General features: G+C 56.3%; 50 protein-coding genes, 3 tRNA genes and 2 pseudogenes (1 of these 55 cut by a window edge). 28 read left to right on the top strand and 27 right to left on the bottom strand.

The genetic code is table 11. From position 1 onward, the window contains the following. Positions 1–853, top strand: the 3' end of a protein-coding gene (locus IBT47_RS19700) for a hemagglutinin repeat-containing protein (protein WP_200562349.1). 9,788 nt of this gene lie to the left of the window's left edge; the window shows 853 of its 10,641 coding nt (coding positions 9,789–10,641); the start codon falls outside the window, past its left edge; the stop codon is at positions 851–853. Continuing rightward, on the top strand, positions 850–1,080 hold the full coding sequence (locus tag IBT47_RS19695; protein ID WP_200562347.1) for a hypothetical protein: 231 nt from the start codon (positions 850–852) through the stop codon (positions 1,078–1,080). Before IBT47_RS19700 ends, IBT47_RS19695 begins: the two co-directional genes overlap by 4 nt. Before the next feature lie 86 nt (positions 1,081–1,166). Here IBT47_RS19695 and IBT47_RS19690 read toward each other — a convergent pair whose 3' ends face one another. Continuing rightward, positions 1,167–1,349 (bottom strand): hypothetical protein, encoded by a 183-nt coding sequence (locus IBT47_RS19690; RefSeq protein ID WP_200562345.1) that lies wholly within the window; start codon positions 1,347–1,349, stop codon positions 1,167–1,169. On the opposite strand from IBT47_RS19690, the gene IBT47_RS19685 reads away from it, so the two are divergent. The 3 genes from IBT47_RS19685 (at position 1,341) to IBT47_RS19670 (ending at position 4,685) form a co-directional block, all read left to right on the top strand. Beyond that, entirely contained in the window at positions 1,341–2,495 is a 1,155-nt protein-coding gene (locus tag IBT47_RS19685) for a VENN motif pre-toxin domain-containing protein (RefSeq protein ID WP_200562343.1), read from the top strand. The two genes, IBT47_RS19690 and IBT47_RS19685, sit on opposite strands and share 9 nt — an antisense overlap. 456 nt (positions 2,496–2,951) lie before the next feature. Beyond that, complete coding sequence (locus IBT47_RS27115) at positions 2,952–4,298, top strand: VENN motif pre-toxin domain-containing protein (protein WP_370569923.1); 1,347 nt, start codon at positions 2,952–2,954, stop codon at positions 4,296–4,298. Then, entirely contained in the window at positions 4,299–4,685 is a 387-nt protein-coding gene (locus IBT47_RS19670) for a hypothetical protein (protein WP_200562341.1), read from the top strand. A gap of 42 nt (positions 4,686–4,727) precedes the next feature. Here IBT47_RS19670 and IBT47_RS27110 read toward each other — a convergent pair whose 3' ends face one another. Both IBT47_RS27110 and IBT47_RS27105 read right to left on the bottom strand, forming a co-directional pair. After that, positions 4,728–4,883, bottom strand: a complete 156-nt coding sequence (locus IBT47_RS27110; protein ID WP_370569926.1) for a SymE family type I addiction module toxin — start codon at positions 4,881–4,883, stop codon at positions 4,728–4,730. 89 nt (positions 4,884–4,972) lie between these two features. After that, positions 4,973–5,143: pseudogene (locus tag IBT47_RS27105) on the bottom strand (endoribonuclease SymE); the annotation flags it as partial. Here IBT47_RS27105 and IBT47_RS27375 point away from each other — a divergent pair. Next, the gene (locus tag IBT47_RS27375; RefSeq protein WP_200562339.1) at positions 5,110–5,445 is read left to right on the top strand and encodes a hemagglutinin repeat-containing protein; all 336 of its coding nucleotides are present in this window, start codon (positions 5,110–5,112) and stop codon (positions 5,443–5,445) included. The pseudogene IBT47_RS27105 and the gene IBT47_RS27375 overlap by 34 nt on opposite strands. Here IBT47_RS27375 and IBT47_RS19655 read toward each other — a convergent pair. The 7 genes and pseudogenes from IBT47_RS19655 to IBT47_RS19625 form a co-directional block, all read right to left on the bottom strand. Further along, the gene (locus tag IBT47_RS19655; RefSeq protein ID WP_105593055.1) at positions 5,336–5,926 is read right to left on the bottom strand and encodes a cupin domain-containing protein; all 591 of its coding nucleotides are present in this window, start codon (positions 5,924–5,926) and stop codon (positions 5,336–5,338) included. The genes IBT47_RS27375 and IBT47_RS19655 overlap by 110 nt on opposite strands. A gap of 81 nt (positions 5,927–6,007) precedes the next feature. Then, the gene (locus IBT47_RS19650) at positions 6,008–6,706 is read right to left on the bottom strand and encodes a DUF1989 domain-containing protein (protein WP_172606598.1); all 699 of its coding nucleotides are present in this window, start codon (positions 6,704–6,706) and stop codon (positions 6,008–6,010) included. After that, a pseudogene (locus IBT47_RS19645) lies at positions 6,666–7,905 on the bottom strand (M20 family metallo-hydrolase). The gene IBT47_RS19650 and the pseudogene IBT47_RS19645 overlap by 41 nt, the downstream one beginning before the upstream one ends. A 46-nt stretch (positions 7,906–7,951) precedes the next feature. Beyond that, on the bottom strand, positions 7,952–8,767 hold the full coding sequence (locus IBT47_RS19640; protein WP_200562337.1) for an amino acid ABC transporter ATP-binding protein: 816 nt from the start codon (positions 8,765–8,767) through the stop codon (positions 7,952–7,954). 1 nt (position 8,768) lies between these two features. Continuing rightward, on the bottom strand, positions 8,769–9,407 hold the full coding sequence (locus IBT47_RS19635; RefSeq protein ID WP_105593057.1) for an amino acid ABC transporter permease: 639 nt from the start codon (positions 9,405–9,407) through the stop codon (positions 8,769–8,771). Beyond that, positions 9,404–10,066, bottom strand: coding sequence for an amino acid ABC transporter permease (locus IBT47_RS19630; protein ID WP_200562335.1), 663 nt, complete (start codon positions 10,064–10,066; stop codon positions 9,404–9,406). The genes IBT47_RS19635 and IBT47_RS19630 overlap by 4 nt, the downstream gene beginning before the upstream one ends. An 8-nt stretch (positions 10,067–10,074) precedes the next feature. Further along, positions 10,075–10,890, bottom strand: a complete 816-nt coding sequence (locus IBT47_RS19625) for a transporter substrate-binding domain-containing protein (protein ID WP_200562416.1) — start codon at positions 10,888–10,890, stop codon at positions 10,075–10,077. Between the two features lie 397 nt (positions 10,891–11,287). Between IBT47_RS19625 and IBT47_RS19620 the strand changes: the two genes are divergently transcribed. Together IBT47_RS19620 and IBT47_RS19615 are read left to right on the top strand one after the other, a co-directional pair. Then, on the top strand, positions 11,288–12,418 hold the full coding sequence (locus IBT47_RS19620; RefSeq protein ID WP_200562333.1) for a lipase family protein: 1,131 nt from the start codon (positions 11,288–11,290) through the stop codon (positions 12,416–12,418). A 180-nt stretch (positions 12,419–12,598) separates the two neighbouring features. Then, a complete protein-coding gene (locus IBT47_RS19615) occupies positions 12,599–13,105 on the top strand; it encodes an RNA polymerase sigma factor (RefSeq protein ID WP_105593060.1) in 507 nt (168 codons plus the stop codon). Positions 13,106–13,271: 166 nt separating this feature from the next. Here IBT47_RS19615 and IBT47_RS19610 read toward each other — a convergent pair whose 3' ends face one another. The 3 genes from IBT47_RS19610 to exbB are packed head-to-tail and all read right to left on the bottom strand — an operon-like array spanning position 13,272 to position 15,666. After that, entirely contained in the window at positions 13,272–14,129 is an 858-nt protein-coding gene (locus IBT47_RS19610; RefSeq protein ID WP_200562331.1) for an energy transducer TonB, read from the bottom strand. After that, the gene (exbD, locus tag IBT47_RS19605; RefSeq protein WP_105593062.1) at positions 14,126–14,563 is read right to left on the bottom strand and encodes a TonB system transport protein ExbD; all 438 of its coding nucleotides are present in this window, start codon (positions 14,561–14,563) and stop codon (positions 14,126–14,128) included. The genes IBT47_RS19610 and exbD overlap by 4 nt, the downstream gene beginning before the upstream one ends. 2 nt (positions 14,564–14,565) lie before the next feature. After that, entirely contained in the window at positions 14,566–15,666 is a 1,101-nt protein-coding gene (gene exbB / locus IBT47_RS27370) for a tonB-system energizer ExbB (protein WP_370569922.1), read from the bottom strand. A 391-nt stretch (positions 15,667–16,057) separates the two neighbouring features. Here exbB and IBT47_RS19595 point away from each other — a divergent pair, with 391 nt between their 5' ends. Next, a complete protein-coding gene (locus IBT47_RS19595; RefSeq protein ID WP_234471997.1) occupies positions 16,058–18,760 on the top strand; it encodes a pitrilysin family protein in 2,703 nt (900 codons plus the stop codon). Positions 18,761–18,810: 50 nt separating this feature from the next. After that, complete coding sequence (locus IBT47_RS27265; RefSeq protein WP_200562329.1) at positions 18,811–20,064, top strand: co-chaperone YbbN; 1,254 nt, start codon at positions 18,811–18,813, stop codon at positions 20,062–20,064. Between the two features lie 164 nt (positions 20,065–20,228). Here the strand turns inward: IBT47_RS27265 and IBT47_RS19585 are convergent, their stop codons facing one another. Both IBT47_RS19585 and IBT47_RS19580 read right to left on the bottom strand, forming a co-directional pair. Next, positions 20,229–22,826 carry a TonB-dependent receptor gene (locus IBT47_RS19585; protein ID WP_200562327.1) on the bottom strand — a complete coding sequence of 866 codons (2,598 nt, stop codon included), beginning with the start codon at positions 22,824–22,826 and terminating at the stop codon, positions 20,229–20,231. 91 nt (positions 22,827–22,917) lie between these two features. Then, positions 22,918–25,587 carry a pitrilysin family protein gene (locus IBT47_RS19580; RefSeq protein WP_200562326.1) on the bottom strand — a complete coding sequence of 890 codons (2,670 nt, stop codon included), beginning with the start codon at positions 25,585–25,587 and terminating at the stop codon, positions 22,918–22,920. A 149-nt stretch (positions 25,588–25,736) separates the two neighbouring features. On the opposite strand from IBT47_RS19580, the gene IBT47_RS19575 reads away from it, so the two are divergent. Together IBT47_RS19575 and IBT47_RS19570 are read left to right on the top strand one after the other, a co-directional pair. Further along, positions 25,737–27,509, top strand: a complete 1,773-nt coding sequence (locus IBT47_RS19575) for an ABC transporter ATP-binding protein/permease (RefSeq protein WP_200545075.1) — start codon at positions 25,737–25,739, stop codon at positions 27,507–27,509. Between the two features lie 29 nt (positions 27,510–27,538). Continuing rightward, positions 27,539–29,290: an ABC transporter ATP-binding protein/permease gene (locus IBT47_RS19570; RefSeq protein WP_200562324.1), complete on the top strand. Its 1,752-nt coding sequence runs from the start codon at positions 27,539–27,541 to the stop codon at positions 29,288–29,290. Between the two features lie 31 nt (positions 29,291–29,321). Here the strand turns inward: IBT47_RS19570 and IBT47_RS19565 are convergent, their stop codons facing one another. Beyond that, entirely contained in the window at positions 29,322–30,299 is a 978-nt protein-coding gene (locus IBT47_RS19565; protein WP_200562322.1) for a FecR family protein, read from the bottom strand. A 263-nt stretch (positions 30,300–30,562) separates the two neighbouring features. Continuing rightward, complete coding sequence (locus IBT47_RS19560) at positions 30,563–31,471, bottom strand: LysR family transcriptional regulator (RefSeq protein WP_200562320.1); 909 nt, start codon at positions 31,469–31,471, stop codon at positions 30,563–30,565. Positions 31,472–31,633: 162 nt separating this feature from the next. Between IBT47_RS19560 and IBT47_RS19555 the strand changes: the two genes are divergently transcribed. The 7 genes from IBT47_RS19555 to IBT47_RS19525 all read left to right on the top strand — a co-directional run bounded on the left by IBT47_RS19555 (position 31,634) and on the right by IBT47_RS19525 (position 41,680). Beyond that, positions 31,634–32,701, top strand: a complete 1,068-nt coding sequence (locus IBT47_RS19555; RefSeq protein ID WP_200562318.1) for a porin — start codon at positions 31,634–31,636, stop codon at positions 32,699–32,701. A 63-nt stretch (positions 32,702–32,764) separates the two neighbouring features. Then, the gene (locus tag IBT47_RS19550) at positions 32,765–34,195 is read left to right on the top strand and encodes a glycoside hydrolase family 1 protein (RefSeq protein ID WP_200562316.1); all 1,431 of its coding nucleotides are present in this window, start codon (positions 32,765–32,767) and stop codon (positions 34,193–34,195) included. Positions 34,196–34,207: 12 nt separating this feature from the next. Further along, positions 34,208–35,581 carry a PTS transporter subunit EIIC gene (locus IBT47_RS19545; protein WP_200562314.1) on the top strand — a complete coding sequence of 458 codons (1,374 nt, stop codon included), beginning with the start codon at positions 34,208–34,210 and terminating at the stop codon, positions 35,579–35,581. Positions 35,582–35,659: 78 nt separating this feature from the next. Then, a complete protein-coding gene (locus tag IBT47_RS19540) occupies positions 35,660–36,355 on the top strand; it encodes a 4-carboxy-4-hydroxy-2-oxoadipate aldolase/oxaloacetate decarboxylase (protein ID WP_200562312.1) in 696 nt (231 codons plus the stop codon). A gap of 130 nt (positions 36,356–36,485) precedes the next feature. After that, positions 36,486–37,379 (top strand): Fe(3+)-hydroxamate ABC transporter substrate-binding protein FhuD, encoded by an 894-nt coding sequence (gene fhuD / locus IBT47_RS19535; protein WP_200562310.1) that lies wholly within the window; start codon positions 36,486–36,488, stop codon positions 37,377–37,379. Further along, entirely contained in the window at positions 37,376–39,316 is a 1,941-nt protein-coding gene (fhuB, locus tag IBT47_RS19530; protein ID WP_200562308.1) for a Fe(3+)-hydroxamate ABC transporter permease FhuB, read from the top strand. The genes fhuD and fhuB overlap by 4 nt, the downstream gene beginning before the upstream one ends. Positions 39,317–39,463: 147 nt before the next feature. Continuing rightward, positions 39,464–41,680: a TonB-dependent siderophore receptor gene (locus tag IBT47_RS19525; RefSeq protein ID WP_200562306.1), complete on the top strand. Its 2,217-nt coding sequence runs from the start codon at positions 39,464–39,466 to the stop codon at positions 41,678–41,680. A 99-nt stretch (positions 41,681–41,779) separates the two neighbouring features. Here the strand turns inward: IBT47_RS19525 and IBT47_RS19520 are convergent, their stop codons facing one another. Then, positions 41,780–42,628 carry a hypothetical protein gene (locus IBT47_RS19520; RefSeq protein WP_200562304.1) on the bottom strand — a complete coding sequence of 283 codons (849 nt, stop codon included), beginning with the start codon at positions 42,626–42,628 and terminating at the stop codon, positions 41,780–41,782. Between the two features lie 172 nt (positions 42,629–42,800). Between IBT47_RS19520 and IBT47_RS19515 the strand changes: the two genes are divergently transcribed. Further along, positions 42,801–43,817, top strand: a complete 1,017-nt coding sequence (locus IBT47_RS19515) for a linear amide C-N hydrolase (protein WP_234472003.1) — start codon at positions 42,801–42,803, stop codon at positions 43,815–43,817. Between the two features lie 453 nt (positions 43,818–44,270). Here the strand turns inward: IBT47_RS19515 and IBT47_RS19510 are convergent, their stop codons facing one another. From IBT47_RS19510 to IBT47_RS19495, 4 genes are all read right to left on the bottom strand, one after another. Next, the gene (locus tag IBT47_RS19510; RefSeq protein ID WP_200562300.1) at positions 44,271–44,858 is read right to left on the bottom strand and encodes a hypothetical protein; all 588 of its coding nucleotides are present in this window, start codon (positions 44,856–44,858) and stop codon (positions 44,271–44,273) included. A gap of 27 nt (positions 44,859–44,885) precedes the next feature. Continuing rightward, a complete protein-coding gene (locus IBT47_RS19505) occupies positions 44,886–45,395 on the bottom strand; it encodes a hypothetical protein (RefSeq protein ID WP_200562298.1) in 510 nt (169 codons plus the stop codon). Between the two features lie 74 nt (positions 45,396–45,469). Further along, positions 45,470–45,922 (bottom strand): HipA domain-containing protein, encoded by a 453-nt coding sequence (locus IBT47_RS19500; RefSeq protein WP_370569920.1) that lies wholly within the window; start codon positions 45,920–45,922, stop codon positions 45,470–45,472. 68 nt (positions 45,923–45,990) lie between these two features. After that, positions 45,991–46,066 (bottom strand) — tRNA-Ile (locus IBT47_RS19495). Between the two features lie 659 nt (positions 46,067–46,725). On the opposite strand from IBT47_RS19495, the gene IBT47_RS19490 reads away from it, so the two are divergent. The 4 genes from IBT47_RS19490 to IBT47_RS19475 all read left to right on the top strand — a co-directional run bounded on the left by IBT47_RS19490 (position 46,726) and on the right by IBT47_RS19475 (position 51,791). Beyond that, positions 46,726–48,117 (top strand): MFS transporter, encoded by a 1,392-nt coding sequence (locus IBT47_RS19490; protein WP_200562296.1) that lies wholly within the window; start codon positions 46,726–46,728, stop codon positions 48,115–48,117. Positions 48,118–48,141: 24 nt separating this feature from the next. Continuing rightward, positions 48,142–49,206 carry a LacI family DNA-binding transcriptional regulator gene (locus tag IBT47_RS19485; RefSeq protein WP_234471996.1) on the top strand — a complete coding sequence of 355 codons (1,065 nt, stop codon included), beginning with the start codon at positions 48,142–48,144 and terminating at the stop codon, positions 49,204–49,206. After that, on the top strand, positions 49,203–50,198 hold the full coding sequence (locus IBT47_RS19480; RefSeq protein WP_200562294.1) for a nucleoside hydrolase: 996 nt from the start codon (positions 49,203–49,205) through the stop codon (positions 50,196–50,198). Before IBT47_RS19485 ends, IBT47_RS19480 begins: the two co-directional genes overlap by 4 nt. A gap of 357 nt (positions 50,199–50,555) precedes the next feature. Further along, entirely contained in the window at positions 50,556–51,791 is a 1,236-nt protein-coding gene (locus IBT47_RS19475; protein WP_200562292.1) for an MFS transporter, read from the top strand. Positions 51,792–51,822: 31 nt separating this feature from the next. Here the strand turns inward: IBT47_RS19475 and IBT47_RS19470 are convergent, their stop codons facing one another. Both IBT47_RS19470 and IBT47_RS19465 read right to left on the bottom strand, forming a co-directional pair. Next, positions 51,823–52,290 carry a YbaK/EbsC family protein gene (locus IBT47_RS19470; RefSeq protein WP_200562291.1) on the bottom strand — a complete coding sequence of 156 codons (468 nt, stop codon included), beginning with the start codon at positions 52,288–52,290 and terminating at the stop codon, positions 51,823–51,825. 12 nt (positions 52,291–52,302) lie between these two features. Then, positions 52,303–53,421 (bottom strand): diguanylate cyclase, encoded by a 1,119-nt coding sequence (locus IBT47_RS19465; protein ID WP_200562289.1) that lies wholly within the window; start codon positions 53,419–53,421, stop codon positions 52,303–52,305. A 247-nt stretch (positions 53,422–53,668) separates the two neighbouring features. On the opposite strand from IBT47_RS19465, the gene IBT47_RS19460 reads away from it, so the two are divergent. Continuing rightward, complete coding sequence (locus tag IBT47_RS19460) at positions 53,669–53,953, top strand: DUF1435 domain-containing protein (protein WP_105595803.1); 285 nt, start codon at positions 53,669–53,671, stop codon at positions 53,951–53,953. 141 nt (positions 53,954–54,094) lie between these two features. On the opposite strand, the gene IBT47_RS19455 is transcribed toward IBT47_RS19460, so the two are convergent. From IBT47_RS19455 to rsmC, 3 genes are all read right to left on the bottom strand, one after another. Then, positions 54,095–54,181: transfer RNA gene (locus IBT47_RS19455), tRNA-Leu, on the bottom strand. A gap of 33 nt (positions 54,182–54,214) precedes the next feature. Further along, a tRNA-Leu gene (locus IBT47_RS19450) sits at positions 54,215–54,301 on the bottom strand. A gap of 176 nt (positions 54,302–54,477) precedes the next feature. Continuing rightward, positions 54,478–55,512 carry a 16S rRNA (guanine(1207)-N(2))-methyltransferase RsmC gene (rsmC, locus tag IBT47_RS19445; protein WP_200562287.1) on the bottom strand — a complete coding sequence of 345 codons (1,035 nt, stop codon included), beginning with the start codon at positions 55,510–55,512 and terminating at the stop codon, positions 54,478–54,480. Between the two features lie 104 nt (positions 55,513–55,616). Here rsmC and IBT47_RS19440 point away from each other — a divergent pair, with 104 nt between their 5' ends. Genes IBT47_RS19440 through yjjG form a run of 3 tightly spaced genes read left to right on the top strand, consistent with a single transcriptional unit; the run spans position 55,617 to position 57,136 of the window. Then, positions 55,617–56,039 (top strand): DNA polymerase III subunit psi, encoded by a 423-nt coding sequence (locus IBT47_RS19440; protein ID WP_105595805.1) that lies wholly within the window; start codon positions 55,617–55,619, stop codon positions 56,037–56,039. Continuing rightward, complete coding sequence (rimI, locus tag IBT47_RS19435) at positions 56,002–56,442, top strand: ribosomal protein S18-alanine N-acetyltransferase (RefSeq protein WP_105595806.1); 441 nt, start codon at positions 56,002–56,004, stop codon at positions 56,440–56,442. Before IBT47_RS19440 ends, rimI begins: the two co-directional genes overlap by 38 nt. A 13-nt stretch (positions 56,443–56,455) precedes the next feature. Then, positions 56,456–57,136 carry a pyrimidine 5'-nucleotidase gene (yjjG, locus tag IBT47_RS19430; RefSeq protein WP_200562285.1) on the top strand — a complete coding sequence of 227 codons (681 nt, stop codon included), beginning with the start codon at positions 56,456–56,458 and terminating at the stop codon, positions 57,134–57,136. The last annotated feature ends 279 nt before the right edge of the window (positions 57,137–57,415 follow it).

Raw genomic sequence — 57,415 nt, 5'->3', positions numbered from 1 at the left:
ATCACGACAGCTTGATATAGAGATGCAGGCTTGCAAAGTATCTGGTGGTGACTGTAATAAGGTTGTCGAGAAATATATCGACATCAGTAATAAAAACAGTAAGGAACTGGTTGAAGCCTGCACAGGTGGCGGAGTTAAATGCGTCACCTGGGAGGAACTGGTTCAGGCGGATACTAATGTGGCTCTGGATGAAAATAAGCATCAGATAAGGCTGAGCGACAAGTTGAAAGATCCCGATGCCGCAGCTTTAGTGAAATATCTTAATGGTTCTGATTTAAAATTCCTGCAGGATAATATAACGACAGGCGATCGGATTATGGATGTAATACTGACACCTACTTCCTGGCCGGTAGCGGTGATGGGCGGAAAAGCTATTATTACGAATACAGTGAACAACTCTAAAGAACAACTTATTGCGGTGGGGGCAGGTGTGGCCGCAAGTGCAGGTATTCAGTACGGAACTACAGGTGAAGTGAAATTATCTGATGTAATTGGGGCCGGTGTCGTTGGTGCTATCACAGCCGGTAAAGGATACAACCCCACGATGGCATGGAATGCGGCAGGCGGTTATTACCAGGCTGAAATCAATGGTGACAATCCCTTCTTGGCTGCATTGATGAGTAAAGTGGGTGCTTCTGCTGGGTACGCGGTAGGTAACTTTATCAAAGTACCAATGGATAAAATTCTTAACCCAGTATCGAAACAGTATGAATGGGTGCCGACAGGTGTATGGACGATAACAAAACCTGTGTCCCAACATCCTTTACCATCGATTGTTGGAAATACAGGCAACTCTACTACGTCAGGATTAGTACCCGGATATTTAGAAAATAAGCCGGAGGCTAAGAAATGATGAAAAATCTCATAGTGCTGGTTAAGATTTTTTTACTGATTGAACTGGCAATGAGTTCCATTTTTGTGGCTTTTTTCTTCTTTTTTGAAGGGCTGAACTATTTAAAAGAAGGGGTTTTTTATTTTGATAGCCTATGGCGTGGATTAAAAGGTGCCACTTTCGGAGCAATTCCTGTAAGCCTTATTTTATGGTTTTTCTATCACCTTCTACCTTCATTTAAGAAGTGATCTCTATACTTTTATGAGTAACAAAAAAATCCCGGATATTAAGCCGGGATTTTTTTATTTGTCCTACGGTCAGTTACTGGTCTCATCTATGGACTGCTGATAATCACCATCACCATCACCATCACCATCACCATCAGAGCCACTACCTGGCGCTGCTTGTGTGCCGAGAAGTTACAGACGTTTCGGCGAGCGGCGCATCGCCGTATCTGGCGACGGAAATCAAGAAACGCATCGGCGAGGACAACGTTGCCGCCAATGCGATGGCACACGCGGTACTGGGTGCCGTTACCGCCGAACTGAATAACCAGTCAGCGCTGGCCGGTGGCGCGGGTGCAGGCGGCGGTGAGCTGACGGCCCGGTTCATTATGGAGAAGCTGTTCCCGGGTAAAAAGCCGTCGGAGCTGAGTGAAAGCGAGAAGCAGCAGGTCAGCGGCCTGAGCCAGCTTGCGGCGGGAATTGCCGGAGGAGTGGCGTCAGGGGATATCGCCGGAGCGGTAACCGGTGGTCAGGCTGGTAAGAATGCGGTTGAGAATAACTATCTGAGCGAGAAAGAATCACGACAGCTTGATATAGAGATGCAGGCTTGCAAAGTATCTGGTGGTGACTGTAATAAGGTTGTCGAGAAATATATCGACATCAGTAATAAAAACAGTAAGGAACTGGTTGAAGCCTGCACAGGTGGCGGAGTTAAATGCGTCACCTGGGAGGAACTGGTTCAGGCGGATACTAATGTGGCTCTGGATGAAAATAAGCATCAGATAAGGCTGAGCGACAAGTTGAAAGATCCCGATGCCGCAGCTTTAGTGAAATATCTTAATGGTTCTGATTTAAAATTCCTGCAGGATAATATAACGACAGGCGATCGGATTATGGATGTAATACTGACACCTACTTCCTGGCCGGTAGCGGTGATGGGCGGAAAAGCTATTATTACGAACAGTGTCACTCAGGGGAAAGAATTGTTAATTGCGGCAGGGGCGTCGGCTACTGGCAGTGCGGTTATACAGTATGGAACCACAGGTGAAGTAAGACTTTCCGATGTGATAGGTGCAGGTGTTATTGGAGCAATCACGGCTGGTAAAACTTATAATCCGACAGTGACGTGGAATGCTGCAGGTGGTTACTACTCAGCTGAAATAAAAGGAGATGATCCTTTTATGGGGGCAATAATGAGTAAGGCAGGGGCGTCTGTTGGTTATGCAGTAGGTAATATTATTAAAGTGCCTATGGATAAAAGACTAAATCCGATATCAAAGCAGTATGAATGGGTACCTACAGGTGTATGGACGATAACCAAACCAGCTCCGCAAAATTCTTTACCATCGCTAATTGGTAATGCAGGTAATGCTGCTGCTTCTGGGAAGTTTACAGAGGGTTTGAACAACGCATTAGATAAAAAAGAGGCAAAAAAATAATGAATGTAAAATATAACTCTATCATTATTTTGTTTTATTTATGTTCAGCTTGTTTTATTGCATTGTTCATTATATCAATGTCATTCGGTTTGCTTGGTTATTGGGTTGGAAACGGAACTGATATAACTTATTTTTTTTATGATAATTTATTTGGGGATTTAAAAGTTGGACTTGCCGGGATATGGATAGGCTTGATTATATGGTTTTTTTACTATCGAAAAATATGATTTTGATTTTTAAATAATTAATCCGATCTTTAACAAAGAGAAAGAGCAGAAACGCCTGAAGGAAGCGCAGCTGATCGGCGAGCTGGGGATGCAGGCGATGGATATCGCGCGGACGCAGGGAGAGATAGCGGCGCTGGAGGCGCAGAAAGATCCGGCGAAGCTGGCGGCAGCGCGTGAGCAGCTGTTGAGCCAGAGCCGGAATAACGGCCGGGACGTGACGGACGCAGCGGTGGCGCAGCAGGCGTATAACAATGCGCAGGCGGAGTGGGGCACCGGCAGTAACGTGCAGAAGGCGATGCAGGCGGTGACGGGAGCGCTGACGGCGCTGGCCGGGAATAACCTGGCGGGGGCGCTGGCGAGCGGCGCATCGCCGTATCTGGCGACGGAAATCAAGAAACGCATCGGCGAGGACAACGTTGCCGCCAATGCGATGGCACACGCGGTACTGGGTGCCGTTACCGCCGAACTGAATAACCAGTCAGCGCTGGCCGGTGGCGTGGGTGCAGGCGGCGGTGAGCTGACGGCCCGGTTCATTATGGAGCAGCTGTTCCCGGGTAAACAGCCGTCGGAGCTGACTGAAAGCGAGAAGCAGCAGGTCAGCGGCCTGAGCCAGCTTGCGGCTGGGATTGCCGGAGGGGTGGCGTCAGGGGATATCTCCGGAGCGGTAACCGGTGGGCAGGCTGGTAAGAATGCGGTTGAGAATAATTCTCTGGCCGGGGATAAAGCACGGGAGTCGGTTAAAGAAAGTACCGAATACTGGAAAGAGAAAGTCAGAAAAGCCATGGGAGAAAACACGGCTTCCCAGTTAACAAACGGTCTGCTCAACCTGGTGAGCGGTACTGGCGACGGTGCGATACTTGCTGCGGATACGGTGTTTGATGTGACGGCAGCGCTGGCTGCCTGTGCAACGGAAAACCCTTACTGTACGCAGGCAAAAGAGGATTTAGCCAAAAAAGATAAGGCAGCATTCCAGACACTAAACTCGCTGATAAACGGCAATGTGTGGAACAATGTCAAAAACGGGGCGATAAAAGCCGCTCAGGGCGATCAACAGGCGCTTGAAAATCTGGCGGGGATTATTACCGGGGCACTGATACCGGGGAAAATAGTATCTTCGGGTGGAAAGGCCGGGGGTGAGGCAGGTACTATTTCGAAAGGAAGCAAGCCTTCCGCTGAGTCTGTAGCGGCTGATACTGCGAAGAACACTCAGCTATCAACGGGAACTGTCTTTGATTCGATTAAGGCAACTCAGCCAGTACATCCAGGATCTGTAATTCCCCAATCCTTTGAAATGTTATTACCCAATGGCCAAAAAATATGGGTACATGGAAATGCAACTGAGCATATGGCAGAGTATGCGGCATCTAAAGCTGTTACACATACCCCCGAGGCTGTGAGGCTTGCCAGTCAGGAAGAGTTGAGAAGCTTCCAGGCTGCTGTTAATACGGCAACTAAAAATCGTATGCCGTATGGTGAGAGAATTACTGTCGATGGTTGGCAATTGGAGATTAAACCACCCCGTGCGGCCGGTGAGTTACCAACGATCATTCATGCCAGATATACAGGATCAAAGTAAGTGGATATAGAAATTAATAACCCTATACGCATGACATTGGATGTTATAGAGCTTGATGACCATCTTCCTTCAATGAAGTTTAGCGTTCATATGCAGGTGGAAAAATTTGGTGGCTATAATTTAAATATCAATACATTAGTGTGGATAGAATGTCAGTCTTTTGACAATTTTATAATCAATATGCGAAAAGGAGAAGTAGCTCTTCTCAGGGATATGAATAGTAATTTTGAGCTACAAATAGATCCCTTCCGGGGATGTATTGAATGGTCTCTTCTTAAAGAAGCTCTGGATGGATACAGTACTTCGGCAAGAGGATGTGAGAAGTTAACTGACGAGTCAAAACGTGCATTTTATGATGCGTTTAATAATTATCCGAAATGGTGGTAATTAACAAAAGATCCCAGCTTTTAGCCGGGATCTTTTTACTGTTTATTTATCCGCATGTCGTATCACCAGTTTGCACTGTTCGACGGCAACGGTAACCGGCGTATCTGTTGTAAATCCGGCTTCTTCCAGCCAGTTGCCTTTAAGGTGCAGGCTGGGGAAACGGCTGTACCATGTTGCGGTGATATCAGTACGGCTTATGGCTGAAAAAGATACAAGGCATGCTGATTTAAAGTTATATTCGTAGTAATCCCGGCTACCATGCCGGGATTTTTTTATCTGTCTTTCAGTTAGTTACTGCTCCTGGTCTGTTGTCGGCAGATCACCTCAATCAGCTCCGTCACCTGCCGCTGTTTGCGTGACGAAAGCTTACAGACCCTCCTCAGCGTCTGCATAATCACCGATCCTGGCGGCGCTGCCGGTTTTTGTGCGGTCAGTACCAGACAGCCCGTTACTCTTTTTCAACGCCACCGGGAAAAATAAAACCGGCGGAAGCGGCGACATCACCCTCAGCGGCAGCGCGCTGAAGGCGGGCGGCGGGATGACGCTGGACGCCGCGCGGGATATTAACCTGCTGTCGGCGCAGAACACCGAACGCACCGAAGGCAGGAACCTCAGCCACGGCATCAACCTGACTCCGGCCCGAAAATCAATCAGAACGTCACCGGCGTATTCACCCACAGCACCTTCGCCACCGACTTCCCGCTGTTGCGGTAGCCGTGCGGTACGTTGCTGGGGAAATAAAATGAATCTCCAGCGGTAAGGGTGTACGTCTGCTCGCCTAAAGCCAGCTCTATTTCGCCTTCCAGCACGTAGCCCATCTCTTCGCCGTGGTGCTCAATCTGCCCGTCGCTGGCCACGCCCGGTTCGATAATATGAATATTGCCCTGCAGCAGGCTGCCTTTGTGGTGATGGGTCAGGTTCTCCAGCTCAATGCCGCCCTTTTTGTTGCGGGCCACAAAGCGTTTGCGCTGGCGCTGATCGGGCTTCAGTACCGGGGAATCCGCCACCCAGCTTTCGGCCATCAGATCAGAAATATTGGTTTCCAGCGCGCTGGCCAGCCGGTGCAGCATCGCCAGCGAAGGCGAGGCCACGTCGTTTTCCAGCTTGGAGAGCAAACTCTCCGAACAGCCGACCTTCAGCGCCAGCTGCTTCAGCGTAATCTCCTGCGCTAAACGCGCATGGCGCAGGCGCATGCCCAAATCAGGTAAAACAAAGCCACCGCTATCGCCGTTTTTTTTCATAAGTGTTTATCTGCAACCCTTCAATCCGTAAACGCCCGGCATTCTGCGGCCGGGCACTGTTGCACTGGCCAAACAGGCCGGTTATTCGGTCACGCTAAAGTGGACTTCCTGCGGATTCAGGCCGTTGATCGGCACGATATCCTGCGGGCAGGCGGACATAACCACGATGCAGTCCAGTTCGGCGCGGATCTCTACGTAATCACCGGATTTGCTGACCGTTGGCAGCCAGGAGATGGTGTAATCCGGGTTAACCGGCGTGTTCATCCACAGGTTCAGCGGCTGCGGCACTTCGCGCGCGCGCAGTCCGATGGCGTTCAGCGCCAGGCGCATGTTATCCGCGCAGCTGTCATGATACTCGGTGATGCCCATATTGCTGTAACGATACAGATCGCAGGCGGCAATCATCGTGTCGTGCACGCCCGGCGAGGTATCGGTCAGCAGGGTGCCGATGGCGCGGCGCTGGTTAGTCACCAGCACATCGCCCGGCTGCGGGATGATTTTATTGATAAAGGCGCGGGTATGCTCCATCGAAGAGAACTCGCTTAAATCCGCGCTGTTAAACAGCCAGGTATCGCACACCTGGCTGCCCGGGGTGTTGATGATGCGAATAACCTGCCCCTTGCTCAAGCGTACCGCGCGGCCACAGCGGGCTGGAACGGTATACAGTTCGCCGATAACCGGCGTGCCGTCTGCGGAGATCGGTTCGCCGATGGTGGCGTTGGTGCCCAGCGCGCTGCCGTTATCTTTGTCGCAGCAGGAAGGATAGGTATGGGTGCTCATGGGGTAACTCCTGTCGTTTGATTGGCCAGTTCTGTCAGGCAGCAGGCAAGTGCTTTTGCGCCAAGGTACAGATACTGAGGGTCGGTGTACTCAGCCGGGTTGTGGCTGATGCCTTTATGGCTGGGAACGAAAAACATGCTGGTCGGGCAGTGGCTGGCCAGGTGCATCGCATCGTGAAATGCTCCAGAGGTCAGCGTTGCCGTCGCGATATTCAGCGCGTCGCTGCAGGCGAACTGCTGTGCCAGTAGTTGCGAATGAAACGCCACCGGCGGGTTATTGAATACGCAGGCCACCTGCACGTTATCGGCGGCAATCTGCTGCATCCAGCGGTCAAACTCGGCCAGCACCTCAGGGTCGGCATGGCGGAAATCGAGGGTAAAAGTCACCCGTCCGGCGATGGTGTTGATCGCGTTGGGTTCCACTTCCCAGCGGGCGAACGTCAGGCGCAGCTCGTCTTTCGGCAGCGCTTCTGCACGCTGCTCCAGCTGGCTGACGATACGGCGGGCGAGGGTCATCGCATCCTGGCGGTCGGCCATCGGCGTGGTGCCGGCGTGGGCCGCCTGCCCGAGGCAGGTCACCTGATACCAGCGCACGCCCTGAATGCCCTGCACCACGGCCAGCGGCAGTCCGGCCTGCTCCAGCACCGGTCCCTGCTCGATATGCAGTTCGATAAACGCGGCCATTGGCACGGCGCTACGGTGCGGCAGTGCGGGGAAACGCTGATGACAGCGAGTCAACGCCTCGGCCAGAGTTATGCCCTGTGCATCCTGATGGCTGAGGTAATCAGCCAGCCGTTCCGGCTGTACAAAAGCGCTGGAGCCCATTGCGCCGGGTGCAAAACGGCTGCCTTCTTCATTCATCCACACCGCGACTTCAATCGGGCGCAGCGTCTCAATCCCGGCTGCCGCCAGCGCGCTCAGGCACTCCATTCCGGCCATCACGCCGTAGCAGCCATCGAGGTTGCCGCCCCCGGGTTGAGTATCAATGTGACTGCCGGTGACCACCGGCGGCAGATCTTCGCGGCCCGCGCGGCGGATAAACAGGTTGGCGCAGGCATCAGTAAACACCTCGCAGCCGAGGGTGCAGGCCCAGTCAATCAGCCAGGCTCTGGCATCCAGTTCAGCTTCCGACAGCGCCTGGCGGTCAACGCCGCCGTTCTCCAGCGCGCCGAAGCGGGCCAGTTGGGCCAGTCGGTCCATCAGCCGCTGCTGGCTGATGGCATTAGCGGCGCGCAGCGCGATAGCATCAGGCATGGAGGGCCTCCGCATCATCCAGCTGTAGCGGGCGCTTAAACCACGGCGCAAGAAACGATTTCAGGCGTTCGGTCTGCGGCTGGCGGAACAGCGTGGCGGGCGCGCCGCTCTCAATGACCGAGCCGTCGGCCATAAATACCACGCGGGAGGAAATTTTGGCGGCGAACGACATCTCGTGCGTCACCATCACCATCGTCATGCCGTTGTTCGCCAGCGCTTTAATCACATCCAGCACCTCTTCCACGCGTTCCGGGTCCAGCGCTGAGGTGGGTTCATCCAGCAGCAGCAGCTCCGGCTCCAGCGCCAGCGCGCGGGCAATACCCACTCGCTGCTGCTGGCCGCCGGAAAGGCGTGTCGGGCGTGCCTGCGCTTTCTCCAGCATGCCGACCTGCGCCAGCGCCGCCGTCGCTTTTTTGCGGGCGTCATCGCGCGACATCTTCTTGCCCAGCACCAGCGGCGCGCAGACGTTCTCCAGCACCGTCAGATGCGGCCACAGATTGAACTGCTGAAACACCATCGCCAGCGGGCGGCGCACGTCGGCAATCAGCCCGGCACCGTCGCGATGTTTCAGTTCCCGGCCGGTGCCGCTGTAGCCCAGCAGCTGGCCTTTAATCAGGATTTCGCCTTCGTCGTAGGCTTCCAGAAAATTCATGCAGCGCAGCGCGGTAGTCTTGCCCGAGCCGGAAGGGCCAATCAGGGTGACGATCTCCCCGGCATTGACGGCCAGATTGATGCCCGCCAGTACCCGGTTGCTGCCAAACGATTTGCCGACGTTGCGTAATTCTAAAATCGGTCCGTTATTCATCATCTTATCCCTCTGTTGCCTGACGGCCGAGCAGCCGCACGCCCACGCTGACACCCTGCGCCAGCAGCCAGTAGCTGAGGATCAGCAGGGTGTAAGGCACGATGTAGGTATAGGTACTGGCGACGATCTGCCCGGTGGTCATGGTCAGCTCCGGTACGGTAATAATCGAAGCCACTGCGCTCTCTTTAATGGTCAGAATGAACTGGTTACCCAGCAGCGGCAGGCTGAACCGCAGCGCCTGCGGAGCCTGGATATGCCAAAAGCTCTGCCAGGCGGAAATATCGTGAACCTGCGCCGCCTCGAGCTGGCCACGGCCAATGCTCTGCCAGGCGGTACGGAAGATCTCGCCGAAGTAGGCCGAGCTGTAGATCGCCAGTGAAATCACCGTGGCCTCGACGGCGCTTAGCGTGATGCCCACGGCGGGCAGGCCGAAGTAGAACACCGCCAGCTGCGCCAGATACGGCGTACCGCGGATCAGCCAGACGTACGCGCGCCACGGCCAGAACAGCCAGCGGCTGAGGCTGCCGACCGCCTGCAGGATAAATCCGCCACAGGCACCGATCAGTGCGGCGCTCAGGCTGATCGCCAGCGTCACGCCCAGCGCGCGGGCGAAGTCCGGCAGATAAAGGATGAAATCGTTCATCGGTTCTCCCTGTTCCAGCGCCGTTCAACATAGCTCCCCAGCAGTGCCAGCAGGCTGGTCAGCACCAGGTAGGAGAGGGCGATAGCGATATACACTTCTAACGGGCGGTAGGTGGCAGAGGCCAGCTGCTGCCCCACCCGCATCAGGTCGGTAATCGCAATCACCGACACCACCGCCGATGCCTTAATAACGTCGATCAGCTCGGATATCAGTGACGGCAGCGTCAGCCGCAGCACCTGCGGGATCTGGATATGCCACAGCGTCTGGCGCGGGCTGAGCCCGCAGATCGCCGCGGCTTCCAGCTGCCCCGGCGGGATAGCCTCAAAGCCGCTGCGCAAAATCTGCGACTGGTAGGCGGCGGTATTGAACGTCAGGGCCAGCACCGCTGCCATATAGCCCGGCAGCGACAGCCCAAGTTCGCCGGGCAGGTAGAAGCAGAGTAAAACCTGCGCCAGCACCGGCGTGCCGCGAAACAGACTGATATAGAGACGGGCGAAAGCTCTGCCGACCGGTGAATGGCCGTTTTCCATCAGATAAATCACCACGCCGACGGCAAAACCGGCCACGATCGCCACGATGCACAGCGAGGCCGTGGTCACCGTGCCGTTAAACAACATCGGCAGCCACGAGGTCAGCAGCGGAAGAAATTCGCCCATCATCACTCCTCTTACAGCGCCGGTGCCGGCATTTTGTCCGCCGGAATATCCATCACGAAGCCAAACCACTTCTGCTGTAGCGCTTTCATGGTGCCGTCACGGTTCGCTTCACTGATGCCGTCGCTGAACAGTTTCACCATGCTGGCGCTGTCGGAATCTTTGCGGCCAACCCAGCCAAAGTAGGTGGTCGGGCCTAACATGGGTTTCAGCGTGGTAAAGATCCCCGGACGGGCTTTGATCAGCGGGCCAAGGTTCGCCAGCGACTGGGCAACGCCGTCCAGGCGCTTGTTCGCCAGATCGGCATAGGCCTCATCGAACGATACGTACTGTTTGATCTCTTTGATCCCCGGCTTGCCGCTGGCCTTCAGCTTTTTATTGAACTCCTGCAATACCTGCAGCTGGCCCGATCCGGCCTGCGAACCGACGATTTTGCCGCTGAGATCGTCCAGAGTGGCAATCGATCCGTCGTTGTCACGCTTAAGCAGCGCAACGGTGGATTCGGCAATCGGCACGGTGAAAGCGAAGTGATCCATACGCTGTTTGTTGACGGTAACGGCGGTGATCACGAAGTCGAATTTTTTGGCATCAAGGCCGGGAAGGATGCCCTGGAAAGGCAGATCCAGCTGTTTAACCGCCACGCCCGGCAGGCTTTTCTGCAGAATGTGGTTCATCAGATCCACGTCGTAGCCGACGATCTTGCCATTCTCGATCGACTCAAACGGCGCATAGCGCGCCTCGGTGGCGATGGTGATCGCCTTGTCGGATTTAATGCGATCCAGCAGATCGGCGCTGTGTGCTGCCGCAGAAAAGAGCCCAGAACACAGCATGGCCCAGCAGAGAGAACGTGTTGTTTTAAGTTTCATGATGACCGCCCCGGTGAAAGTGGTGTGAAGTGTATTCAAGTAACTTGAATGTAATGACATAAGCATGAAGCGTGCCATCTGGGGCGATGCGATAAAAATGGCGAGAAATAAGGCAATAAGGCGCTATATTTAAACGAAAATTTCTCAAAGCGATATTGGTGGCAATAACGGGAACCCTGCCGCAGCACCAGGAACGTTGCCGATAAAGCTGCACATAAAAAGTGCAGGTGTGGCAGTTTTGTGTGCTAATGATGTGCAAAGGCGGGGAGGCAGCGCGGGTCCGGCTGTCGGACGTCATCGTCGTTCATCGCGGACGGTTAATGGTATTTGCTGAACGTTTATCAGGTTACAGGAGAGAGGGATGAATAAGTTATCGGGGAGCGTGCTGGCTTTATCATTGAGCCTGGCGGCGACCGCACAGGGCCAGTCGCCAGCGCCTAACGGCGTGCTGGTGGATAAAGCGCCGCTGCCGGAAGCGCATGGGTTGCAGGAGGCGTCATCGCAGTACCTTATCCGCTACACCTCAATCAGCGGCGTCGATGGCAAAACCCACCGCGAGGATACCGGGGCGGTATTCCTGCCAAAAGGCCCGGCACCGCAGGGTGGCTGGCCGGTAGTGGTCTGGACGCACGGCACCATTGGCGTGGCGACGCAGTGCGCGCCGTCGTTGAATCCCCGCTCCGATCGTGACAAGCAGTACCTGAATACCTGGCTGTCGCTGGGCTTTGCCGTCGTGGCACCGGACTATGCCGGGCTGGGATCGTCGGGATTGCACCATTACCTGAATGCCAGAGGCGAAGCCTGGAGCGTGCTGGACAGCATCAGTGCCTCGCTGAAAAACTTCCCGCTGAGCAATAAAATATTCATCGTGGGGCAGTCGCAGGGCGCACATGCCGCCTTTGCCGCCTCCGGCTATCAGCAAAGCTATGCGCCGAAGCTGCACGTTATCGGCACCGTACTGACCGGCACGCCTTACATTAATGCCGATACCTCGGTCAGCGACATTTTCAGCGGCGGTACATCAACGACAGACGCGGGCGATCCGAAAATCCCTTACGCCTACTACATCTTCCTTTCCGCCGCCGATACCAATAAATCATTAAAAGTTGCGAACTACTTCCAGAAGGATGCGGTGGCCGACGTTGAGCTGGCGAAAAACCTGTGCATTACCCCTCTGACCCAGCACGTTATGGACAATAAGCTCAACGCTAAAAACACCTTCCTGCCTAATTTCCAGGAGCTGCTCAACACCCAGCTTGCGTCCCTGCGCTACAACACGCTGAAAATCGATCATCCGGTGTTTATCGGTATCGGCCTGCAGGACGTTAACGTGCCGACGGCGATGCAGCAGCGGTTCGCTCAGGATGTGAAGGCGGCGGGCACCCCGGTTGCCGTGCATGAATATGCCGGTATGAACCATGGCGAAACGGTGAACGTTTCCCTGCGCGATTCGGTGCCGTTTGTGTTTAAGATCCTGGCTGAAAAGCCGTGATTTCTGGCGGGCTGCTTTGGGCAGCCCGTATTTTCCCGCCTCAATCATCCGCCTGTAAATCTACAAAACATTACTCATTCTCAGATAATCAATATATGGAAATATTATTAGTGTGACGGGGTGAATTCTTTTATATTAACTTTAATATTGAAATATTCTTGCCCGTCTGGAGTTATAACCATGCTAGCAACGCATGACATTGTCGATGTCTTTGTTGACCTCCATCCGACATTACAGCGGATTGTCACTTATCGCACCGGTTCACGGCAGGTTGCTCAGGATCTGACGCAGGATATTTATTTTCGTATCCTTAATCTGGCTAATCAGTTTCCGACCCACGACGATGCGCGAAATTATCTGATCCGCATCGCGATGAATGCCTCTACGGACTATGTACGCACCGAACAGCGCCGCAGTCAGCTACTTAAAGGCACCTTCGAGCTGTTTGAAAACTACATGCCTACCCCGGAAGAAAATCTGCATTACAAGCAGAAAATCAAGGAGATAGATGAGGCGCTTTCTTCGCTTCCTGAGAAATCTCGTGAAATCCTTTACATGAGCCGCGTTGAAGGCATGACCCATGCGCAGATCGCGGAAAAGCTCGGTGTGTCCCGCAGCCTGGTAGAAAAATATGCGGTAAAAGCGGTGCTGCACTGCCGGGAAGTTTTGCTGAAGAACCAGTCATAATTTAAAATAGATTATCATTCCCTTCTTTATTTATTCTCTGCCGACTTTATTCCCCCCGGTAAAAATGAAATCTTTTCACTTTTTTAATTCATTTAATTTTATACGGACGTAAATAATCGCCACCGCCGCATAACGACGATGACGATAGTTTTATATTATGCCTCAGCTAAACATTGCGAATAGCAAATGACACCGGCACCACTAATTCCATTCTGTCCGATTGCGTAAATGCGCTGGCCGGCGGTTTTGGCAGCGGAGATGCGCGCTCCAGCAGCTGCAGCGATTCTCGATCCAGTGTGGCGTAGCCTTTACTTTTCTCAATGGCGGTTGCCAGCACGTTGCCGTCGCGGTCGATGGTAAAGCGTACCATCACCGTATCCTGCTGTTTCATCCGCAGCGCATAGCCGGGATAGCGTTTTTCACGCTGAAGCTGGGCGAGGATCAGTGATTGCCAGCTCTGTTTCGCCGAGGCGGCCTGATTACTGGCGGCGCCGACCTGCGGTGCCTGATTCTGCCGCGAAAGCTGTTCGCTGCTGTTGCTGCGCATTGAGTCCGGGGTGGTGACCGGGGCCGGTTTTTTCACCTCCACCTTTTTCGGCAGCGGTTTCACCTCACGCGGCTTAACGGTTCGCTGCGGCTTGGGTGGCTTTGGCTCTGCCTTCGGCTGCGGCTTACTGTCGTGTACCACCGCTTTGACTTCGGCGTTTTTCACCTCTTTCTCCGCCACGTCCAGCTTAGCGGGGGAAGGCGGCGGTGCCGATTCGTCGGGCTGGCTGGCCTGCTGCGCCACGCTTTCCTGGCTGGAGATCTGCGACGTGGTTGGCATCACCGCCATGGTGATCACCATCGGGGCCGCCGCCGGGCTGGGCATCACCATCGGTGGTGGTGCCGGTTTCCACAGCAGGTACATCAGCACCAGCAGATGGGCGGTGACCGCCAGCAGAGGACCGGTTGACCACAGCAGCTTCTCGCCGCGCGGTTTCGCGGGCGGCGGCAGGGCGTTATCAAGAATAAAGCTGGTCATGGCTTGGTCCCCGCAGCCTCTCCGGGCAAGCCAATCAGCGCCACTTTGGTATAGCCGCCGTCGCGCAGCAGATCCATAAAGGTCATCAGCCGGGCGTAGTCGATATCTTTATCCGCCCGCAGGAAAATCCGTGCGTCCTTGTCGCCGTGGGTGCCGCTATCCAGCTCGGCGATAAAACGCGCCCGGCTGACCGACTTATCGCCGATATACAGCTGGTTATCGCTCTTCAGGCTGACGGTAATCGGTTCCGGCGCGGGCGTCGGCTGGCTGGAGGTGGTCGACGGCAGGTCCAGCGGAATATTGGCGGTGGAGAGCGGTGCCGCCACCATAAAGATGATCAACAGCACCAGCATCACGTCGATAAACGGCGTTACGTTGATTTCGGCCAGCGCGTTCAGATCGTCGCCGTCAGCGGGTTGAGAGGAAAAGGCCATCGCTATGCTGCGCTCGTCAAAAGAGGGTGGGCGTTCTGTTCCAGCGCATCCAGATCGTGGCTGAGCAGGCACAGGGTCAGGGTCATCGATTCGGCCAGCAGCAGGCGATAGCCGGTAATCAGTCGACCGATCACGTTGTAGAGGATCACCGCCGGAATGGCGACGACCAGCCCCAGCGCAGTGGCGAACAACGCCTCGGCTATGCCCGGTGCCACCACGCTGAGGTTAGTGGTCTGCGACTGCGCGATAGAGATAAAGCTGTGCATGATGCCCCACACCGTGCCGAACAGACCGATAAACGGCGCAACGGCACTGGTGGTGGCGAGGATGCTGGCTCCCCGGGTAGCCCGTCGCGCTTCTGCCGCCTCAACGCGCTGGATGCGGGCGACAACCCGGTCGCGCAGCGCCTGTAGCGCCTGAGCTGAGAGGCGGCTATCTGCACGATCCAGTTCAGTCAGTGCCACCTGACGCATCTGTTCACAGCTTTGCGCCGAGAGTTCACCGCACTGGTGCAGCGAGCGTTTACCGGCCAGCAGCGCGAGATTTTTTCTCAGGCGGCGACCGCGTACCAGCAACTCAAGAGTTTTGCCGGACCAGATACTCCAGCTGAGTACGGAAGCGAAAATCAGGATCAGGATCACCGCTTTCACTATCTGGTCGGCGTGGTGATAGAGGGCGAGCGGTGAAAAGTCGGTCAGCACCGGCGGCTTCGCGGCTGCGGTGACGACAGTTTGTGGCGTGCCGGAAGTGGGTGCAGCCCCGTGGGACTGTGCCACATTGCTGGATGTAGGAGGATTCTGCGACTGAGCTGAAATCTGAGACGGTACGCGCTCCGTATTCACCGACCGGTTCTGACTCTGTGCCTGCACCTCAGTTCGATCGGCCGTCTGCACAACAGCCTGTTGTTGAGCCTGGCCGGTAGCAGGAACCGCCGTTTGTACCGTAACCCGATCGCTGGCGGAAACCGTATCGACCGGCGTGGCCGGTGTTTCGGCCTGCACGGTCGTCGAGGCTGCGAAAGCTAACAGCAGCGCCAGGCCGACGCCGACGCGGATTTTTGCCGCACCCGACGCGCCGTCAGATTTTTCAGAATTGGTATGCACGCTCACTCACTCCTCACCACACTGGCAGAAATCATTCGGAAAGCCGCAGGTCAGCAGAGAGCACAGCGGCGATATGAGGAAAACGACCCTGCCCGCCGTTTTCATCACTCGGCGCGGCAAAATAACGCGATATTTTTAATGTCGTATGATTTGTGGTGTTTTTTTCTACATGAATCGTAATGATTAGACAATTATGCTGATTAAATCCATCTTCAGTATCAACGCCTTTATATCCTGTTGATTAACCGGTGGCCGAAAATATTTTTCACCGTCGCTGCGAATAATCCGTCGTTCAGTCGTTTCTCTCTCGCCCGGCCCCTGAGCCGGTCTTCCCTGAATGCCGCCCGGCGGCGTTCTGATATGTCATGGCACAGCCGAGAGAGGATTGATTTTGACTACGCAGTTCACGCCACAACCCGCATCGGATAAGCGCGAGCCTCTGGCCGATATCGCTTTTCCCACCGGCACCTTCACGCTGGATAACGGACTGACGGTTATCGTGGCTGAAAACCGCGACGTGCCGCTGGTGTCGTATCAGCTGATCTACCAGGTCGGTTCTAAAGACGAACCCGCAGGGATGACCGGTTTCGCCCATCTGTTCGAGCATCTGATGTTCGAAGGCAGCGAGCATGCGCCCGGCTCGTTTCTGGAACATATGACCCGCGCCGGGGCCACCAACCTCAACGCCTATACCAGCACCGATCGCACCACCTATCACGCCACGCTGCCGACCGGGTCGCTCGACTATGCGCTGTTTATGGAGTCGGACCGCATGGGGCATTTCTGCGACAGCATCAGCCAGGCGTCGCTGGATCAGCAGCGGCGGGTGGTGCTCAATGAGAAACTGGAAACCGAAAGCGGCCCGTACGGCAAGCTCTACGAATTTAAATCGCGGGGCTGCTTCCCCGCTGAACATCCCTACGCGCATACCGTTATCGGTGAAAAGGCGGATCTGGTTGCTGCCACCCTCGACGACGTGCAGCGCTGGTTTCGCAAATACTACACGCCGTCCAATGCGGTGCTGGCGCTGTGCGGCGATATCGATCTCGCCACCGCGCGGGAAAAGGTTAGCCACTGGTTCGGCGATATCTCCCCCGGCCAGCCGCTGACCCGGCCCGACAGCTGGATCGCCGATATCACCCCGCAGCGCCGCGATCGCTACCAGGCGAACGTTGCCAGCGGCACGCTGCTGCTGGTGTGGAATATTCCCCAGGCGGGCAGCCCGGATGCCACGCTGCTGTCGCTGGCGGCGGATTATCTGGCTTCCGGCCTGTCGTCGGTGCTGGTAAAGAACCTGGTGTACATCAGGAAAACAGCCAGCAGCGTGCAGGCCGAAGTCGCAGACGGTGCGCTGTGCAGCCAGTTTATTCTCAGCGCCACCGTCGCGGAGGGGCAGTCGCTGGCCGCGCTGGAACAGAGCCTGCTGGATGAGCTGCACGCTTTCCTTGCGCAACCCTGCGATGGCCCGCGCCTGCGCGAGGTGAAAAACGATGTGCTTAACCTGTTCCGCGACAGCTATAAAACGTCGGCGCAGATTGCCGCGCTGCTCTCCGTCAGCCGGGTCACGCTGGGTCACGCCGATGCTTTTCGCCAGCAGCTCAGCCAGCTGGACGAGGCATCACCAGACGATCTGCATCAGGCCGCGCAGCGCTGGCTAAGCCGCCCGCACTACACGCTGGAAATTGCCCCCTTCAGTGCCAGAACCGATGAGTCGGCCACCGCCGCGCTGCGCACGACACCGCCAGTAATTCAGCCTCCGGTGCCGCTGGTGCTGCCGCAGGCGCAGCATGCCCGGCTGGATAACGGCATCCGGCTGGTGCTGCTGGAGCGTCACGGTCAGAGCGATATCTATCTCGACCTGCTGCTGCCTGCGGTTGCACTGCCGCATCCCGGCCAGCATCAGTTGCTGAGCGAACTGCTTAACCAGGCCGGAGCCGGTGAACGCGATGCCTTTGCCTTCAGCCAGGCCTGCCGTGATCTGGGCAGCCGCATGGGGCTGCGCAGGCGGCTGCGTCATCTTTCCCTGCTGCTTGTCTGCCGCAGCCCGCAGCTGCCCGCTTCACTGGCGCTGCTCAGCGATCGCCTGGCAAGCAGCGTGCTGCTGGAGGCCGATTTTGAGCGCCAGCGCGCTATCCAGCTTGATGCGCTGACCGAACAGCAACAGGTGGCCAGCGCGCTGGTCGAGCGCGTTCTGCCGGGCCTGATCTATCCTGCGGGCCATCCCTGCCGCGTGCCGGGCGGGCCGGAAGGGACGATTGCCGGGCTGGCGCAGATCTCCTGCGACGCGCTGACGGCGGCGGTGCCGCAGCTGCTGAATATTCAGGATGCCACACTGATTGTCACCGGCGACACCACGCTGGAACAGCTGCTGCCGCTGCTGAATGAGTCCGTGGGGCGACTGGCCGGGTTGCCACGGAATAACGCTGCGGTGCCGCAGGCCAAACAGCCGCTACAGCCGCGCATCTGGCTGCTGGATATTCCCGGCGCGGAGCAAACCGCCATTGCGGCGGCCTCGCTGCTGCCGGGCGTCAGCGGTACCGATGAAGCCGGATTTGAGCTGCTGAATGCGGTCTTCGCCAGCGGCTTTACCTCCCGCATTAACCTCAACCTGCGGGAAGACAAAAACTGGACCTACGGCGCGAAAGGGCGGCTGATTAACGATTTTCAGCAGCGGGCGCACTACGTACTGACCGAAGTACAGGCCGACCGCACCGGCGATGCGATCCGCGAGATCCTGGCGGAATACCGGGCGCTAATCGCTGACCGTCCGGTGACGGCGGACGAGCTGGAAGAAGTGCGCCGCACCAGCCTGCTGGGCTTCAGCAGCAGTGCCGAAAGCCTGCCCGGACTCAACAACATGATCTCCTGGCTGGCGCGCAGCGAGCAGCCCGATGATTTCTGGCAAACCCATCAGCAGCGCGTCGCTGACATCACCCTGGAACAGATTAACGACCTGGCGCAGCAGCTGTTTTCCCCCGAGCGGCTGACGTGGGTCGTCGCCGGGGATATCAGCCTGTTCCGGGATGAACTTGCTGCGCTGTTCCCCGCTGGATTGCAGTTTATCAACGACGGCGGCGATGCCCTGTATGACTGAACAACGCCGCTTCATTACACCTAATTGTGTTACAACATCATGGAGTTACTATGTCTGACCTTATTACTAACCTGACGGACAGCACGCTGGACGACGCCCTGAACCATGCTTCCCAGCCGGTGCTGCTGGATCTGTGGGCACCCTGGTGCGGCCCCTGCCTGGCTATCGCCCCGCTGCTGGAGAAAGTGGCGGCGGCAACCGAAGGGCAGCTGACGGTGGCCAAGCTGGACGTGGAACAGTATGAACATCTGCTGCCGCGCTTCCGCGTGCGCGGCATCCCGACGCTGCTGCTGTTCCGCAACGGCAGCGAAGTAGCACGCAAAGTGGGCGTCGATTCCCTGTCCGATCTCAACGGCTGGCTGCGATCGCAGGGGATCGCCATTGAATCCGAGGGGGAAGTGGTGGTGCCGGAGGTGCAGCCGTGGTCGTCGTTCTACGGCGATGATGCGCTACGGCAATTCCTGACAAACCGCCTGAAAGCGACCGCGCTGGCGGCTGAGATCTCCCACTATGCCTTCCCGCGCCCGCAGGATCTGCTGACCACCCCTTACGTGCTGGCCGGTCAGGAATCGGTGGACGTCTTCGAGCGCGTCACCGGCCTGCCGCCTGCGCTGGCACAGTGGCTGGAGGTGCTCGACTTCGTTACCCCGCAGCAGATCGACGAGCTGATCGCCGTGCTGGCAAGCGGTAAAGCCTACGGCGATGCCCCGCTGCACCTGCTGGTACAGTGGCTGGAGGATGCCGATGTCCGCTGGGCAAGCGTGCTGTCCGCGCCGCTCAACGCGCTGCGTCTGCGCTGGCTGGCGCTGACCCACAGCTATCTGAACGGCCAGCAGACGCCTCGCCAGGCGTGGCTGGCGATCCAGCAGGAGGCCAGCGGGCATCACGATCGCTGCCAGAGCGGGCAGGATCTGGAACAGCACCTCTGCTCAACGCTGTTTATCCTCTCGCCGCCGTCGGCGCTCAACGATACGCAGGCCACCTTCACCATCCTGCATCACTGGCATCAGATCCAGTTCCATCTGGGGCAGATCAACGCGGGTTGGAGCAGCGAAGAGCTGGCGATGTCCGATCGGCGCTGGGCATGGATCGAGCCGCAGCTGGCGGCAATCCCGGAAGAGGAATCAGAAGGGGCATTAGAATCACTGCATCTGCAGTGGCGGCAGCAGTCGCCCGAGTTTGCCGACTATGTACAGAAGGAAGCGTTGTATCACGAGGACTTTGCCGCAAGAGAACCGCAGCGCACCCAGCTGTTCAGAGAAAGGTTCCTACAGCTGCTGAAGCAGGCACCGGACGCCGAATAATCCCCTGAAATAAAAAGCCTGCCCGCGGGCCTGATGCCATGGTTTTAAGTGACCGGCATCAGTCCCGGGGCAGGTTTTTTTTCGTGCCGAATTCGGCACATAAAAAACCCCGAATCACGATCCGGGGTGCAGCAACAGGCGATAACTGCCAACGGAGTAGCCGGTTAGTCAAAGGTGCCGCTAATTGACAGCACAAAGTTACGCGGATCGCCATACCAGTAGCCGCCGTTTAAGCTACCGACGGTGGAGTAGTACGTTTTATCGAACAGGTTATTGCCCAGCAGGGCCACGTTCCAGTTACGGTTGATGGCGTAGCCGATCCTGGCGGAATACACCGCGTAGAATGCAGTATTGGCGTTATATTTATGCAGGTTAAAGTCATCATCGTACCAGGCACCCACCTGTTTGGTTTTGCTCTGCGCCTGCACGCCAACGCCAAAGCTGAACTTGCTTAAGGTTTCCCCGGCATCGTTAAACTGGAAGTCGTTCCACCATTTGATGGTGTGCTTCGGCGTAAACACACTGATGCTGTCATTCAGGCCGTCTGAGGTTAATTCAGAGGATTTGTTAAAGTTATAGGTATAGCCCAGCGAGGTCTGCCACCACGGCTGCACGCTGCCGGTGATCTCCAGATCCACGCCCTTGCTGATATTCGCATCCGGCGCGTTACGGTAGTAGCCCTGGCGGCCGCCGCCCAGATCGACGGAGTTTCCGCCAATCAGCTGCCCCTGATTCACCAGGCGGATTTGATACAGCGACAGCGAGGCGTTCAGCAGGCCCCCCGGCTGGGCGTACTTGAGTCCGGTTTCCAGATTGCTGCCGGTTTCCGGATCGATCTGCTGACCGGAGGGCGAGATCATATTGCTCTGCGGGATAAAGATTTTGGTATAGCTGCCGTACCAGCTCAGATCGTCGTTGATATCGTAACTGACCGAGTAGTAAGGGCTTTCCCACTTGCGGGTGAATTCGCTGGTGTCGCTCTGGTCATTGGCGGTGCTGGTGTGGGTATTGCTTTTATAAGCGTTCAGCCGCAGGCCAAGGCCAAAGTGCAGCGGCTTCCACGGGGTGAGCACCAGCTGCGAATACATCCCCCAGTTAATGGAGGATCCGCTGCTCAGGTAGGCGTAATAGCCTGACGGAATGGACGGTGCCGGTACCGAGGTATCCCAGTTCCACGGATCCATCTCCGGCCCGGTGTTGCCGAACCAGCCGCCGGTATTGCTTTCAGCATCCGGCGAGGTCATCCAGTAGCTCTGTTTGGAATAGTTGGCACCCAGGGTCAGCTTCTGCGGCAGGCCGAAGACGTCAAACTCGCCGGTCAGCGTGGAGTCAAAAGAGAACTGCTTGTTGTTACTGTTGCTGGCGTCGGCGGCGATCGGTTCTGATGAAAAAAGACCGGTATCCGGCATAATTTGTCCGGCTACATTGGAGAAGATCGTGCTGTTGCGCTGATAAAGCCCGCTGTAGTTCAAATTGAAGTTCCAGCGGTCGCCAATTTTCTGATCCAGTTTGGCGAAGACTTCACGCGTATCGGAGTCCGACTTTTCCCATGGAAACACCCATGCCGTTTTGCGGCTGAAGTGGGGGTCGCTGCCATCCGGATACAGGGTCAGACCGTTGGACAGCGGCACGCCGCGAATACGCTGGTAGCTGCCGCCGAAGGTCAGCAGAGTGGAGTCGGTGAGATCGGCTTCCAGCATGCCGTAGGCCACGGTTTTTTCATCTTTTGCGGTGCGGTAAAAATGGTGGCTGTCCTTGCGGGTCAGCACGGCGCGGGCGCGCAGCGTACCGGCATCGTTCAACGGTGAGCTGAGGTCCAGCGAGTTCTGGTAGTTATCCCAGCTGCCCGCAGAGCCGTCGTACTTTAGCTGAAAGTGATCGAGCGGGCGCTTGCGCACCAGGTTGACCGTACCGCCCGGTCCGGTGGTGCTGAAGCCGTTAAACAGATCGTCGGCACCGCGCAGGATCTCCACGTGATCGTACATCGACATATCAAAAGAGGGCGAAAAGCGTTTATTGAAGTTGGTGCCGCCGGTGATATCGATCGGCGATCCGCCGTCGATGCTGGCGCGGGTGATCTGGAAGCCGCGTGAGTAAAACGTCTGCTCACGCGAGTTATTCCCCTGCTGCACGGTGATGCCGGTGGCCTTTTGCATCGCATCGTTCAGCGTACGAATGCCCTGCTGCTGCATGGTTTCACTGGTGATCACGCTGACCGATTGCGGTGTATCCTTGACGCTGGTGGCCCCCTTCGATCCGACGGTGAGCATGCTGCCGTTCAGGCTGCCGGAGCCTTCGGTGGCGGTCATATCGGTACTGCCATTCACCCCGACGGCGTTGGTAGCCTGGTCCAGCGCGCCGTCCACCTGGACTGCGCCTAATACCTCGGTTCCGTCGGTGGATGCCGTAGCGGTACTGTAGATCTGGATAGTGTTGGTACTGACGTATTTAAAGCCCAGTGAGGTCCCCGACAGCAGCGTACGCAGTGCGTCATCCGCTGGGTAGCTGCCGCTGACCCCCGCGCTGGAAAGTCCGTTTGTCAGTTCGCTGGGGGCAATCAGCTGCAGGCCGCTCTGCTGACCAAAGGCCAGCAGCGCCCCGGCCAGCGAACCGCCGCCGGGGATGCTGAAGTTATGCCGCAGTGCCTGGGCGGTGCTGTCTCCGGCGGGGGCTGCCTGCTGCGCCAGCGCGGAGGCGCCGCCTGCCAGGTTCCCGCCCAGCACCGCCAGCATCAGCCAGGAGTGGTAGTGTTTCGATGCCATAAAGTGTGATTCCAGTCATGAGTTAGTGTTATCTCTGAGTGAACGAATCAGCGGCGAAAACATCGCAACGAAAAACCGGCGGTGAAAAAATTTATTTATACAGCTCCTCCGGCTGAGGCGGGAAATGCCCGGCGGGCAGCGACAGGATGGCTGACAGTTCGTCGGCAATCGCGCTGACGGCCCCTGTAATCAGCCATTTTCCATACCCTGGTGCGATCGCCTGGCGCAGCAGGGGATCGATGCGATCCACGCTTAAGCCGGTGATGTCGTCCAGTAGTCGCTGGCGGTAATCCTCCGGCAGCCCCTCGCGCAGCAGCGACTCCTGCTGACACAGCGCCTCGAAGTCATTGCCCACCGGGCGGCTCAGCCGCAGCTGCTCGATCTGGATCAGCCCGGCCAGTTCCTGTGCGGTCAGAGGGCGGTCGCCCAGCAGGGCATCGCATTCGCGGCGAATGGCGCGCACCGCCGCCAGCGTGTTCTCGGCGGCCACGCTCAGTTCAAAGCCCAGCAGGCGGCTGCCCGGCAGCGACTGCATTAGCGGCGTGACGTTGTAGGTCAGGCGGTCCACCTCGCGCAGGGCGAAGTTAATGCGCGAGGCAAAGCTGGCGGCCAGCAGCGGATGGATCAGCTGCACGGCGGCATCATGGGGCGATCCGCTGCCCGGCAGCACAAACCACGCCTTTAGCGTGCTCACCGCCGCTGCAGGGTTATCGATCAGTAGCAGTGCACCTGTGGTATCGGCTGGGGGAATCGCCGGTTTCTCCGGGGCAGGTACTGCACCGGACTGCCACTGCGCCAGGCTGTTTTCCAGCAGCGCGATGAGCTGTTCAACGGGCAGCGAACTGCGCAACAGCAGGCTGGCATTGTGCGGCTGATAGTGCCGCTGATAAAACGCACTCGCCGCCTCGGGCGTCAGCTGTGCCAGGCTGTCAGGGGTTCCCTGGATAAACGCCGGGCGCTTCAGCGGGTGCTGCGGCGGGAAGCTAATCGCCGGTAAGGCCCATGACGTGTTGTCGAGATCGTTGAGTACCTGGCGGTAATGCTCGCGGTGCGCCTCCATGCTGTCCGCCAAGGTCGGGTCACTGCGCAGCACCGCGCTCAGGTGATGGAAAACCTGTGCGGCGTTCGGTTCCGGCATCTGCATTCTCAGCGCGATGCTGGTTGCGCCAACGTCCAGCGCGATGCCCGCGTCCTGCGACCACAGCCACTGTTCCAGGGTAATACCGTCGTTTTCGCCACCGGCGACCAGCCCGGCAACCAGCTGCGCAAGGCCGTCGTGCTTCGGGGGATCGAACTGCGATCCGGCGTTGACGATCAGGCTGGCGCTGAGCAATCCCGGCTGCATTGCCGGAACCACAACGATCTTCAGGCCGTTTGACAAGATCCGCCGTTCGGCAACCGGCGCTGGGGGCAGCGGCGCGACGGTAATTGGCGGTGGGGTCAGGGCGGGATCGCGGCGGGCGGCCACGGTAGTAATCGGATCGACGGTGACCACCAGCCTCCCCTGATGCAGCCAGTGCTGCGCCGCCGCCACCACGGTTTCGGCAGGCATTGTCAGTGCCTGAACCACGCGCTGGCGCAGGCCTTCGGCGCGCTGCGGCGAGTGTTCGTGGCGGCCCAGCGCGGCGGCCAGCCTCAGGGGATCGGCCCACTCCGATCGCGAATTTTCCAGCAGCAGCTGCTGGCTGTGCTGGAGCAGGTCAGGGTTCAGCGGGGTGGTGCGCATCTCATCCAGCGCCGCGAGGGCGTGGCGCTCCACCTCGTCCGCGCTGACGCCCGGCTGCAGTTCGATGCGCAGATTGAAATAGCTTGCCAGCATGCCGGATTCCACAAAGGCCGAAATCTCGGTGGCAAGCTGATTATCCACCATCAGCCGCACCACCAGCGGCGACCAGGCGGTATCGGCCAGCACCCCGGCAAACAGCTCCAGCGCGGTGGCATCCTCTTCCCCGAACGGTGGCATCGTCCAGCAGATGCGCAGCAGCCGGTTGTCGATGTGGTCCTCCAGCCGCAGGCGCTTTTCCTGCGCCAGCGCAGGCAGCCAGCGCTGCACGGTTTCCCGCGCTGCGCCCGGTGCGATATCGCCAAACCAGCGCTGCACTTTTTCCCGCGCGGCGTCAGTGGTGACCGCCCCCGCGAGGGTAATCACCGCATTGTCAGGCCGGTAAAAACGCTGGCTCCACGCCTGCACATCGGCAAAGCTGACCTGCTGTAAATCGGCACGCTCACCGGCCACTTTATGGGCATACGGATGCTCTGCCGGGAACAGATGGCGCAGGATCGCTCCCTGCACCGCGCCCAGCGGTTGAAGTTCGTTCTCTTCCATTTCGCGGGTCACCACATCGCGCTGCACCTCCAGCGCCTGCGGCGACAGCCCGCCAGCCAGCCAGCCCATCCGGTCCGCTTCGGCAAACAGCGTGTAGTCCAGCGATCCCGGCGGTACCGACTGGAAAAACTGGGTGATATCGGCGCTGGTCACGCCGTTCAGCCCTTCGGCTCCGGCACGCTCCAGGTGGCTGATATAGCTGCCCGGCAGGGTGGCACTGCCGGAAAACATCAGGTGCTCCATCAGATGCGCCAGGCCAAAGCGACCGGCGGGCTCATCCTTCGCGCCAACGCCGTAGGCCACGTGGACCGCCACCGTCGGTGAATCTGCGCTTTCATGCACCAGCAGGGTCAGGCCGTTATCAAGGATAACGCGCTGGAAAGGGATCTCGGGCAGCGCGGCCGCGAGATTTGGGGCGGTGGTGACGTCGTTCATGCAGGCTCCAGAAACAGGGGATATATCGGGAAAGTTCGGTGCAGACAGAACGAGTCAGGCCGCGTTTTTCCACAATTTTCCCTTACGTTTGTGGATTAATCGCGGCTTGATCGTTCTCTGGATATCTGGAAACCCTGTGGATATTTGCCATGTCAGTTGATGAACAACCTGCTGCCACCCGCAGCTATAAACTGAACGCGCTGTTTTTTCGTCGGCTCTGGACGCTGAGCGCCCCCTACTGGTGCCGCCGCGAAGCCTGGAAGGCGTGGGCGATTATGGCGATGCTGCTTTCCTCCGCCGCCGCCTTCAGCCTGGTCGGCGGCTATATCTCCAATCTGGTGGCGGACTCCACCAATGCGCTGGTGGCCAAACAGAGCATCTACTGGCGCATTATGATCTGGATGACCTTCGTGGGCCTGATGCAGACCCTGGCGCTGCAGGTCACCAGCTGGTTCAGTGCCTGGCTGCTGCTGGACTGGCGCAAATGGATGACCCACCACCTGCTCAATGCCTATATGCACAACCGCACCTACTACGAAATTGAGAAAGACGGCTTTATCGATAACCCGGACCAGCGGTTACAGGAGGAAGTGCCGTCGGTGTGCCAGACGGTAATCGGTGTCCCGCAGTTTATTCTCAGCTCGCTGATGACCATTGCGGTGCAGGCCAGCATTATTGTGCAGGTTTCGCCGGGCATGTTCTGGGCGGTGGTGATCTATGCCGGAGTGAACACGCTGGTCTCTATGTGGCTCTATAACCCGACGATCCGGCAGAGCTGGGATTTGACCGTGGCCCAGGCGCGTATGCGTACCGGGCTGATGCACCTGCGTGATAACGCGGAAACCATCGCCTTCTATCGCGGTGAAAACAGCGAAAGGAAGGGGCTGCACCAGCGGCTGCGAGATGTGGCAAAGGTCAAAATGACGATGATTTTTTACGGCATCCGCATGAGCGTGGTGAATCAGGTGATGGGGCTGATTTTCAGTCTGCTGCCGATCTTTTTTGTCGTACCGCTCTACTTCAGCGGCAAGGTGGCCTACGGCTCGATCGATCAGGTTGGGGCGGCGGCGGCGATGGTGCTCTCCGGCCTGTCGGTGATCTCTAACTTTATTCCCACCATGACCAGCACCATGCCGAGCGTGGTGCGGCTATCCGAGATCCAGGAAAAATTTAACCAGCTGAACGATCCCCGGCGGGCGCAGGAGGCAGCACGCATCCGCCATCGCGAAGGGGAGATCGTGGTACTGGAAAACGTGGATGTCGCTACGCCCGGCGGCGAGCAGCAGCTGGTGCGCAACCTTTCCCTGCGGGTGGCAGAAGGCCAGCATACGCTGATCGCCGGCCAGACCGGGGTGGGTAAAAGCTCGCTGCTGCGGGCGATTGCCGGGCTGTGGCGGCGCGGCGAAGGCGAGATACAGCTGCCGCCGTATCAGCAGCTGATGTTTATTCCGCAGAAGCCCTACATGATCCTCACCGATTTACGTTCCCAACTGCTGTACCCGGAACCGGCGGAAAGCGCGGAGGATGTGCGGATACAGCAGGCGTTTGTTCGCCTCGGCAGGCCGGATTTCCTGGCAAAGCAGGGTGGGCTGGACTGCATTAAAGACTGGCGCAAGGTGCTTTCGTTGGGCGAGCAACAGCTGGTGGCGTTTGCCCGCATTTTGCTGCGCCAGCCGCGCTATGTGTTTCTGGATGAGGCCACCAGCGCGATGGATGTGGAAACCGAACGCCAGGCCTATCGCGCGCTCGGCGAAGCGAATATCACCTGCATCAGCGTCGGGCATCGTGAAACGCTGATGCAGTTCCATCCGCAGAAGCTGCACCTGCTGGCTCACGGCGAGTGGCGGCTGACGCAGCATCGCGAAGAGGCTCCGCAGGGCGCAGATGTCGATTCTTATCACTTTCAGGCCCGGGCGGTCTGATCTTCTTACTTTTCGCAGGGTAAAAACTGATGGCTGTAATGTTATCGGAACTGAAAAACGATCAAAACCGGCACCGGTTAAATCGCCTGTTCTTTCGCCGCGTGTGGCAGCTGGCCGCACCCTACTGGACCCGCAAAGGAGCGTGGAAATCCTGGCTGACGGTGGGCATTCTCTGCCTGATGATGGGCGGATTCAGCCTGGCGGGGGCGAAATTCACCCAGCTGACCGCCGATGTCACCAACGCGCTGGTGGATAAACGCACCGATCTCTACTGGGAGCTGTTTACCTGGCTGACGGTGCTCGGCGTGCTGCGCTTCGGCGCGGATCTGGTGCAGCAGCTGATCGATTCGATGCTGGCGATGCACTGGTGGCGCTGGCTGACCGAATACATTATGGATAACTACCTTTACCGCCACGCCTATTACCACATTTTGCAGGATGAGAAGATCGACAACCCCGATCAGCGCATTCAGCAGGAGGTGGAGCCGTTCTGCGGCACGGTGGGCGCGTTCCCTCGCCAGTTCCTCGGCTCGCTGATGGACATGGGCGTGCAAACCACCATTATGATGAGCATCTCCACCCCGATGTTTTTCGCGGTGATCGGCTTTGCGCTGTTCCAGGCGGTGGCGATGTATTACATCAACCGGCCCACCATCAAACAGAACTTCGATATCACCGTGGCCGAAGCGGATTTGCGCTACGGGCTGACCCACGTGCGCAACAATGCCGAGAACATTGCGTTCTATCGCGGCGAAGCGGTTGAAGTGGGGCATATTGGCACCCGGCTGCTGAACGCCACCCGCAAACAGATGCGGGCAAACGTCTACGGTATTTATATGCAGCTGATGAACGAAGGCGTTGGTCAGGTGTGGAACTATCTGCCGCTGATTATCCTTGTGCCGGTCTATTTCCGTGGCGATATCAGCTACGGCAGCATCGCACAGGCCACCGCTTCGGCTACCCTGTTGTTGAATAGTCTGTCGGTGCTGACCACCTATATCCCAATGCTCAGCCAGACCGTGCCGAACGTGGTGCGGCTGGCGGAGATCCACGAAACCTTCCTTAAGCTGCAGGAAAATCAGATCGACGAAAAAAATCATCTGGTGATGAAGCCTGGTAAAACCATCCAGTTGAACAACGTCAGCCTGAAAACGCCCGGCGGCGAGCAGTCGCTGGTGCAAAACCTTAATCTTGAGCTGCCGGAAGACAGCCGGCTGATTATCGTTGGCCGCACCGGAGTGGGGAAAAGCTCGCTGCTGCGCGCCATCGGCGGACTGTGGCAGACCGGGCAGGGCAGCGTCACGCTGCCGCTGGAGGAGGGCGGCTGCCTGTTCCTGCCACAGCGCCCTTATACCTTTGAAGGCGATCTGCGCAGCCAGATCTGTTATCCCGCAGCGCAGTCGCCGGTCAGTGACGACGAGCTGGCGGCGTTGCTGGATAAGGTGTGCCTTGGCGATCTGCTGGCGCGCCACGGGCCGCTGGATCGGGTGGCCGACTGGTCGCGCGTGCTGTCGCTGGGCGAGCAGCAGCGCATTGCCTTCGCCCGCATGTTGCTGATTAAGCCGCGCTATCTGTTCCTGGACGAGGCGACCAGCGCCGTCGATTTACAGACCGAGGCGGCGCTGTATCAGCTGCTGGAGGACGTGGGAACGGCGTGGATCAGCGTCGGGCACCGGCCAAGCGTGATGCGCTTTCACCGCCAGGCGCTACGGCTGCATGAGGGAGGAAGCTGGGAGCTGTTGACCATGGAGCAGCTGAACGAACTGGCGGATAGCGACTGAGGTCAGCGCGCCAGGGCAACGCTCCTGGCGCTTATTTACGCTCGCGCAGCCAGACCACCGGACCGACCCGGCTGATGTTCACTGGCAGCGACTGCTGCAGGCCGTCGTACCAGTCGTCGAGATGGTTGATGTCGATAATGGCGTTGAGCTTAACGGCCGCCAGACGCTCGCTGTTAAACACGATCACCCGCTTATCGTAGCGCTTCAGCGTGGCGAGAATGGTCCCCAGCGGCTGCTCCTCAAATACCAGCTGCCCCTGATGCCAGGAGAGCACCTGGCCGGCATTGACCGTGGTGATTTTCGCGCTGTTCTGCCCGCCATGCAGCTCCGCTTGCTGGTTCGCGTTCAGCTGCATATCGGGATGATCCCTGCGGCTCAGTTCGACCCTGCCGCGCTCCACGGTGACCACCATGCCGTCGCCGTCGCGCTGTACACCAAAGGCGGTGCCCAGCACTTTCACTTCGCCAACGCCTGCATCAACGATAAACGGCTGTACCGGGTTATGCACCACGTCGAAGAAGGCTTCACCGCGCGCCAGCCGCACGAAGCGCTGCCCGGAATTCACCCGTACATCCGCCGCGCTGTCGGCATCCAGCCACATGCGGCTGCCGTCATCCAGCGCCAGCATGCGCTGCTCCCCGCTGGAGGTATAGTGGTCGTACTGCCAGCGCGACAGCCAGTTTTGCGTCATTACCACCGAGAACAGCAGCAGGCCTGCGGTGGGCAGCATAATCTGCCAGCGCCACAAGCGGCGGCGCGCCTGCTCGTGTGGAGAGATACCGCTCAGGGCATCCGGCTGATAGTAGTTTTCCAGCGACATCCCCATGCTGACCCACAGACCACGCGCATCGGCCAACGCAGCTTCATGGCGGCTGTCGGCGCTGCGCCAGCGCTCAAAAGCCGCCAGCTCATCGCTGGTGATATCACCCGAGGTCAATCGCACCAGCCAGGTTACGGCCTGCGTATTGATTTCCGTCGTGTGCTCTGTGTTGTCCCCGGTCACTGGCATCTATCAGCGCCGGTCCGCGTTAGATTGGGTGGACATCCGGTAACTCCCTTTGGCAGAGTTTAATGGCTGCAATAACAGCAGGTTAAGCATAACAGAGCCTTCCTGGTGGCAAACCCTTACTTTACCCCTGTTTCATAACGGTAAACAGGGCTTGTCCCCGGCGATAGCTGCCAAGGATTGCCGCGAACGGCCTCAGTTATTGAAGAAACGTGCGAAACGGACGTTTTCATCAAACCGAATGAAAAAATATTGAGGTAATCCGTTCACGGCTTCTTTCCCGGCGTGACTATTTCAGACAGCTGTTGCTGAACAAACTCGCTGACTTCATCTGCAAAGGCATTGATAACCTCAACGGAGTCGGGTTTTGGATAACGGTGGGTCAGCTGATAGCAAACGAACAGCGGCGGAGGCGTCTTTAATCTGAACCACTTCAGATTTTGAGTTTCCTGCAGCAGCTTAATACAGGTCATGGGCGCAATGCTCCAGTAGCCGGGTTTGTTCAGATAATGCTTCAGCATGGAGCCGGTATTTACCCGCATCAGCGGCCGTTGGTTGGCCCAATAGCGATCATGCCAGATTTCAAAATCACTTCCCCAGCGAATGAAAATCTCTTTTTCCGGTGATAATTGGTCGAGCGAGATATCATCCGTGTAGGGGCTGTCCACGTGGCAGACTAAAAACATCTCTTCACTGTATATCGGCCTGGCCGTGACGTCCGGGAAGCGTTTGATACCGTAGGCGAAGCCGATATCGATGGTCTTGTTTTCCAGCAGGCCGTACAGCTCACTGGAGTGATGGGTGCGGATATCCAGACGGATGCCGGGTTTCAGATCCCGGTGCTGCTGGTAGAGTGGCACAAAGGTATAGCTGTTAATAATATCCACGCTGCCAATCGTCAGTATCGTGTAATTCCGACTGTTTTTAAGCAGTTGCGTTTCGCGCCATAGCGAAAGCCAGCGGTGAGCAACGGGAAGAAATGATTCACCAAACGGTGTCAGATAGAGATTTTTGATGCCTCTTTGCCTGTTGAACAGTCTGCCATCAAGCTCATCCTCCAGCAGCTTGAGCCGATGGCTGATTGTGCTCTGACCGAGGTAAAGCTTTTGTGCCGCCAGCGATACGCTGCGACATTCCGCGACCGTAAGAAATGTCTCGACCAGTTCAAGCTTCATTGGGGTTATCCAAATATCAATAACGTAGATATACCATATCAATAAATATCATTTTTTTCAATATATGGTGTTTGTTATATTCGGTCATGTTGAATGGTTCAGGCTAATTCAATCCTCATTATTATAAATTTATAAATATATCTCCTGTGGAACCCTACAATAATGAATAAATTCTATGTCATCATACCGTTTATCCTTTTATCACATGAAAGTCATTCCGCCGTTGTCTACAGTAAAGAGAGTAATAAATTAGATATTTACGGGAAGATATCTCCCCGCCACTATTTTAGCGATCTGTCCTCACTGGACGGTGATAAAACCTATTTCCGTATTGGTCTTCGTGGGGAAACATCACTGTCTGAACGCCTTATCGGTTTTGCCCGCTGGGAAATGGAACTGAAAGGAAATAACCCTGAATCGACCAACCAGGGGGATAAAACACGCTATGGCTATGCGGGTTTGAAAGACACCACGTTTGGCTCAATTGATTACGGGCGTAACCTGGGGGTTCTGTATGATATCGGTTCATGGACAGATATGCTGCCGGAGTTTGGTTCTGACACCTGGTCGCAGAATGATGTTTATATGGCCAAGCGCACGACCGGTGTTTTAACGTGGCGAACAACTGACTTTTTTAATCTTGTCAGTGGCTTGAACCTGGCGATTCAGTATCAGGGAAAGAATGAACAGGGCAGGAACGATCTGAGAAAGCAGAACGGTAACGGTGTTGGGGCGGCCGTCACCTACAAAGTTTCCGATCTCTCTGCCGGTTTGACCTATGCTGCCTCAGACCGCACTCTCGGGCAGAAAAATACGACTGAAGCGCTGAATGCGACCGGGGAGCATGCAGAAGCATGGGCCAGCGGCATTAAATATGACAACGGCCATCTCTATGCGGCGGCGGTCTATGCCAACAGCAAAAATATGACCACTTTTGGCCCCTACATCGCCAACGAAGCGGAGAATTTTGAAAGCGTTGTGCAATACCAGTTTGAAAACGGTATTCGTCCGTCGATTGCTTATCTGAGATCTCGCGGTCACGACATTAAAGGTTATGGAAATCCAGACCTGGTTGAGTACATCAGTATTGGTGCTTTTTATTATCTGACCAAAAACGTTTCTGCTATTGTTGATTACAAAATCAATCTTATTAATGCGAATGACTTCACCCAAAAAGCAGGAATAAATACCGATGATGTTCTTGCTCTGGGCCTGACGTATGCATTTTAAATGTGATCTCTGTTCCACATATTCCAATTTTTAACCGAGTCATAAACTGGACGTAAATATTTTATGAGTATTGACAACATTAAGTCAGGGTATACGGGGTCGTTTCCTCCGGAGTTTCTTTGGGGAGGCGCAGTTGCGGCAAACCAGTGTGAAGGTGCCTGGTCAGCTGATGGAAAGGGGCTGGATTTAGCCAGCTGTTTTCCAAATGGTATTCATCATCATTATGTCGGCCATCCTGAAGCGGGGCGCTATTATGCCCTTGAAGACGGTATAGATTTTTACCATCGCTATAAAGAAGATATTCAGTTATTCCGTGAGCTGGGGCTCAAGATTTTCAGAACCTCAATTAACTGGACGCGCATCTTCCCGCAGGGCGATGAAAGCCTGCCCAATGAGGCCGGGCTGAAATTTTATGATGACCTGTTCGATGAACTGCTCAGGAATGGCATTCAGCCTCTGATTACTCTTTCGCATTATGAAACCCCAATGGGGCTGGTTGAAAAATACGGCAGCTGGAGAAACAGACAGCTGATCGATTTTTACGAAAACTACTGCGCGGTGGTGTTTAACCGCTATAAAGACAAAGTAAAATACTGGATTACGTTTAACGAAATTAACAACATGAGAAGGAACCCCGACTATGTTGCCGGGATCCTTTTAACGGAAGAAGAGCAAAAGAATAAAATGGAGATTGTCTATCAGGCCAATCACCATATGTTTGTGGCAAACGCCAAAGCGGTCAGACTTTGCCGTGAAATTATTCCTGATGCGAAAATCGGCTGCATGCTTGCATCCAGTAACGTTTACCCGAACAACTGTGATCCTGTCGCCGTATTTGAAACGCAGGATTTGCGTCGCCGCTCGTTGTACTTCTCTGACGTTATGCTGCGCGGGTATTATCCAACCTATGTTTACCGTCTGTGGCACGAGAATAGCTGCTCTATTGCCATGCATGACGAAGATTTAGCGCTGATAAAAAATAACACCAATGATTTCCTGGCGTTCAGTTACTACAAGACCACGACACACGAAGCCGGCCAGGCCTTTTTCGGCGACACCGGCGGTGATATTGGCACCCCGAACCCCTATCTGGCGTCCACTGACTGGGGCTGGCAAATCGATCCGATGGGCTTCCGTTACACCCTGAATGAGCTCTGGGATCGCTATCAGGTTCCGCTATTCCCGGTGGAAAACGGCCTGGGTGCCGTAGATGTGCTTGAAGACGGGAAAATTCACGATCCCTATCGTGTGGATTACCTGCGCTCACATCTGACCGCACTGAAGCAGGCGATTCAGGATGGCGTTAACGTGATGGGATATACGTGGTGGGGGCCGATCGATATTGTCAGCGCGGGCACCGGCGAGATGAAAAAAAGGTATGGCTTTATCTATGTTGATAAAGATAACTCAGGGAATGGCACGCTGAAGAGAATCAAAAAAGACTCTTTCGAATGGTATCAACGCATAATTAAAACTAACGGTACAGAGCTTTAAGGATAGTCACCGATGAACCCTACAAAAACAGCTTCAGACATTATTCATTCATCTGGCGGATCGGGGAATATTATCTCCGTAACGCACTGTATGACACGGCTAAGATTTGTTATTGATAATAATGAACTGGTTAATCAGGATGAAATAAAAAAGATCCCCGGCGTTTTAGGCGTTGTGAATGCGACCGGGCAGTTGCAAATTATTTTAGGTAAGGATCTTATTCCGGTCTACGTGGAGGTTGAAAAGATGTTCAACGGCCACGCTGATACTCAACCGGCGGAAACCGTTCCGTTGGCACCCAGGCAGAAAAAGAAAGTCACGGCGTTGGGTATACTGAATACGGTTATCGGCTTCGTTGCCAGTTCCGTAACACCTGCCGTTCCGGGATTTATTGCCGGCGGGATGACGCTGGTTGTGCTGTTAATCATTACGCTCATTTCTCCTGAATTTAAAAATTCGTCAACCTATTCGCTGTTGTATTTTGTATCACACAGTGCGTTTTATTTTATGCCGGTGTTCATTGCGTACGGTGCCGCCATGAAGCTGGGGAGCACACCTATCTATTCGATGATCGCCTCGTCGGCGTTGATCCACCCCGGCTTTATCAAAATAGCCGCTGCGGGTGGGGACGTATCCTTTATGGGCCTGCCAGTGCTGTTGGATACCTATGCCAGCTCATTTTTACCTGCATTGCTTATCGCACTGGTTGCCGCAAGACTTGAATATTATCTGAATAAAGTGATACCGGGCATATTCAAGGCGGTGTTTGTTGGTACCTTTACGATTATCATCGCAGGTGGGTTAGGATTCTTAATTCTTGGTCCGCTCGGTGCCTACATTGGGAAATATATTATTAATTTTCTGATGTTCCTGCAAAATACCTTTGGCGCATTATCTGTCGCGCTGTTAGCCGGTATGATGCCATTTATTATCATGGCAGGCATCCACCATTTATTTAGTCCGATTATTATCCAGAGCCTGGCCTCCACCGGAAGTGATAGTTTGTTTAAACCAGCGTTAATTGTTCATAATATGGCGGAAGGTGGTGCCTGCTTCGGTGTGGCACTGAGAACGAAGAATAAAAAATTACGTGCAGAGGCCTTAAGCTCTGGCATCGGATGTATTCTTGCTGGCGTCACTGAGCCTGCGATATATGGTATTAACCTGAGATTAAAACGCCCTATGTATGGTGTGATGGCGGGGGGGGCTGCCGGAGGATTAGTGGCGGGACTTTTAGGTGCGAAAGCCTTTGTGATGGGGTTTTCTAATCTGCTTTCAATTCCTATTTTCCAACAGACACTCTTTGCTATTGTCGCCGGTATTTGTACTGCAATCGTTGTTTCATCACTGGTGACCTACATTCTCGGTTTTGAAGATATTCAATAACTCTTCCTGCTGATGACGCTTGCCTTTCCTTTCCCCGTAATGGCAACGGGGAAAGGAATAAAAATTATGGAGATACCCATGCTCAATATTATTCATACGCGACCTGTTGTTGCCCAGGACGTGCTGGCGAAATTTAAAGATGAAGACGTGGCAACGATTCATGAAGCCCTGGGACGTCGGGGAGCAATGAACGGTAAAATTCGGCCACTCAAAGAGGGGATGAAGTTTTATGGTCGGGCTCTGACGGTGAAAAGCCATCCGGCAGATAACCTCATGTTGATTAAAGCCATTAATATGGCCAGCGAAAATGATGTGATTGTGCTGGATATGGGGGATCTGGTTCATTCAGGTCCATTCGGCGAAGTGCTGGCCGTAGAGTGCGCGGTAAAGAAAATCGCAGGTCTGGTCTTCTCCTGCACGGTTCGTGACAGTGCCGCGATTAAAAAACTCAACTTACCGGTGTTTTCCTCCGGAGTTTGCGTTGAGGGAACGGCAAAAGCCACTCTGGGCTATATCAATCAACCCGTCACGGTGGGCGGTGTCATTGTTCATCCGGGCGATATTATTATCGGTGATGATGACGGTGTGGTTTGCGTCCCGTTCAGTGAGGCGGAAGCGGTGCTGTCTGCATCAGTTGAACGGCGTGAAAAGGAGAGCGTCATTATGCAGCGGCTGCGCAACGGAGAGTCGCTGTTTGATATCTATCATTACCAGCAGACTCTGGATTTATTACAGTGCCGCGAGGAGTCGGTGACGACGATTGATAAATCGTGAGCAGGCGTGGCGATGATGAAAAAAAGGAATGGATCGCGTGCCTGAAGCAGTTGATGCCTGAGCATATTTTGGTAGTGAACCCTCGCTAAGGCATAATATGGCGTTCTGACTACATTGATTGTTGAACGCCATGACTCTAAACCCTGAACAGCATACCCGCCGTCGCCTGCTGATGCTGCTGGCGTGTTCGCCGTTTTTTGCCACGCCGGGACTCCTGGCTGCGCCTGCCGATCCCCACCGGGTTATTGCCCTGGAATGGCGGCCGGTGGAGCTGCTGCTGGCGCTGGGGATTATGCCGCTGGCGGTTGCCGATCTGCCTAACTATCGCCGCTGGGTGGTGGAGCCTGAACTCGCCCCGGATGTCATTGACGTCGGGCTGCGCAACGAGCCTAATCTTGAGCTGCTGCAGCGCCTCAAGCCGTCGCTGATGCTGCTATCACGCGGCTTTGGCCCCAACGCCAAACGCATCAGTACGCTTTCACCGCAGTGGACCAGCCAGTTCAGTACCGCAGAGCGCGGGCCGCTGGCCAGCACCGTTGCCGATATTCGTACGCTGGGCAGCCTGCTGGGCAGAGACGCCGAGGCCGAACGCTATCTGGCCGCCATGGATCGGCGGCTGAATACCAGCGCAGAGCGGCTACAGGGCTATCGGCAGGAAAAGCTGCTGATGTTCAGCTTCCTCGACAGCCGCCGGGTGATGGTATTCGGCAAGGGCAGCCTGTTCGGCGATATTCTGAGCCGTCTGGGGCTGAACAGCGCCTGGCAGGGGGAAACCAACCAGTGGGGCAGCACTATCGTCGGGATTGAACGCCTGGCGAAGATGGAGGGTGTGCGGGCGCTCTGCTTCCTGCACGGCGATGACGATCCGATGCGCGAGATCGCCCATGCCCGGCTGTGGCGCAGCATTCCGTTTGTGCGTGAAGAGAAACTGCATCTGCTGCCGGCGGTGTGGTTCTTCGGCGCTAACTATTCCGCGCTGCGTTTCTGTCAGCTGCTGGAACAGACGCTGGAGGCCAGGGTATGAGCCGCGGGTTATGGCTGGTTTTACCGGTAATTGCGCTGGCGCTGATGGCAGGAAATTTTATGCATCAGCTGGATTTTCAGCTGTGGTGGCAGGCGATTACTGCACCCGATGAAAGCGACGTCAGCCAGATGCTGTTTCACTTCAGCCTGCTGCCCCGCACGGCACTGGCACTGTTGGTCGGCGGCGGGCTGGGGGTAGCGGGTATCCTGTTTCAGCAAATCCTGCGTAACCCGCTGGCCGAACCGTCAACGCTTGGCGTGGCCGCCGGTGCCCAGCTCGGTCTGACGCTGGCGATCCTGTTTGCGCCCGCATGGGGAGAGACGGGCCAGCAGCTGGCGGCGCTGGCCGGGGGCTTGACCGCCGGGGCGGTGGTGCTGGCTATTGCCTGGGGGCGGCAGCTCTCGCCGGTCACGCTGATCCTTGCCGGTCTGGTGTTCGGTCTTTACAGCGGGGCGATAAAAAGTCTGCTGGCGCTTTTTAACCACGAACGGCTGCAAAACCTGTTTATCTGGAGCAGCGGCATGCTGAACCAGTATGACTGGAGCGCGGTGCAGTTTCTCTGGCCTCGTATGCTGGCGGCCATGGTGTTGATTGTACTGATGATCCGCCCGCTGACGCTGCTGGGGCTGGACGACAGCGTGGTGCGCAACCTGGGCATGCGGCTGGCGCTGGTGCGCATCAGCGGGCTGCTGCTGGCCGTGGCGCTGAGCGCGCTGACCGTTGCCAGCGTGGGGGTGATTGGCTTTATCGGCTTGTTCGCGCCGGTGCTGACCCGGCTGCTGGGCGTGCGGCGACTCGGCCCCCGGCTGTTATGCTCCGCAGCGCTGGGGGCGGGCCTGCTGTTGATTAGCGATCAGGCGGTGATGCTGCTGGCTCGCTACTGGCGCGAACTGCCCACGGGCGCGGTGACCGCGCTGATCGGTGCGCCGCTGATGCTGTGGATGCTGCCGCGCCTGCGTCATACCAAGGTGGCGAACGCCGCAGCCCCGGCCACCGAACGTGCTCGCGGTGCCTCGCGTTATCTCCCGCTGCTGGTGGCGGGCGGACTGCTGCTGCTGATCGCCGCCGCGCTGCTCAGCGGTGACGGTGGGCAGTGGCTCATTTCCGACCTCTCATTGCTCCAGTGGCGCTGGCCGCGCGTACTGGCTGCCGCGGCAGCGGGGGCGATGCTGGCGGCGTCCGGCATGTTGATACAGCGGATGACCGGCAATCCGATGGCCAGCCCGGAAGTGCTGGGTGTCAGCTCCGGCGCGGCCTGCGCCATTGTGCTGCTGATGTTCCTCGTCTCCGGTGATGTGGATAGCTGGTTACTTCCTGCCGGAACGGCGGGGGCGATGCTGACGCTGGGAGTCATGGTGATGCTGTCCCGCCGGGAAGGGTTTTCCGCCACCCGGCTGCTGTTGGTGGGGATTGCGCTGAGTACCGTTTACGGCACGCTGCTGACCCTGTTCCTCGCCAGCGGCGATCCGCGTAGCGGCGTGGTATTGAGCTGGCTGGCGGGGTCGACCTACCGGGTAACCGGTGAGCAGGCGCTGGGCGTATCGCTGCTGGCCGTGCTGCTGCTGGCGCTTATCCCGCTGCTGCGCCGCTGGCTGACGGTGCTGCCGCTGGGCGGCGTCACGGCATCCAGCGTGGGCGTGCCGATGCTCAAGTCACGATTGTTGATCCTGCTGCTGTCGGCCGGACTGATCGCCGCCGCCACGCTGATGATTGGCCCGCTGAGTTTTGTTGGTTTAATGGCACCGCATCTGGCGCGCCTGCTGGGCTGGCACCGGCCGCTACCGCAGCTGGCCGCGGCGGCTACCATCGGCAGCGGTATGATGCTGCTGGCGGATCTGCTGGGCAGGGTGGTGATTTTTCCCTATCAAATCCCCGCCGGTTTGCTGGCAACCTTTATCGGTGCCCCCTGCTTTATCTGGTTGTTGCGCCAGCGATAATTCCTTCCTGCTGCAATCCCTCTCCTTAACCGGGGAGGGCAATCCTGTTTCGCAGCGCGAATTTTTAGCTTGATCTGGAAAGAATGAGTCGGATAATCGGAAGCTCAATAATAAGTATTATCATTCCATATACAGACAGGATAAGAGATGTCCGCTTCATATTCCCCCTCTGGCCGATTCCGCCTGAAACTGCTGGCGCTGGCCGTCGGCGCTGCAACGTTGCCAGCCATGGCAGCAACCGAAACCAGTCAAACCGCAACCTCCCCAGCCAGCAACGAGCAGACTCTGACGGTCACCGCGACTGCTGATTCTCAGTTCACTCCGGGCGGCGATAAGCTGGTTCCTGCCTATCTTGACGGGCAGGTGGCGAACGGTGGGCGTATGGGCATGCTGGGCGAGCAGGACGCGCGTAATGTGCCGTTTAACATCGTCAGCTACACCTCCAAGCTGATTCAGGATCAGCAGGCCAAAACTATCAAAGATGTGGTGGCTAACGATGCCTCGATCCAGAACGTGCAGGGCTACGGCAACTTTGCTGAAACCTACCGTATTCGCGGCTTTGACCTTAACGGCGATGATATGACCTTCGGCGGCCTGTCCGGCGTGATGCCGCGCCAGGTGGTATCGACCCAGATGGTGGAACGTGTGGAGGTATTCAAAGGCGCCAATGCGCTGATGAACGGCAGTGCCGCCAGCGGTGTGGGCGGGATGATTAACCTTGAACCTAAACACGCGGATGATGTGCCGTTGACCCGCGTAGGCGTTGACTACACCGGCAAAAACCAGCTGGGTGCCAGCATTGATGCCGGTCGCCGCTTTGGCGACAACAATCAGTGGGGCGCGCGCGTTAACCTGCTGGATCGCGAAGGCGAAACCGCGGTGGATAATGAGAAGCGCCGTACCACGCTGGCCTCCATCGGCCTGGACTATCGCGGCGATCGGCTGCGCACCTCCCTCGATATGGGCTATCAGAAACAGGCCTTCCACGGCGGTCGGCTTGGCGTGAACGTCAGCGGCGTGGATTTCATTCCTGAAGTGCCGAAAGCCACCAGTAACTACAGCCAGGACTGGGTATACAGCAATCTGGAAAGCGAATTCGGCATGGCGCGTGCGGAGTATGACGTTGCCCAGAACTGGACGCTGTACGGCGCACTCGGCGGGCAGCATTCCCACGAATACGGTGCCTACGGTACGCCAAAAATCAGCGATGCTAACGGCAATGCGGTGATTGGCCGTATGGATACCAATAAATTTGTCGATGCTTTCAGCGGCCAGTTTGGCCTTCGCGGCCAGTTCGCCACCGGGGTGGTGAACCACAGCGTTAACCTCGGCTATTCAGCAATGAACCGTCGTGAGAAAACTTCCTACGGCATGGCAAAAGCGGCCGAAGCCGTTGCGACCAATATTTATGAGCCTTCCGCCATTAAACCGCCGGAGATGACCTCCTTCGGTGGCGATCTCAACTCTCCGCGCCCAACCAGCCGCGTGCGCAGCCAGGGATTCCTGCTGTCGGACACGCTGGGAATGTTTGACGACAAACTGCTGCTGACTTTGGGTGCCCGCCATCAGAAGGTGGTGGTGCGCAACTACAGCTACGGCACGGCGGCGGAGAAGGACAAAGAGCGCTTCACCAAAAATCGCTGGACGCCTGCCTACGGCATCGTGTTCAAACTGTGGGAGCAGGTTTCCCTCTATGCGAACCACATCGAGTCGCTGTCTCCGGGCGAAACGGCACCATCAACCGCTACGGCGAACCCGGGTACCGTTTCCGGCATCTCGCTGGCGAAGCAGAACGAAGTGGGCGTGAAGTTTGATTCAGGCCGGGTCGGCGGCTCGCTGGCGCTGTTTGAAATCAAAAAGCCAAAAGGGCTGACCAACCCTGAAACTAAGTATTTCTCGCTGGAGGGTGAACAACGCAACCGTGGTGTGGAGCTGAACGTCTTCGGCGAGCCGGTATTCGGTCTGCGTCTGAACGGCAGCGCGACCTGGCTGGACCCAACGATGACGAAAACTCAGAATGGTACCAACGACGGTAAAAAAGCGGTGGGCGTGGCTGAATTTTACACCGTGCTGGGCGCGGAGTATGACATCAAGCCGATCGACGGCCTGACCGCCACCGCGCGCCTGACCCACTCCGGTTCGCAGTATGCCAACGCGGCGAACACCAAGAAGCTGGATGCGTACACCACGCTGGATCTCGGTGCACGTTACCGTATGAAGGTGCAGGACAACGATCTGGTCTGGCGCGTGGGCGTGGATAACGTCACCAATAAGCGCTACTGGTCCGGCGTGGAAAGCGGTGGCACCTATATTTACCAGGGCACGCCGCGACAGCTGAAAGTGTCGATGTCATACGACTTCTGATGACGTAAGTATTTAAAATACTGCACGACTGCGGAAATGCCCGGCCTTAACAGGCTGGGCATTTTTTTTAACTTAATGAAGAAGAGGGAGAGATCAGCGTTAGAAACGCCACGTTACCCCAATAGCCGGGCCGCGCAGCAGGGTGTCATAGACGTGGCCGTTATGGTCGTAATCCACTTTCAGCGCCTTATAGCCCACCGATGCCGAGATATTATCCGTAAAGGTGTAGTTGATGCTGGCGAGCACCGACCAGGTGACGTCGGAGCCCATACCAAACCCGCCCACATCGGCCTCTGTCTGGAAGGAAAATTCGTTCGTCAGCGGCAGGAACACGCGTGCACCGACCAGCGGATCGACCCAGCTGAAACTCTCGCCGTACGAGGCGGTTCGGCTGCCAATCAACGAATGGCTGGCCGACACGGTGACATCGTTAGACACGTGCCATACGCGCATGCCGCCGAGCAGATCGAGAGTAAAATCAGGCGTTTCCATTACCCGATAGCCGCCCAGCAGAGTGGCCATAAACTGTCGGCTATCCACTTTTGCGTCAACGTTAGACCCGGGCGGGATAGTCACGCCGAATCCCGGGATCTGGAATGCGGAGAGTGGGCCGCTGGCGTGGCTGTCGGTGGTATCGACATACATCAGATTTCCGGAGAAGACGAAACGATCGTAGCGCGCCCAGATATCAAGAAATCCCCCAAAGTTCAGATCGTCCATAACTTCTGAAAAAGGTTTATCCACGTCCACCGTCGAACCGCGCTGAAACGGCGAGATACTGCCGCTCATGCTTGCCGCCCACATAAACGGCGTGACCTGAAAGGCCCAGTCCGGTTTTTCTGATGTGTTGATGAGCGGTTGGTCGGGAGTCGTGGGGGCTGAGGGGGCCGCACCGGCGGCCTGAAATCCGTAGAGAGGCAGTATGGCTAAGACGGCAAGTCGTTTCAAAGCATCTTCCCTTTTATAAAATTTATTAACGGTATTGGGTAAAATAATGCCAGTTACTGTTACATTAACATACCGTTTTTGGGAACTTCATACAGAAAAAACACAGGGAAACAGAACGATGATTTTGAAAAAGAACTCATTTTTTGCGAAGTGTAGTGCCGCGCTTCTGACGATGGGCATGCTGATGCCGACGGTGGAAGCATGCACGCGGCTTGTCTATCTGGGCGCAAACGACCAGGTGATAACCGCGCGTTCGATGGACTGGAAGGTCGATGTCGGCACCAACCTGTGGATTTTCCCGCGCGGCATGCAGCGCACCGGTGAAGCCGGGCCAAATTCCGTTAAGTGGACCTCGAAATACGGCAGCGTGATCGCCTCCGGCTACGATATCTCTACCACCGACGGTATGAACGAAGCCGGGCTGGTGGCGAATGTGCTGTGGCTGGTGGAGTCTTCTTACCCGAAATACGACAGCAAAAAACCGGGCCTGACGATCGCCGCTTGGGCGCAGTACGCGCTGGATAATTTCGCCACCGTTCAGGAAGCGGTTGATGTACTTAGCAAAGAGCCGTTCAGCATTGTCACCGACAAAGTGCCGGGGGAAGATCGTCTGGCCACGCTGCATCTCTCGCTGTCTGACGCCACCGGTGACAGTGCGATTATCGAATATATTGATGGTAAACAGGTTATTCATCACAGCCGCAGCTATCAGGTGATGACCAACTCACCGATTTTTGAGAAACAGCTGGCAATGGAAGAGTACTGGAAGCAGATCGGCGGCACGGTGATGCTGCCGGGCACCAACAGCGCGCCGGACCGCTTTGCCCGCGCCAGTTTCTACGTCAACGCGATCCCTAAATCTGAAAACGCGGTTGAAGCCATCGCCAGTACCTTTAGCGTGATCCGCAACGTGTCCGTGCCTTACGGTATCTCAACGCCCGGCCAGCCGAATATCTCCTCCACGCGCTGGCGGACCGTCTCCGATCAGAAGCGCGGGCTTTACTTCTTCGAGTCTGCGCTGACGCCGAACGTGTTCTGGACCGACCTGAAAAAGATCGATTTCTCGGAAAAAACCGGCAAGGTGATGAAGCTCGACCTGGGGCCAAACCAGACCAACATTTATTCGGGCATGGCTAACGACCATTATAAAGAGGCGAAGCCGTTTACCTTCCTCGGTTTGAAAATGTAGTTCAGTTAACAGCTGGCTTTATTGTTGCTGACGTAAGCATTCATAGTGATGCGGGGGAGATGTTTTCTGGAATAGTGTGCCAGCGCTGGCTGGCTGATGCCCCGGTTGGGCCGGTCCTCGCGCCGCTTCGCGGTACTTTCACTCCGTTCGTCAGCCTGTCGGACCGGTTCAGACGGGCCATCTGTGGCCCGACTGAACCTTTCATCCGCGTCCATGCGGATGAATCCTGGCTTCCTCTCTGCGTTCAGCGCTGTGGATGGCCCGCTCGGGGCATCAGCCAGCCTGCTTTGTGACTTCGGTATTGCCTGTTGCTCTTTATTCAGGCCAGGCGATTATGAGTCCCAACTTAATCCATTTAAAAACAATAAATTACTTTTATTTCAACGGCCTGAGTCGTTGAATGCTGTTTAATAACGTTGCATAGTTCTGTGCTCTGCTGCCGTTTTGCTGCCATTACCGATTCGGCAGCGGCTCGTCGGCAAGCCAGCTGAGCCACTGATCTTTTGACAGTACCAGGGCATAGGGACGGACTGATGTTCTGATATACGCCAGAATTTCAGCATCGGTCATTGTTGATGCCGTGGAAGGGTAGCCAATGCCGTCGTCGAACAGATAGAAGTAAAGCCAGTTGAGATGATGGCAGGTTTTACTCACCCATTTCGGGTTGGCTTCTACCCAGTAATCAACGAAAAAACGCAGGCGGTCTTCTGCATCCTGCACGGTTTCACAGCGAATCAGATGCTCAAGCTGAATTCTCAACCACACCAGCGTGCTGAGCTTCGTCCCCGGATAGACCAGACCCGCTTCAATCATATACCGACCGAGGTAGTCGCGGATTTCATCCTTATTCGGCGTGGCATCCAGGCCTAACGAAGCGAGGATCAGCAGCGGTTCGGAATGATTGCCGGCAATCACGGCTTCCTCGGCCCACTCCACGATAGTTCTCGCATAATTTTCATCGGCGAGATGAGGGGCGGTTTTCCTTAATTCCATCAGGCACAGCAGGTCGTTTAACCTGTCGATGGCGTGAATCGGTGGCATATCAGGCTCGCAGTTCAATAACGTTGGTCAGGGGGCGGTCATCGCGAAGAGAATGACGCTACCCAGCGCATTGGTTTTTTTGGAAACGAATATGACTTTATTGAACTGATAGTTTCCTTCGGGATAGCATATTTTGATATTCCGCCCCAGATCGGGATCGTCAACATTGGCCCCCGCACAGGATTTATGGCCGCGTGGTGAATAGCTGTAGCTGGCGGCGTAGGCGGAGGTTTTACCGGGAAGATAGTAGGCCAGCGTCATTAAGGGAATAACGGCAACCGCCATTAAAACAACAAACGTTCCCATGAAAAACTTAAGGTAATCAATACGCTTACCGGTTTTGATTACCCCGCGATGGAACGCATATAAAGAGAGACAGATTGATAACCCCAGGATGACCAGGATGAAATTTTTACTGGTGGCATCATTGAGAAAGGTTTCGGCATAAATCCCGCTGTGCCAGATGATAAAGCCGAATATCACCAGCATAACTGCGATGCTGATCGTGAACAGGTAAAGATAGGAATAGTTTTTCATTGTCCCCATTACGGCTTTTTCAGATCCCTCGATATCCGAATCATAGCATCACGCCGCTGAGCTGCATTCGCCTTTTATCCCAGGCGGGCGATACGCGAGCTGGCCTCGTTAAGATGGCGGCGTAATACGTCAAGACATGGAGTGAAATTGGCGGAAAAGCGGTTGCAGTTGCTGGCCGCAGCATAAAAGTTCTCAGCCAGTGCCAGCGCTTCTTGCCAGGTGTCTCGACTAATGATTTCCGGTAATGACACAGCCCGAAGTTCGTTCACGATCGCGCCGCCAGCTCTGGGTGCAAACCCCATAGGCAGGATGTCGTAGGCCGGGGCGAGATGATATGGGCGGCCACGGTCGCTGATGAACGACAGGTTACCGTGGTGCATGTCGGTATTGCCAATCAACATGCCGAATGCCCAAAGCCGTGCGGTGCTGGCTGCCGATTCAGAGTCGACATGTCCTTGCGTAACAAGGTTATTAACCAGAACAGGCCAGGAAAAAATGCAATTTCTCTGCCGCCATTTTGCCGCCACTCAAATCTCAGGCAACAAAAAAGCCACTCAATTGAGTGGCTTAATTATATGATTCTAAATCTAGAATTTGGTGGCCCCTGCTGGGTTTGAACCAGCGACCAAGCGATTATGAGTCGCCTGCTCTAACCACTGAGCTAAGGGGCCTGAGGCGCAGGATTATAATGGAACTGCGCGCAGCGATCCAGCGTTTACCATTTGTATGTCTATTTTCCAGGCAAACTACGACAGCCCGGAACTGGTTGAATTACAGACAGTTTGAGCACGACGATAGAACGATCTCCCATAGCTAACCTGCGTAAGGTGCTTCCATAAATCTTCCTGACGTTCATTTTTCTGCAATATTTTCCTGTTAAAAATCGGGCTGCGCGATTCGGCCGGGTGGAACGCGTTGTGCATCTGCCGGGCTTTGGTGCGATAGAAAAAGTTGAATTTTTAACCTGTTTTATCCCCTTGATTTTGCTTGTAATTCCATTGGTTATTCGTGATGAATGTCAAGATTAATTAATGAGTTAGTCCTGCTGCCTTGATTTATCTACACGCGTAGATAGAATGCGTGTTGTGTGAAAATTCACGGCGTGGGAAATCCGGCGGCCACGTGAAGGTCAATTTTGTTTCGCGTTACTTATATGACTGGTCGCTTTTGAACCGGCGAGCGCGGAACGAAAAACATGTTCCAACACCAGGGAACCCGTTACCGATCTTTGCTACAGGGCTTTATGTTTCTCTCCCCCGACCGTGTTTTTTCCTCATGCAGGAAGCTCACGGCAGGGGCCTTAAATGGATTTTCAAATCAGGATTTGTCTATGTCTCAACCTAATAGCGTTGCCAAACCCGACACGGTGCCACCTACCGCAGCGGCCGATGAACGTTTAACCACCGAAGAAGGGCGTAAGGATTTTTGGCGTGCGACCCTGTCTTGCTGGCTGGGTACAGCCATGGAGTACGCTGACTTTGCGCTGTACGGGTTGGCCGCCGGTATTATTTTCGGCGATGTCTTTTTCCCCGAAGCCAGTCCTGCGATGGCGCTGCTCTCCAGCTTCGCCACCTGGTCGGTTGGCTTTATTGCCCGCCCCATCGGCGCACTGTTCTTCGGCTGGCTGGGCGATCGCCGTGGCCGAAAAATCGTCATGGTCTCCACCATTATTCTGATGGGCGTTTCAACGACGCTAATCGGCCTGATCCCTTCTTATGCATCCATCGGACTGTGGGCACCCGCCTGTCTGGTGATCCTGCGCTTTACTCAGGGGTTCGGAGCCGGGGCGGAGCTTTCCGGCGGTACGGTGATGCTCGGTGAATATGCCCCGGCGCAGCGGCGTGGGCTGGTATCCTCAATTATTGCGCTCGGTTCCAACAGCGGCACGCTGGTCGCGTCGCTGGTGTGGCTGGCGGTGGTGCAGATGGATCAGCAGTCGCTACAGGAGTGGGGCTGGCGTATTCCTTTCCTGTGTAGTTCGCTGATTGCACTGGTGGCGCTGTGGATACGCCGCCATTTACGCGAAACGCCGGTGTTCGAACGTCAGAAACAGGCGCTACAGCAGCAGCGCTCGCAGGTGAAAAGCACATCGGCAGCCACCGACCGTCGTGGATTCTGGCAGCGCAGCCGTGCTTTTCTGGTGATGGTCGGCCTGCGAATTGGTGAAAACGGTCCCTCGTATCTGGCTCAGGGGTTTATCATCGGCTATGTGGTGAAGGTGCTGGCCGTAGATAAATCCGTGGCGACGACCGCCGTGTTTATTGCCTCGCTGCTTGGCTTCCTGATTATTCCACTGGCGGGCTGGCTGTCGGACCGCTTTGGCCGCCGGATTACCTATCGCTGCTTCTGCCTGCTACTGATCCTCTATGCCTTCCCGGCCTTTATGCTGCTGGATTCCCGCGAGCCTGCCGTGGTGATTGCCACTATCGTCACCGGAATGGGGCTGGCATCGCTGGGGATTTTTGGCGTACAGGCGGCGTGGGGAGTAGAGTTGTTCGGCGTGACGCATCGCTACACGAAAATGGCCACGGCGAAAGAGCTGGGATCGATTCTCTCCGGCGGTACGGCACCGCTGGTGGCTGCGGCGCTGCTCTCCTGGACCGGGCACTGGTGGCCGATTGCTACCTACTTCGCGGCGATGGCGGCGATTGGGCTGATGACAACGTTTGTTGCACCGGAAACGCGCGGGCGCGATCTTAACGATCCCGACGACGCAATTTAACGACAAAATAAGGATAGCGGCTGAATGGCAGTAAATAATCTGACGAAGTCGGCGGCCGCAATGCAAAACCCTCATCGAGCCACGCGTGCCGATGTTGCCAGAGAAGCCGGAACCTCAGTAGCGGTGGTCAGCTATGTGATCAATAACGGCCCGCGTCCGGTGGCGGCGACCACGCGCGAACGCGTTTTGGCGGCGATCAAGAAAACCGGCTATCGCCCCAATAATGTGGCGCGGGCGTTGGCCTCCGGCACCACCAAAACCTGGGGCCTGATCGTACCGAATATTGATAACGCCTTTATCGCTTCGCTGGCCCATGCGCTTCAGCAGGAGGCGCTGGCCAACGATATGGTGATGCTGTTAGGCGATTCGGGTGACAGCCGCAGGCGCGAGCTGCAGCTGATTAATAATATGCTCAGCCAGCAAGTCAGCGGGCTGTTTTATATCAGCGTGGATCGCCACCCTTATACCGATTTACTGCGGACCAGCGGCACGCCATTTGTGATGCTGGACAGTGTCGATCCGGCACTGCAGGTCAGCGTACTGCGGGTGGATGAGCGGGAGGCTTCCCGTCAGGTGACTGCTCACCTGTTAAGTCATGGCTACGGCGAGGCGGGGATTATCTGCGGTCCGCTGGAGATGCTGAATACGCAGGAGCGCCTGCTCGGCTGGCGGGAGGCGCTGGCAGAGCACGGCGTGCAGGAAAATCCGCAGTGGATTTTTAGCACGCCCTACACCCGCGAAGGTGGCTATCTGGCGGCGAAAAAAATGTTACAGGGGGCGACGGTACCGCGTGCGCTGTTTGCTACCAACGAAGCGCAGGCAATTGGCTGTATCCGCGCGCTGAGCGAGCAGGGGCTGAAGGTACCGGAGGATGTGGCGCTGGTCTGTTTCAACGGCACGCAGCAGTCGGCCTATCACGTGCCTTCGCTGACCACCGTTCGGCAGCCGGTGGCCGAGATAGCCAAAGCGGCGATCGTCATGCTGGCAGAATGGAACGGTAAAGCCATGCTGCGCGAGTTTTCCCACCGGCTGGAGATTGGTGAATCCTGTGGCTGTCAGGCAGCCCCTTATTCCGATAGCGAGTTATGAAGAGATTAATTATTGACTGCGATCCCGGCAACGGGATTGCCGGAGCCAATGTAGACGACGGGCTGGCGATAGCACTGGCGCTGGCGGCTCCGTCGCTTTCACTGGAGCTGATCACAACGGTGGCGGGAAATACCCCCAGCGAGGTGGGATACAGCGTGGCGAAAGATTTGATGCAGCGTACCGGCAGGCCGGTGCCGGTGGTGAAAGGGGCCGACATGGCGCTGTATGAACCTGCCGGGCCGTGGCGCGAAGTGCTGGATCGTCGGGTGCACAGTAATCAACTGGGACATCTGTGGCAGGGGGTACGTCAGCCCGCCAGCTTTGAACCCACGCAGCAGGAAGCGGCGGATGCGATCGGCCAGCTGATTTGCGACAACCCGGGTGAAATTACCCTGGTGGCGATCGGTCCGTTGACCAACGTTGCGCTTGCACTCCAGCGCTATCCACAGATGGCGCAGGCGGTACAGGAGATTGCCATTATGGGCGGGGTGTTCGCGCTGGATGATTTTATTAAGGACACCAACTTCGGTATCGATCCAGAGGCGGCGCATCAGGTGCTGACCAGCGGCGCGAATATCACTCTGGTGCCGATGGACGTCACCAGCAAAACGATGATGACCCACGGCGATCTGGATCGTATTGCCCAGCTACCCGGGCCACTGGCCGAATTTGTCAGTGAAACACTGCGACCGTGGATTGATTACTCCATGCAGACCCGTCGCCTGCCTGGCTGCTGGATACACGATGCGCTGGTGGTCGCGTGGCTGATTAATCAGGATGTTGCCCGTGCGGCGGATTACTACGTCGATGTTGAACTCCGGCCGGGCATGACGCGCGGTAAATCCTGGCGCTACCGCCCGCCGCTGCGGCTGGATGTCGGGATTGACCAGCCCGAGGGGGGACTGATCCACGTGTTGCAGTCCGTGGATAACGATCTGCTGTTAGCGATGCTGGAGAAGTATCTGGCGATGACCCAACCTGTAATTCCCTGAATCGATGAAAGCGTGAGGCTGATGCAGCATGGTCTTTCGATTGCACAAGATCGAGGCCGATGCATCAGTATCCTCTGACTTTTATCGTGCAGGCCGGTACGCGCTATTTCCCTCCTTTGCCGGGAGCCTGGTGAATATGCACCGGTTTCCTCACTCGTTCAAAAGCGGCCTGGCACTACCTGATCTCGGCGCGGTTTTGGCCCTTACTCGATGATTACCTGCCTAATAATTACTCTTGCAACAAACTGAAACTTCCGCTTACACCCTGATGATAAGCCTGACAAAAGGGTTCCCTTGGGCTTGTTGTTCACATGCTATAAACAAATAAATAACAAATATCCCCTACAGGACATCCCCATGCTTAACTGGACTTCTACCCAGCGCAATGTGGCGTTCGCCAGCTTTGCCAGCTGGACGCTGGATGCGTTCGACTTCTTTATTCTGGTCTTTGTGCTGAGCGATATTGCCGCCAATTTCCACACCGAAATTTCCGATGTCTCGCTGGCAATCATGCTGACGCTGGCGGTCCGGCCGATTGGCGCGCTGCTGTTTGGCCGTCTGGCGGAAAAGTACGGGCGACGCCCGATCCTGATGACCAACATCATCATCTTCTCGCTGTTTGAGCTGCTTTCCGCCTGGTCACCGACGCTGGAGTGGTTCCTGATCTTCCGTGTGATCTACGGCATTGCGATGGGTGGCGTGTGGGGCGTGGCCTCTTCGCTGGCGATGGAAACCATTCCCGATCGCTCGCGCGGACTGATGTCCGGCGTGTTTCAGGCGGGCTATCCCTGCGGCTATCTGCTGGCGTCAATTATCTTCGGCCTGTGCTACAGCATGGTGGGATGGCGCGGGATGTTCCTGATTGGCGTGTTGCCGATCCTGCTGCTGCCGTTTATCTATTTCAAAGTACCGGAGTCGCCGGTATGGCTGGCCGCCCGTGAACGTAAGGAGAGCGCGGCGCTGATGCCGGTGCTGCGCAGCCACTGGAAGCTGTGTATCTATCTGGTGCTGCTGATGGCCTGCTTTAATTTCTTCAGCCACGGGACCCAGGATCTCTATCCTACCTTCCTGAAAGTGCAGCACGGCTTCGATCCGCACATCGTCAGCATCATCGCCATCTGCTATAACATTGCGGCAATGCTGGGCGGCATATTCTTCGGTTCGCTGTCGGAGAAAATCGGCCGCAAGAAGGCGATGATGATTGCGGCTTTCCTTGCGCTACCGGTGCTGCCGCTGTGGGCGTTTTCCAGCGGTTCGTGGATGATTGGCTGCGGGGCATTTCTGATGCAGTTTATGGTGCAGGGCGCGTGGGGCGTGGTGCCGACTTACTTGACCGAACTGGTTCCGGCCAATGCACGTGCGGTACTGCCGGGGTTTGTCTATCAGCTGGGGAATCTGATTGCGTCGGTGAATGCCACGCTGCAGTCAAAAATTGCCGAAGCGCACGGCAATAACTACGGGTTGGCGATGGCGATCGTTGCGGGAACGGTGGCCGTGCTGATCTGCCTGATTGTTGCCTTTGGGCGTGAAACCCAGGGCGTTAAAATTTCAGGTAGTGGGGTCCGGGGGCAGGGCGCAGCGGAAAATCGGTGAAGGGACGACAGCCCGGGCCGTCGTCGGTAAGTCATTCAGGCGGCTGGCAGACGTCGACCCATTCGGCGTCGGTCAGGGTGGCCATATACTCCGGTGCAATGCGCACCGCGCTGTGTATAGCGCCCGCCGCGGGCAGCACTTCCTGATAGTCACGTAGCGACACATCGCAGTAAACGGTGAGCGGGTTTTCCAGACCGAACGGGCAAACGCCGCCAACCGGATGGCCGGTCCAGCTCACCACTTCTTCGCCATTGAGCATGCGGGCTTTCGCCCCCAGGGCCTGCTTCAGCTTGCGGTTATCCAGCCGCGCATCGCCACGTGTGACGACCAGCACCACGCGATCTTTCACTTTCAGCGACAGCGTTTTGGCAATCTGCCCCGGTTCAACCTTGTGGGCACGCGCGGCCAGATCGACGGTGGCGGTGCTCTCTTCCAGTTCGATAATGGCGATTTCGGGCGCGCGCTCGGCAAAAAACTGCCGTACGGATTCCAGACTCATGTTAATTCTCCTTTATTTTCCGCCGGTAAAGACATTCTGGGGATCGGCGGCCTGTGGCTGGGTACTGTTCATCAGGTCCTGCCAGGACAGCAGCATATTGCGCCCCTGGTTCTTGGCCAGATACAGCGCGCGGTCAGCATTGGTCAGTGCGGTGTTAAAATCGTCGCCCTCCAGCGGGGCGATACCGGCGCTGAGGGTGACGTGGGTCGATACCTTGTCGTTAAAGCGGTGGGATATCTCCAGATTAACCACGTACTGACGAATGCGCTCCGCCAGCTGCATGGCGATAGTTTCATTGACATTAGTCAGCAGCACCAGAAACTCTTCGCCGCCAAAGCGGGTAACGACATCCCGCGAGCGCACCGCGTCACGAATGGCAGTAGAAACGCGTATTAACGCCTGATCGCCCATAGTGTGGCCGTAGTTGTCGTTGTAGGCCTTGAAATTGTCGATATCCAGCAGCAGGACAAAGTGGCTGCCCGAGTGTTTTTCAAGAATGCTTTGCAGGCGGTTATGCAGGCCCCGGCGGTTATATAAGCCGGTGAGCGGGTCCAGCATACTGAGATCGCTGTAGGACTCTTTTTCGGCATAAAGCTGGCTGAGCAGACGACGGGTGAAATTATCCAGCCGCCGCAGCATCAGATGATGAAGGGTGAAGCCGACCAGCGGCAGCGTAACGGTGAACAGCATTAACAGCGTATTGCGGCCGGCATCCAGGATCAGTACGGTTGCCGCGGTCGGTAGGGCGTGCAGGCAAAATGCCAGCAGATGATCCCCCAGTGCAATGGCGCTAATAAAGAAGACGCTGACCAGGGCAACCAACAGGTAATTATCGGCGATATAGAACTGATAATGATAGCGGGAGAATATATGCCACGCCCAAAGTAGGCCGGTAAATAAAGCCACACTATTCAGACGCTGTATTTGCGCCGCCGGATTTATTAGCAATCTTGCTAGCAATGCCACGCTGAATATCGCAATAAGTAACGTGGGGGCGCAGGCCGTGAGTGGCGTATGGCTGGTGGCGCGAAGCGACAAAAATAAAGCGGTAACAATATTTAAAAAAAGAAATAGCATCAACGACAGGCGACGCTTGCTGTTAAGCAATTCATCATAGATTTTAGTTTGCATTTTATATACTCGTGACTGCCCTGGAATATCAAAGCATGGCTCGCTGCAGACGACAGATGCTTATCAACTGGAATAGTTTAGAGCTGTTATTATTTGATTTTTCTGAATTGTGATCCGAGTCAATCTAACATTTATCAATCAGGCTGTCATCCGCCAGAATAAAGTTTCAACAATGTTGCTGCAAAGTGATAAAAAGTGTCATATGATATTGGTAATCATTATCATTTGAAATTGTGTGGACACAGCTATGGTAGCCGCAATGATCACTGCGTGTGGACTATGGGGGGTAAGCTGGATGATGGGTAAAAGACTCGATAGCGGTTGGGGCGTTCTGCTGCCCTGCACGGTTATGCCGCTGATGGCGATGATGGAACTGTCGTTCACCGAATGGCGGATGCTGATGGTCGTGGCGTTTCTGGCAACCGTAGTGATGCTGTTTCACAAGCGTCTGCGCCACTATATGCTGCTGCCGTCGTGTATTGCGCTGGTGGGCGGGCTTGCGGCGATTACCGTTAATTTCAGTACGCAATAAGCGGATAATCAGCACCATCAGGGACGATGGATATATCACTGCAAAGATTAAGTATTGCTGAGAATAAATGAATAAAACCGGGAGTGAACAAGATGCTTCTGGGAATAACTGCTGGGATTTTTCAGAGAGAGGCAATCAACATGGTGCGAAGAGAGGGACTTGAACCCTCACGTCCGTAAGAACACTAACACCTGAAGCTAGCGCGTCTACCAATTCCGCCACCTTCGCGCAGATGCTGCGTAATATGAATAACATGGTTTTTGGTGCGAAGAGAGGGACTTGAACCCTCACGTCCGTTAAGACACTAACACCTGAAGCTAGCGCGTCTACCAATTCCGCCACCTTCGCATACCCGCAAGACAACAACGTTGTATCGCAACCACGGAGGCGCATTCTAGAGATTTTACCAGGTACGTCAACAGTTATTTTTTATTGCTGGATCAATCGCATGAAAAAACAGCGAATGAGAGGTTTTTGGCGGTTTTAAGGTGCTTTCAGGGGACCCTACGGCCCCCTGGTGGCTATTAACGTGATGCTTTCGGCGCGCGGCCTTTAACGGCGCGATATACCTTGAAGCGGCCGTTCTGCAACAGCACTTCATGGCTGCCGAAGGTTTCATCCAGCACCTGCGGATACGGCAGGAAGGCGTTAGCCACAATGCGCAGCTCGCCGCCGGTGTTCAGATGAGTGACCGCACCGCGGATCAGCGTCTGTGCCGCATCCAGGCTGGTCTGCATGCCGTCGTGGAACGGTGGATTGGAAATAATCAGATCGAAGCGCCCGCTAATGCCGGAATAAACGTTACCGGCAACCACGGTGCCTTCCAGGCCGTTGGCGGCCAGCGTGGCTTCACTGGCAGCCACGGCGCTGGCGCTGGCATCGGTCAGCGTCAGTCGAACTTTAGGAGAGTGGCTGGCCAGCATGGCGGACAGCACGCCTGCGCCGCAGCCTACATCCAGCACTTTGCCTTTGGTGTGTGGCGTCAGCGTGGAGAGTAGCAGCTGGCTACCGACATCCAGTCCATCGCGGCTGAATACGCCCGGCAGGGTTTTGATGGTCAGATCGCCCAGTGCATAATCTTCCCAGTAACCGTCGGCATCAAACGTTGGCTGCTGCTCCAGGCGGCCGTGGTATAAACCACAGCGGCGAGCGCTGTCGATTTTTTCCAGTTTGGTCCAGTTTTCCAGCATCGGTTCCGCGCTGCGCACGCCGCTGCGGTTTTCACCAATCACAAAGATGTCGCTGCCAACCGGCAGCAGGGCCAGCAGGTTTTGCAGCTGGAACTGGGCTTCCGGCTTGTTTTTCGGCCAGTAGTACACCAGGGTGTCGCAGCCCTCGGCGATCTCTGCCGTAGCCACCAGACCGAAAAGAACGTTTTCACCCATCGCACGGTTCAGGATCTGCCAGTGATGATATTGCTGGGTATGCGCCCGGCTCTGTGCGGTTTCCAGCTGTGCGGGCAGGTCATCCTGCAGATCGCCAGCAAACAGCACGCGGCGTTGTGAAAATTCATCACTGTGGCGCAGTATCACTTCACTGGCCGGGGTAAATGCGGACATCGGTCACTCCTTAAAAATCAGAGCGGCGATTATAGTTGTTTGTTGGCGCAGTTTCGAAGGCTTTGTTACCCTATGCCGGTTACACGGGCAGCCAGACAGGAAAAATGATGTCTTCCAGACGCGACTGGTTATTACAGCAAATGGGTATTACGCAGTATACGCTGCGGCGTCCGCGTGCCCTGCAGGGAGAGATTGCGGTGACCTTACCCGCAGAAACCCGGCTGGTAATTATTGCCGAGGTGCTACCCGCTATGCAGGACCCGCTGGTCGCGGATGTGCTGCGTGCGCTGGAACTGCGCGAACCGCAGGTGCAGATGCTTACGCCTGAACAGCTGGCGATGCTGCCGGATGACACCCGCTGCCATAGCTGGTGCTTAGGATTAGATGCTCCGGGCACGCTTGCCGGAACCCACCTTGTTTCGCCGGTGCTGGCGGAGCTTTATCACAATGCCGGTGCCAAACGGGCGCTATGGCAGCAGATTTGCCAACATGAATCAGATTTCTTTACTCACCACGCACGATCTTGATGCCGCGTTTGCTATTGAGCAGCGCAGTCACGCTTTTCCCTGGTCGGAAAAAACCTTTGCCAGCAATCAGGGCGAACGCTATCTGAACTTCCGTCTGGAAGTGGATGGCGTACTGGCCGCGTTCGCTATCACGCAGGTGGTGCTGGACGAAGCCACGCTGTTTAATCTGGCCGTCGATCCGGCATTCCAGCGCCGTGGCCTTGGCCGTGAGCTGTTGCAGCACCTGATCGCCGAGCTGGAGCAGCGCGGTATTCTGACCCTCTGGCTGGAGGTTCGCGCCTCTAACCGGCCGGCTATCGCGCTGTACGAGCAGCTGGATTTCAATGAGGTGTCGATCCGACGCAACTACTACCCGACCGCAGACGGCAAAGAAGATGCCGTGATTATGGCCTTAACGATTTAACCGGGAATGACCGATGCTTACCCAATGGGACTGGATTTTATTTGACGCTGACGACACGCTGTTTCACTTCGATGCTTTTGCCGGATTACAGCGGCTTTTTGAGCGATACGACGTGCAGTTCAGCCATGCTGATTTCGATGATTATCAGGCGATTAACAAGCCGTTGTGGGTGGATTATCAGAATGGCGTCATTAGCGCCCTGCAGTTGCAGCATCAGCGTTTCCAGGGCTGGGCGGATCGTTTGCAGGTGACGCCGCACGATCTGAATAGCGGTTTTCTGACCGCCATGGCTGAGATTTGCCTGCCGCTGGAGGGGGCAACGGATCTGCTTAATGCGCTGAAGGGCCGGGTGAAAATGGGCATCATCACCAACGGTTTTACCGCGCTTCAGCAGGCGCGGCTGGAGCGCACCGGCTTCCTCGGCTATTTCGATCTGCTGGTGATTTCCGAGCAAGTGGGCCACGCTAAGCCGCACCCGGCGATTTTTGATTATGCGCTGTCGCAGATGGGTAATCCGCCGCGCGATCGGGTGATGATGGTGGGGGATAATCCGGATTCGGATATTCTCGGCGGGATCAATGCCGGGATGGCGACCTGCTGGCTGAATGCTGACGGGCGCGCTCAGCCGGAGGGGATTCATCCGATGTGGCAGGTGGCGTCGTTGCGTGAGTTGCAGGATAAGTTATTGAGTTAAGGTTGGATTAAGACGCTTCAATTTCACCGCCTGGCGAATCGCGGGTAGATTAACGCGCTGCATGTTCTGCGCCTGGCGTATCGGGGCTGGCCGGAACGCAGACCCGCTGTCACATCCCTGTCCGCTCGGCCTCGCACCTCCCTGTGCTCGGACGGTCCGCTTATCCGGATACCCCCGATTGCCTGCATGCTTTGGTGTTGCTGCTGGAGGAACTGATTTCTTCTGGCCGCAACGCAATGATTTGAAAGGGGAACCGTTACGGGACAGGTTAGCCGGGTG

The organism is Erwinia sp. S43, assembly GCF_016624745.1.
Classification (GTDB): domain Bacteria; phylum Pseudomonadota; class Gammaproteobacteria; order Enterobacterales; family Enterobacteriaceae; genus Erwinia; species Erwinia coffeiphila.
The sequence above is the reverse complement of the archived record's forward strand: the minus strand, read 5'-3'. Positions and strand labels throughout refer to the sequence as shown.

Excerpts from the sequence above, each read along its gene's own strand:
- IBT47_RS19565 (WP_200562322.1), bottom strand. The coding sequence starts at position 30,299 with ATGCCAGTGACCGGGGACAACACAGAGCACACGACGGAAATCAATACG.
- IBT47_RS19515 (WP_234472003.1), top strand. The coding sequence starts at position 42,801 with ATGGGCATGCTGATGCCGACGGTGGAAGCATGCACGCGGCTTGTCTAT.
- IBT47_RS19620 (WP_200562333.1), top strand. The coding sequence starts at position 11,288 with ATGAATAAGTTATCGGGGAGCGTGCTGGCTTTATCATTGAGCCTGGCG.
- IBT47_RS19550 (WP_200562316.1), top strand. The coding sequence starts at position 32,765 with ATGAGTATTGACAACATTAAGTCAGGGTATACGGGGTCGTTTCCTCCG.
- IBT47_RS19635 (WP_105593057.1), bottom strand. The coding sequence starts at position 9,407 with ATGAACGATTTCATCCTTTATCTGCCGGACTTCGCCCGCGCGCTGGGC.
- IBT47_RS19485 (WP_234471996.1), top strand. The coding sequence starts at position 48,142 with ATGGCAGTAAATAATCTGACGAAGTCGGCGGCCGCAATGCAAAACCCT.
- IBT47_RS19650 (WP_172606598.1), bottom strand. The coding sequence starts at position 6,706 with ATGAGCACCCATACCTATCCTTCCTGCTGCGACAAAGATAACGGCAGC.
- IBT47_RS19640 (WP_200562337.1), bottom strand. The coding sequence starts at position 8,767 with ATGATGAATAACGGACCGATTTTAGAATTACGCAACGTCGGCAAATCG.
- rimI (WP_105595806.1), top strand. The coding sequence starts at position 56,002 with ATGAATCAGATTTCTTTACTCACCACGCACGATCTTGATGCCGCGTTT.
- IBT47_RS19545 (WP_200562314.1), top strand. The coding sequence starts at position 34,208 with ATGAACCCTACAAAAACAGCTTCAGACATTATTCATTCATCTGGCGGA.
- IBT47_RS19490 (WP_200562296.1), top strand. The coding sequence starts at position 46,726 with ATGTCTCAACCTAATAGCGTTGCCAAACCCGACACGGTGCCACCTACC.
- IBT47_RS19625 (WP_200562416.1), bottom strand. The coding sequence starts at position 10,890 with ATGCTGTGTTCTGGGCTCTTTTCTGCGGCAGCACACAGCGCCGATCTG.
- yjjG (WP_200562285.1), top strand. The coding sequence starts at position 56,456 with ATGCTTACCCAATGGGACTGGATTTTATTTGACGCTGACGACACGCTG.
- IBT47_RS19685 (WP_200562343.1), top strand. The coding sequence starts at position 1,341 with ATGGCACACGCGGTACTGGGTGCCGTTACCGCCGAACTGAATAACCAG.
- fhuB (WP_200562308.1), top strand. The coding sequence starts at position 37,376 with ATGAGCCGCGGGTTATGGCTGGTTTTACCGGTAATTGCGCTGGCGCTG.
- IBT47_RS19510 (WP_200562300.1), bottom strand. The coding sequence starts at position 44,858 with ATGCCACCGATTCACGCCATCGACAGGTTAAACGACCTGCTGTGCCTG.
- IBT47_RS19440 (WP_105595805.1), top strand. The coding sequence starts at position 55,617 with ATGATGTCTTCCAGACGCGACTGGTTATTACAGCAAATGGGTATTACG.
- IBT47_RS19695 (WP_200562347.1), top strand. The coding sequence starts at position 850 with ATGATGAAAAATCTCATAGTGCTGGTTAAGATTTTTTTACTGATTGAA.
- IBT47_RS19505 (WP_200562298.1), bottom strand. The coding sequence starts at position 45,395 with ATGAAAAACTATTCCTATCTTTACCTGTTCACGATCAGCATCGCAGTT.
- IBT47_RS19480 (WP_200562294.1), top strand. The coding sequence starts at position 49,203 with ATGAAGAGATTAATTATTGACTGCGATCCCGGCAACGGGATTGCCGGA.
- IBT47_RS19475 (WP_200562292.1), top strand. The coding sequence starts at position 50,556 with ATGCTTAACTGGACTTCTACCCAGCGCAATGTGGCGTTCGCCAGCTTT.
- IBT47_RS19610 (WP_200562331.1), bottom strand. The coding sequence starts at position 14,129 with ATGACCAGCTTTATTCTTGATAACGCCCTGCCGCCGCCCGCGAAACCG.
- exbD (WP_105593062.1), bottom strand. The coding sequence starts at position 14,563 with ATGGCCTTTTCCTCTCAACCCGCTGACGGCGACGATCTGAACGCGCTG.
- IBT47_RS19540 (WP_200562312.1), top strand. The coding sequence starts at position 35,660 with ATGCTCAATATTATTCATACGCGACCTGTTGTTGCCCAGGACGTGCTG.
- IBT47_RS19465 (WP_200562289.1), bottom strand. The coding sequence starts at position 53,421 with ATGCAAACTAAAATCTATGATGAATTGCTTAACAGCAAGCGTCGCCTG.
- rsmC (WP_200562287.1), bottom strand. The coding sequence starts at position 55,512 with ATGTCCGCATTTACCCCGGCCAGTGAAGTGATACTGCGCCACAGTGAT.
- fhuD (WP_200562310.1), top strand. The coding sequence starts at position 36,486 with ATGACTCTAAACCCTGAACAGCATACCCGCCGTCGCCTGCTGATGCTG.
- IBT47_RS19615 (WP_105593060.1), top strand. The coding sequence starts at position 12,599 with ATGCTAGCAACGCATGACATTGTCGATGTCTTTGTTGACCTCCATCCG.
- IBT47_RS19460 (WP_105595803.1), top strand. The coding sequence starts at position 53,669 with ATGGTAGCCGCAATGATCACTGCGTGTGGACTATGGGGGGTAAGCTGG.
- IBT47_RS19580 (WP_200562326.1), bottom strand. The coding sequence starts at position 25,587 with ATGAACGACGTCACCACCGCCCCAAATCTCGCGGCCGCGCTGCCCGAG.
- IBT47_RS19560 (WP_200562320.1), bottom strand. The coding sequence starts at position 31,471 with ATGAAGCTTGAACTGGTCGAGACATTTCTTACGGTCGCGGAATGTCGC.
- IBT47_RS19575 (WP_200545075.1), top strand. The coding sequence starts at position 25,737 with ATGTCAGTTGATGAACAACCTGCTGCCACCCGCAGCTATAAACTGAAC.
- IBT47_RS19655 (WP_105593055.1), bottom strand. The coding sequence starts at position 5,926 with ATGAAAAAAAACGGCGATAGCGGTGGCTTTGTTTTACCTGATTTGGGC.
- IBT47_RS19570 (WP_200562324.1), top strand. The coding sequence starts at position 27,539 with ATGGCTGTAATGTTATCGGAACTGAAAAACGATCAAAACCGGCACCGG.
- IBT47_RS19470 (WP_200562291.1), bottom strand. The coding sequence starts at position 52,290 with ATGAGTCTGGAATCCGTACGGCAGTTTTTTGCCGAGCGCGCGCCCGAA.
- IBT47_RS19630 (WP_200562335.1), bottom strand. The coding sequence starts at position 10,066 with ATGATGGGCGAATTTCTTCCGCTGCTGACCTCGTGGCTGCCGATGTTG.
- IBT47_RS19525 (WP_200562306.1), top strand. The coding sequence starts at position 39,464 with ATGTCCGCTTCATATTCCCCCTCTGGCCGATTCCGCCTGAAACTGCTG.
- IBT47_RS27265 (WP_200562329.1), top strand. The coding sequence starts at position 18,811 with ATGTCTGACCTTATTACTAACCTGACGGACAGCACGCTGGACGACGCC.
- IBT47_RS19585 (WP_200562327.1), bottom strand. The coding sequence starts at position 22,826 with ATGGCATCGAAACACTACCACTCCTGGCTGATGCTGGCGGTGCTGGGC.
- IBT47_RS19555 (WP_200562318.1), top strand. The coding sequence starts at position 31,634 with ATGAATAAATTCTATGTCATCATACCGTTTATCCTTTTATCACATGAA.